General features: G+C 69.1%; 50 protein-coding genes and 1 tRNA gene (1 of these 51 running past the window's edge). 35 read left to right on the top strand and 16 right to left on the bottom strand.

Features of this window, described 5'->3' with window-relative positions; all coding sequences use genetic code 11:
• Positions 1-5: 5 nt before the first annotated feature.
• Complete coding sequence (locus tag D187_RS44695; RefSeq protein WP_002629955.1) at positions 6-1,097, bottom strand: DUF2891 domain-containing protein; 1,092 nt, start codon at positions 1,095-1,097, stop codon at positions 6-8.
• A gap of 9 nt (positions 1,098-1,106) precedes the next feature.
• Entirely contained in the window at positions 1,107-2,975 is a 1,869-nt protein-coding gene (locus tag D187_RS51340) for an ATP-binding protein (protein WP_002629954.1), read from the bottom strand.
• Positions 2,976-3,039: 64 nt separating this feature from the next.
• Here D187_RS51340 and D187_RS44685 point away from each other — a divergent pair, with 64 nt between their 5' ends.
• Together D187_RS44685 and D187_RS44680 are read left to right on the top strand one after the other, a co-directional pair.
• Positions 3,040-3,804, top strand: coding sequence for a hypothetical protein (locus D187_RS44685; protein WP_002629953.1), 765 nt, complete (start codon positions 3,040-3,042; stop codon positions 3,802-3,804).
• 74 nt (positions 3,805-3,878) lie between these two features.
• Positions 3,879-5,654, top strand: a complete 1,776-nt coding sequence (locus tag D187_RS44680; RefSeq protein WP_020918708.1) for an N-acetylmuramoyl-L-alanine amidase — start codon at positions 3,879-3,881, stop codon at positions 5,652-5,654.
• 24 nt (positions 5,655-5,678) lie between these two features.
• Here the strand turns inward: D187_RS44680 and D187_RS44675 are convergent, their stop codons facing one another.
• Entirely contained in the window at positions 5,679-6,818 is a 1,140-nt protein-coding gene (locus D187_RS44675) for a quercetin 2,3-dioxygenase (protein ID WP_002631365.1), read from the bottom strand.
• Positions 6,819-6,920: 102 nt separating this feature from the next.
• Between D187_RS44675 and D187_RS44670 the strand changes: the two genes are divergently transcribed.
• From D187_RS44670 to D187_RS44655, 5 genes are all read left to right on the top strand, one after another.
• Positions 6,921-7,820, top strand: a complete 900-nt coding sequence (locus D187_RS44670) for a LysR substrate-binding domain-containing protein (protein WP_002631364.1) — start codon at positions 6,921-6,923, stop codon at positions 7,818-7,820.
• A 31-nt stretch (positions 7,821-7,851) separates the two neighbouring features.
• Positions 7,852-7,980, top strand: a complete 129-nt coding sequence (locus D187_RS59045) for a hypothetical protein (protein WP_002631363.1) — start codon at positions 7,852-7,854, stop codon at positions 7,978-7,980.
• Between the two features lie 113 nt (positions 7,981-8,093).
• Positions 8,094-9,098, top strand: a complete 1,005-nt coding sequence (locus D187_RS44665) for a zinc-dependent alcohol dehydrogenase family protein (RefSeq protein ID WP_002631362.1) — start codon at positions 8,094-8,096, stop codon at positions 9,096-9,098.
• A 312-nt stretch (positions 9,099-9,410) separates the two neighbouring features.
• Complete coding sequence (locus tag D187_RS44660; RefSeq protein ID WP_002631361.1) at positions 9,411-10,433, top strand: aldo/keto reductase; 1,023 nt, start codon at positions 9,411-9,413, stop codon at positions 10,431-10,433.
• A gap of 41 nt (positions 10,434-10,474) precedes the next feature.
• On the top strand, positions 10,475-11,650 hold the full coding sequence (locus tag D187_RS44655) for a GAF domain-containing sensor histidine kinase (protein WP_043434841.1): 1,176 nt from the start codon (positions 10,475-10,477) through the stop codon (positions 11,648-11,650).
• 67 nt (positions 11,651-11,717) lie between these two features.
• On the opposite strand, the gene D187_RS44650 is transcribed toward D187_RS44655, so the two are convergent.
• Entirely contained in the window at positions 11,718-13,136 is a 1,419-nt protein-coding gene (locus D187_RS44650; RefSeq protein ID WP_162159763.1) for a glycoside hydrolase family 26 protein, read from the bottom strand.
• Between the two features lie 205 nt (positions 13,137-13,341).
• Positions 13,342-13,914 carry a TetR/AcrR family transcriptional regulator gene (locus D187_RS44645; protein WP_002631358.1) on the bottom strand — a complete coding sequence of 191 codons (573 nt, stop codon included), beginning with the start codon at positions 13,912-13,914 and terminating at the stop codon, positions 13,342-13,344.
• Positions 13,915-14,119: 205 nt separating this feature from the next.
• Between D187_RS44645 and D187_RS44640 the strand changes: the two genes are divergently transcribed.
• The 5 genes from D187_RS44640 (at position 14,120) to D187_RS44625 (ending at position 18,127) form a co-directional block, all read left to right on the top strand.
• The gene (locus D187_RS44640; protein WP_002631357.1) at positions 14,120-15,148 is read left to right on the top strand and encodes an alcohol dehydrogenase; all 1,029 of its coding nucleotides are present in this window, start codon (positions 14,120-14,122) and stop codon (positions 15,146-15,148) included.
• 67 nt (positions 15,149-15,215) lie between these two features.
• Positions 15,216-16,028 carry an alpha/beta fold hydrolase gene (locus tag D187_RS44635; protein ID WP_002631356.1) on the top strand — a complete coding sequence of 271 codons (813 nt, stop codon included), beginning with the start codon at positions 15,216-15,218 and terminating at the stop codon, positions 16,026-16,028.
• A gap of 35 nt (positions 16,029-16,063) precedes the next feature.
• Complete coding sequence (locus tag D187_RS56105) at positions 16,064-16,207, top strand: hypothetical protein (RefSeq protein ID WP_020918706.1); 144 nt, start codon at positions 16,064-16,066, stop codon at positions 16,205-16,207.
• A gap of 47 nt (positions 16,208-16,254) precedes the next feature.
• Entirely contained in the window at positions 16,255-17,550 is a 1,296-nt protein-coding gene (locus tag D187_RS44630; RefSeq protein WP_043434840.1) for an AHH domain-containing protein, read from the top strand.
• Positions 17,551-17,554: 4 nt separating this feature from the next.
• Positions 17,555-18,127, top strand: a complete 573-nt coding sequence (locus D187_RS44625; RefSeq protein ID WP_002631353.1) for an imm11 family protein — start codon at positions 17,555-17,557, stop codon at positions 18,125-18,127.
• 73 nt (positions 18,128-18,200) lie between these two features.
• Here the strand turns inward: D187_RS44625 and D187_RS51335 are convergent, their stop codons facing one another.
• Positions 18,201-18,962: a hypothetical protein gene (locus D187_RS51335; protein ID WP_051256814.1), complete on the bottom strand. Its 762-nt coding sequence runs from the start codon at positions 18,960-18,962 to the stop codon at positions 18,201-18,203.
• Between the two features lie 180 nt (positions 18,963-19,142).
• On the opposite strand from D187_RS51335, the gene glnD reads away from it, so the two are divergent.
• The 7 genes from glnD (at position 19,143) to xerD (ending at position 27,209) form a co-directional block, all read left to right on the top strand.
• The gene (gene glnD, locus D187_RS44615) at positions 19,143-21,830 is read left to right on the top strand and encodes a [protein-PII] uridylyltransferase (protein WP_002631352.1); all 2,688 of its coding nucleotides are present in this window, start codon (positions 19,143-19,145) and stop codon (positions 21,828-21,830) included.
• A 399-nt stretch (positions 21,831-22,229) separates the two neighbouring features.
• Positions 22,230-22,697, top strand: coding sequence for a general stress protein (locus tag D187_RS44610; RefSeq protein WP_002631351.1), 468 nt, complete (start codon positions 22,230-22,232; stop codon positions 22,695-22,697).
• A gap of 39 nt (positions 22,698-22,736) precedes the next feature.
• Complete coding sequence (locus D187_RS44605) at positions 22,737-23,075, top strand: hypothetical protein (protein WP_002631350.1); 339 nt, start codon at positions 22,737-22,739, stop codon at positions 23,073-23,075.
• A gap of 34 nt (positions 23,076-23,109) precedes the next feature.
• Entirely contained in the window at positions 23,110-24,315 is a 1,206-nt protein-coding gene (locus D187_RS44600) for a cation:proton antiporter (RefSeq protein ID WP_002631349.1), read from the top strand.
• Positions 24,312-25,610, top strand: a complete 1,299-nt coding sequence (locus D187_RS44595; RefSeq protein ID WP_002631348.1) for a cation:proton antiporter — start codon at positions 24,312-24,314, stop codon at positions 25,608-25,610. Before D187_RS44600 ends, D187_RS44595 begins: the two co-directional genes overlap by 4 nt.
• Positions 25,611-25,624: 14 nt before the next feature.
• The gene (locus D187_RS44590; RefSeq protein WP_002631347.1) at positions 25,625-26,239 is read left to right on the top strand and encodes an L-threonylcarbamoyladenylate synthase; all 615 of its coding nucleotides are present in this window, start codon (positions 25,625-25,627) and stop codon (positions 26,237-26,239) included.
• 10 nt (positions 26,240-26,249) lie between these two features.
• Positions 26,250-27,209, top strand: a complete 960-nt coding sequence (gene xerD / locus D187_RS44585) for a site-specific tyrosine recombinase XerD (protein WP_002631346.1) — start codon at positions 26,250-26,252, stop codon at positions 27,207-27,209.
• Positions 27,210-27,227: 18 nt separating this feature from the next.
• Here the strand turns inward: xerD and D187_RS44580 are convergent, their stop codons facing one another.
• The 3 genes from D187_RS44580 to D187_RS44575 all read right to left on the bottom strand — a co-directional run bounded on the left by D187_RS44580 (position 27,228) and on the right by D187_RS44575 (position 29,601).
• Positions 27,228-28,316 carry an AI-2E family transporter gene (locus D187_RS44580; RefSeq protein WP_245591987.1) on the bottom strand — a complete coding sequence of 363 codons (1,089 nt, stop codon included), beginning with the start codon at positions 28,314-28,316 and terminating at the stop codon, positions 27,228-27,230.
• A gap of 183 nt (positions 28,317-28,499) precedes the next feature.
• Entirely contained in the window at positions 28,500-28,712 is a 213-nt protein-coding gene (locus tag D187_RS53395) for a hypothetical protein (RefSeq protein ID WP_002631344.1), read from the bottom strand.
• Between the two features lie 352 nt (positions 28,713-29,064).
• Complete coding sequence (locus D187_RS44575) at positions 29,065-29,601, bottom strand: carboxymuconolactone decarboxylase family protein (protein ID WP_002631343.1); 537 nt, start codon at positions 29,599-29,601, stop codon at positions 29,065-29,067.
• A gap of 130 nt (positions 29,602-29,731) precedes the next feature.
• On the opposite strand from D187_RS44575, the gene D187_RS44570 reads away from it, so the two are divergent.
• Positions 29,732-30,307: a MarR family winged helix-turn-helix transcriptional regulator gene (locus D187_RS44570; RefSeq protein ID WP_002631342.1), complete on the top strand. Its 576-nt coding sequence runs from the start codon at positions 29,732-29,734 to the stop codon at positions 30,305-30,307.
• 401 nt (positions 30,308-30,708) lie between these two features.
• Positions 30,709-31,665: an efflux RND transporter periplasmic adaptor subunit gene (locus D187_RS44565; protein ID WP_155894023.1), complete on the top strand. Its 957-nt coding sequence runs from the start codon at positions 30,709-30,711 to the stop codon at positions 31,663-31,665.
• Here D187_RS44565 and D187_RS44560 read toward each other — a convergent pair.
• Both D187_RS44560 and D187_RS44555 read right to left on the bottom strand, forming a co-directional pair.
• The gene (locus D187_RS44560) at positions 31,607-34,879 is read right to left on the bottom strand and encodes a lantibiotic dehydratase (protein ID WP_002631341.1); all 3,273 of its coding nucleotides are present in this window, start codon (positions 34,877-34,879) and stop codon (positions 31,607-31,609) included. The two genes, D187_RS44565 and D187_RS44560, sit on opposite strands and share 59 nt — an antisense overlap.
• Before the next feature lie 12 nt (positions 34,880-34,891).
• On the bottom strand, positions 34,892-36,142 hold the full coding sequence (locus D187_RS44555) for a lanthionine synthetase C family protein (RefSeq protein WP_002631340.1): 1,251 nt from the start codon (positions 36,140-36,142) through the stop codon (positions 34,892-34,894).
• Between the two features lie 248 nt (positions 36,143-36,390).
• On the opposite strand from D187_RS44555, the gene D187_RS44550 reads away from it, so the two are divergent.
• Together D187_RS44550 and D187_RS44545 are read left to right on the top strand one after the other, a co-directional pair.
• Complete coding sequence (locus tag D187_RS44550; protein WP_002631339.1) at positions 36,391-37,323, top strand: efflux RND transporter periplasmic adaptor subunit; 933 nt, start codon at positions 36,391-36,393, stop codon at positions 37,321-37,323.
• A 6-nt stretch (positions 37,324-37,329) separates the two neighbouring features.
• Positions 37,330-39,528 carry a peptidase domain-containing ABC transporter gene (locus tag D187_RS44545; protein ID WP_002631338.1) on the top strand — a complete coding sequence of 733 codons (2,199 nt, stop codon included), beginning with the start codon at positions 37,330-37,332 and terminating at the stop codon, positions 39,526-39,528.
• A gap of 149 nt (positions 39,529-39,677) precedes the next feature.
• On the opposite strand, the gene D187_RS56100 is transcribed toward D187_RS44545, so the two are convergent.
• Positions 39,678-39,869, bottom strand: a complete 192-nt coding sequence (locus tag D187_RS56100) for a class I lanthipeptide (RefSeq protein ID WP_155894022.1) — start codon at positions 39,867-39,869, stop codon at positions 39,678-39,680.
• A gap of 553 nt (positions 39,870-40,422) precedes the next feature.
• Between D187_RS56100 and D187_RS56095 the strand changes: the two genes are divergently transcribed.
• The 4 genes from D187_RS56095 to D187_RS44525 all read left to right on the top strand — a co-directional run bounded on the left by D187_RS56095 (position 40,423) and on the right by D187_RS44525 (position 42,921).
• Positions 40,423-40,701 carry a hypothetical protein gene (locus D187_RS56095; protein WP_002631337.1) on the top strand — a complete coding sequence of 93 codons (279 nt, stop codon included), beginning with the start codon at positions 40,423-40,425 and terminating at the stop codon, positions 40,699-40,701.
• A 319-nt stretch (positions 40,702-41,020) separates the two neighbouring features.
• A complete protein-coding gene (locus D187_RS44535) occupies positions 41,021-41,911 on the top strand; it encodes an alpha/beta fold hydrolase (RefSeq protein ID WP_002631336.1) in 891 nt (296 codons plus the stop codon).
• A gap of 29 nt (positions 41,912-41,940) precedes the next feature.
• Entirely contained in the window at positions 41,941-42,666 is a 726-nt protein-coding gene (locus D187_RS44530) for an SDR family NAD(P)-dependent oxidoreductase (protein ID WP_002631335.1), read from the top strand.
• 24 nt (positions 42,667-42,690) lie between these two features.
• Entirely contained in the window at positions 42,691-42,921 is a 231-nt protein-coding gene (locus D187_RS44525; RefSeq protein ID WP_002631334.1) for a tautomerase family protein, read from the top strand.
• 6 nt (positions 42,922-42,927) lie between these two features.
• Here D187_RS44525 and D187_RS44520 read toward each other — a convergent pair whose 3' ends face one another.
• From D187_RS44520 to D187_RS44515, 3 genes are all read right to left on the bottom strand, one after another.
• Positions 42,928-43,851: a LysR family transcriptional regulator gene (locus D187_RS44520; RefSeq protein ID WP_002631333.1), complete on the bottom strand. Its 924-nt coding sequence runs from the start codon at positions 43,849-43,851 to the stop codon at positions 42,928-42,930.
• Between the two features lie 121 nt (positions 43,852-43,972).
• Positions 43,973-44,050 (bottom strand) — tRNA-Ala (locus tag D187_RS56090).
• Positions 44,039-44,467 carry a DUF3574 domain-containing protein gene (locus D187_RS44515; protein WP_002631332.1) on the bottom strand — a complete coding sequence of 143 codons (429 nt, stop codon included), beginning with the start codon at positions 44,465-44,467 and terminating at the stop codon, positions 44,039-44,041. Before D187_RS44515 ends, D187_RS56090 begins: the two co-directional genes overlap by 12 nt.
• Before the next feature lie 80 nt (positions 44,468-44,547).
• Here D187_RS44515 and D187_RS44510 point away from each other — a divergent pair, with 80 nt between their 5' ends.
• Together D187_RS44510 and D187_RS51330 are read left to right on the top strand one after the other, a co-directional pair.
• Positions 44,548-46,362: an amidase gene (locus D187_RS44510; protein WP_002631331.1), complete on the top strand. Its 1,815-nt coding sequence runs from the start codon at positions 44,548-44,550 to the stop codon at positions 46,360-46,362.
• 515 nt (positions 46,363-46,877) lie between these two features.
• Positions 46,878-47,819 carry a type VI immunity family protein gene (locus D187_RS51330; RefSeq protein ID WP_051256813.1) on the top strand — a complete coding sequence of 314 codons (942 nt, stop codon included), beginning with the start codon at positions 46,878-46,880 and terminating at the stop codon, positions 47,817-47,819.
• A 5-nt stretch (positions 47,820-47,824) separates the two neighbouring features.
• Here D187_RS51330 and D187_RS44500 read toward each other — a convergent pair whose 3' ends face one another.
• Entirely contained in the window at positions 47,825-49,003 is a 1,179-nt protein-coding gene (locus tag D187_RS44500; protein WP_002631329.1) for a DUF4388 domain-containing protein, read from the bottom strand.
• Between the two features lie 240 nt (positions 49,004-49,243).
• On the opposite strand from D187_RS44500, the gene trpS reads away from it, so the two are divergent.
• The 6 genes in view from trpS to D187_RS44470 are tightly spaced (at most 41 nt apart) and all read left to right on the top strand, a layout consistent with a single transcriptional unit that may run on beyond the window.
• Positions 49,244-50,257 (top strand): tryptophan--tRNA ligase, encoded by a 1,014-nt coding sequence (gene trpS, locus D187_RS44495; RefSeq protein ID WP_043434834.1) that lies wholly within the window; start codon positions 49,244-49,246, stop codon positions 50,255-50,257.
• An 18-nt stretch (positions 50,258-50,275) separates the two neighbouring features.
• Positions 50,276-51,142, top strand: coding sequence for a segregation and condensation protein A (locus D187_RS44490; RefSeq protein WP_002631327.1), 867 nt, complete (start codon positions 50,276-50,278; stop codon positions 51,140-51,142).
• Entirely contained in the window at positions 51,129-52,106 is a 978-nt protein-coding gene (gene scpB, locus D187_RS44485; protein ID WP_002631326.1) for an SMC-Scp complex subunit ScpB, read from the top strand. Before D187_RS44490 ends, scpB begins: the two co-directional genes overlap by 14 nt.
• A 19-nt stretch (positions 52,107-52,125) precedes the next feature.
• Positions 52,126-54,168, top strand: coding sequence for a pseudouridine synthase (locus D187_RS44480; protein ID WP_002631325.1), 2,043 nt, complete (start codon positions 52,126-52,128; stop codon positions 54,166-54,168).
• 41 nt (positions 54,169-54,209) lie between these two features.
• The gene (locus tag D187_RS44475; protein WP_002631324.1) at positions 54,210-56,327 is read left to right on the top strand and encodes a HEAT repeat domain-containing protein; all 2,118 of its coding nucleotides are present in this window, start codon (positions 54,210-54,212) and stop codon (positions 56,325-56,327) included.
• 1 nt (position 56,328) lies between these two features.
• Positions 56,329-57,003: the 5' end (the start) of a cyclic nucleotide-binding domain-containing protein gene (locus D187_RS44470; protein ID WP_002631323.1), read on the top strand. Its footprint extends 867 nt past the window's final position; the window shows 675 of its 1,542 coding nt (coding positions 1-675); it begins with the start codon at positions 56,329-56,331; the stop codon falls past the right edge of the window.

Here is a 57,003-nt window from a genome sequence, read left to right as displayed (position 1 = left end):
GGCGCTCAGGGTTGGAGCAGGCCCCTGCCGGTCACCAGGTACACCGCGAAGCTGCCCAGCCAGTGCCCCCCCTCATAATGGGCTCCCGTCACCGCGCGCAGTCCCGCCTCCCGGTGGCGCCTCGCCGTCTCCTCCAGGGAGCGGCGCCGTTTGTCCTGGGGGGGCAGGCCCGAGAGGATGCCTTCCAGCATCCACGCCCGGCTCAGGTTGAGGCCATCCAGGTGCGCGAGCTTTGGATCGCCCGGGTCCGTTACCACCGCCGGCTCCAGCCAGGACGCACTGGCCTTGGAGGGAATCTCCGGCAGGAAGCCGCTCAGCCAGGTGGCGAAGCGCGCCGGGGGCAGCACGCGCCGCATCAGGTCCGCCTCGGCCAGACAGGGGGAGAGGAAGTCATGTCCCGAGGGCTCATAGGCGAGCGGACCCCGGACATCCTTGCCGTAGAACGTCTCCACGCGCTCGGTGAGCAGCTTCACCATCGCCTCGTCCCCGGCGCGCCGGGCCCAATCCAGCACGAGCCCGAAGGCGAAGGCCGTCTGATCATGCTCGCCCACGCGGATGGGCCGCGACAGCTTGGGCAACCACTCGCGCAAGCGCCCGGCCGCGTGCGCCTCCAGGGGCTCGAGCGCGGTGGACCACGCGCGGGCCTGGGGCTCCTCCCACTCGCGCAGCTCCGCCGCCAGTTGCAGCAGCCAGGCGAGGCCATAGGGGCGCTCGAAGGACACCCGGCCCGGGGCGCTCAGATAGCGCACCTCCGCCGCGATGTTCTCGGGCGTCAGACTCCGGGCCACCGCCTCGCGGGCCCGCGCGGCGAAGGGCGCCTGGGGGTGGAGCCGCGCCAGACGCACGAGCAGCCAGTGCCCATGCACCGAGGAGTGCCAGTCGTAGCACCCGTAGAAGGCGGGGGTGAGCTCGCGCGGCGGGCGCGCGTCCGCGTCGCCGTTCATCACGTGGGCGATCTTGTTCGGGTACTCGCGATGGACACAGGCGAGCGCGAGCTCCGCGAAGCGCGCCGCGGCCTCCTCGCCGAAGTCCGGGGAAGCGGGAGCCTGGGTGTTGAGCGTGGTCACGAGGAGGGCCAGGAGGAAGGAAGACTGCATTCCGGCATTCTACCCCGGGCGCTCGCCCTGCATGGGCAGATCGATGGTGAAGGTGGCGCCCAGGCCCGGCCCCTCGCTCTCGCAGGACAGGGTGCCCGCCATCTCGATGGCGGCCAGGGCGCTGATGTGCAGGCCGAAGCCATGCCCGTCCTTCTTGGTGGTGAAGCCCTGGGTGAACATGCGCGTCAGGTGCTCCGGCGAGATGCCCTGCCCGTTGTCGATCACCTGGATCCTCAACCGATCATCGGGCAGCGCCGCCAGGCGGATGATGATGCGCTTGTCGTCCCGCTCGCTGTCGAGCAGCGCATGGCGGGCATTGCTGAGCAGGTTGAGCAGGATCTGCAGCAGCTTGTGCCGGTCGAGCAGGATGGGCGGCAGCGGCTCGTACTCGCGGCGGATGTCGATGCCCGAGCGCTGGAAGGACACGGCATGCAGCCGCAAGGCATCGTCGATGAGCTGGGACACCTTCACCAGCTCCACCGGCGCGGACACGCGCGCATGCTCCTGCTGCATGCCGATGATGGATTTGACGTGATCCAACGCGTCGGTGAGGGTGCGCTGCTCGGCCAGCAGGGCCTGCTGCTCCTCGATGAGCTGCCGCGAGAGGGCGAGCATGTAGGAAGGCAGCTGCTGCCCCCGGGGATCCTGCTCGAGGAACCTGCCCAGCGCCTCGCGGTGCGTGTGGATGAGCTCCGCGGCGCGCACCATGCTGCCCACGCGCGAGGCGCGGATGCGCTCGGTGACCAGGTGCACCGAGACGTTGATGCTGTTGAGGGTGTTGCCCACGTTGTGCAACAGCCCGGTGACCACCTCGGCCATGCCCGCCTGACGCGAGACATCCACCAGGGAGCGGTGCATCTCGGAGAGCTTGTGCTCGGCCTCGCGGCGCTCGGTGACGTCCCGGCCGAAGAGGGTCACGCCGATCGGCTGCCCCTGCTCGCCGAGGACGGGCTTGAAGGACAGCTCCAGCACCTTCGGCGGGCTGCCCTCGAGCGAGCCATCCTCGAGCCTCACGGACTGCCCTCGCAGCACCTGCTGGAGGATGTGCTCCACCTGCCGCTGGTTCTGGGCGTCGGGGGAGAGCAGGGGCTCGCCGGGGATCGCCTGCCATCCGTAGCGGCCACGGCAGTAGTCGCGCATCGCCGCGTTGGCGACGAGGATCCGGCCCTTCGTGTCCAGCGAGCACACCAGATCGTCGGTGTTCTCGATGAGCGTGCGCAGCTTGTACTCGCTCTCATGCAGCGTGCGCAGCATCTGCTCCCGGGAGAGGCGTGCCTGGTCCAGCGCGGAGGCGTGCATCCAGCTCACCGCCCAGATGCACAGCATGAAGACGGCGGCGGACACGTCCAATATCCATAACTGGACGAGATCCTGCCGGGGCATGTGCCCGAGCAGCGTGTAGCGCAGGGGGTGGAGCACGCCCAGAACCAGACAGACGGGGAGCGTGAGGAAGAATCCCAGGCGAGCGCCCACCAGATAGACGGACAACGCGGGCAGCAACATGGTCGCCGCGTGCGAGGCCGAGTAGGGCAGCTCCTGCGCGGTGCTGATGAACACGAGGGCCACGCCCAGTGCCGAACAGACCAGGAGCGCCGTCTTCTCGGGCGAGCACTGGCGGCGCAACCGCGCCAGCGCCAGCGTGGTCACCCCCAGGATGAGGAGCGCGAGCGGACCCTGCACCCACGGCTCGGGGCTCCAGGGCAGCGCCAGGAGGCTCAGGGCATTGAGCAACAGCAGACCGAGGGAGATGAGGATGAGCAGCCGGTAGCGGCCGAGATCCTCCGGGGCCGCCTGGCGCAAGGGCTCGGAGAGAAAGACGTCCAACCGACGGAGCAATCGTCCCCCTGGCGTCAGCCAGGAGTTCTCTACCCCGGGCATGTTCGCTCCACTCTCGGCCTCCGGTTTCATGTCGGTACGGGAAGGTCTGTATAGGATGCGGGCCATGCAACTCGCCATTCCTCAAGCGCCCCGGCGCGTTTCGCTCATCCGCGTCCCGGGTGCCCTCGCACGGCTCGGCCGGGTGTTGCTCGGGGGGCTCGCGCTGATGGCGGCCCTCGGGGCGGGTGCGGCGCTGCTCGGCCGCTTCGTCGTGGAAGAGCAGGGTTTCCTCGCGCGCGCCGAGCCGTTGGATGGTCAACTGGTCACCATGACCTTGCCCCCGCTTGACGAGCGGGACGGCGCCGAGGCACGCCTGGAGGTGCTCTATAATGTAGGGCCCGTGAGCTACTCGGCCAGTGGCGTGCGCGCGCGCGTCGAGGATGTCGAGGGCCTGGGCCGGGGCGCCCGTATTCCCCTGTTGGTGGATCCCCAGGTGCCAGACAAGCCCCGGGAGGAGCGCCACGTGCGTGCCCGGGCGCGGGCCCTCGGGCTGGTGCCCTGGGGCGTGCTGCTCGGAGCGCTCGGGGCCCTGGGCCTCTTCGCCTGGGAGCTCAAGCGCACCCTGCGCGCGGAGCTGGAGCCGCTGCGCAAGGGCATGTTGGTGTGGCTGACGCCGGACGCGGCCCTGCCCGAGTCCCGCCGGGAAGCCATCTTCCCCGCCACCTATTGGAAGCAGGACCAGAAGCACGCGGTGCGCGCGCGCCTGCGGGGCGGCCGCGCCCCGGTGCGCAACGGGGACAAGGTGCTGGCGGCGGTGCTGTCCTCCCTGCCCGGAGAGGCCCGGGTCATCGACGAGGAGCTGGCCCGGACCCTGGAGTGGGTGCGCTGAGGGGCGAAAAATTGCCGGGGGGGGAGGGCCATGACACACGTCTGTAGCCCTCGCCCTACCTGGAGGCCTCGTTCATGCGCTCTCACCTCGCTCCGCTCCTGGCCCTGCTGCTGCCGCTCTCCGCCCAGGCCAAGCGGGATCCCGCCGAGGTCGCCTACGAGGAGGCGCGCCGCTCCTATTACGTCCTCAAGGACGACGCCGCGCGGCGCAAGCTGCGCCACCACTGGCTCAACGTGGCCAGCAAGTTCGAGGCCGTCGCCAGCCACTACCCCAAGAGCGAACGCGCTCCGGACGCCCTCTACACCGCGGCCGAGCTGCTCAATTCGCTCAGCCGCCTCTCGTTCGTCGTGGAGGATCAGCAGGCGGCCATCGCCGACTACACCCGCGTGGTGGAGGCCCACTCGCGCCATCGGCTCGCGGACGACGCGGCGGTGACGCTCGCGCGCATCTACTTCGAGCGGATGGATCAGCCCGAGACCGCGCGCCGCATCATCACCAGCTTCCTGGCCAAACACTCCAAGGGAGACCGGATCGCGGAGCTCAAGTCGCTCCTGGCCTCGCTCCCCCCGCCGCCCAAGGCGGCTCCCGCTCCGGTTCCCGCTCGCAAGCCCGCGGAGCCGGCGCCTGCGCCCGTCGTGGCGTCCGCGCCCGAGCCCGTCAAGCCGGCCCCCACGCCGCAGCCGCCGGTCATCCGCGTCGATCTCAGCAAGCCCGCGGAGCCCGCCACCGCGCAGGCCTCGGCCACGACGGGCGGCGAGCGTCCCAGCTCGTCGCCGTTGCTCGACGCCATCAGCCAGCAGGCGCGGGAGGCGTCGGCCACGCCGTCGTCCCCGGCTCCGGTGGAGACCAAGACCGCCGAGACGAAGCCGGTGGAGCCGAAGGCCGTGGAGGTGAAGGTCGCCGAGACGAAGCCGGTGGAGCCGAAGGCCGTGGAGGTGAAGGTCGCCGAGACGAAGCCGGTGGAGCCCAAGCCCGTGGAGGTGAAGTTCGCCGATGCGAAGGCGTTGCCCGCGCCCAGGTCGGCCGAGCTGCTCGGGGCGAACAAGCCCGTCACCGCGGCGGTGGACGAGCACATGGCGCAGGCGCGACTCAAGGCCGCGGCGAAGGTGTCCAACGGCGCGGAGCTGACGCTGGCGGAGCAGCTCGGGTTGAAGGTACGCCGGGTGGTCATCGACGCGGGGCACGGCGGGCATGACACGGGCGCCATCAGCCGCAAGGGGCTGAAGGAGAAGGACGTGACGCTGGCCATCTCGCGCAAGCTCGCGCGGGAGCTGCGCGAGCGCGGCCTGGAGGTGCTGCTCACGCGTGACGAGGATCGCTACCTGAAGCTCGAGGAGCGCGCGCGCCTGGCCAACGACACCCGGGGCGATCTCTTCATCTCCATCCACTGCAACTCGGCGACCACGTCCAAGCTGCGCGGCATCGAGACCTATACGCTCAACACCTCGGCGGACCGCTACTCCATCCGCCTGGCGGCGCGCGAGAACGCCTCCTCGGAGAAGGGCATCAGCGACCTGCAGTTCATCCTCGCGGACCTGGCCACCAAGGCCAACACCGAGGAGTCCACGCGGCTGGCCAACCAGGTGCAGCGCAACCTGGTGAGCCACCTGTCGGCGAACTACTCGGGCGTGAAGAACCTGGGCACGAAGGAGGCGCTGTTCTACGTGCTGCTGGGCGCGAGGATGCCGGCCATCCTCGTGGAGACGTCCTTCCTGTCCCACCCCGAGGAGGAGAAGCGGCTGGCCTCCGAGGCGTACCAGGACGAGGTGGCCCAGGCCATCGCCCAGGGCGTGGAGGACTTCGTCGGGGGCCGCCGCCAGGTGGCCAAGGCGCCGTCGGCGGTGCCGTAGCGGCCGGCCCCCCGTGGGCCGCGCCTACTTCTTCGGCGCGGGCGACTCGACGAGCTTCAAATCCAGCTCATTGATCTTCGCGAGCACCCGATCGAAGCGGAAGGGCCCCGGCTTCTGGGGATAGACATACCCGTCGTACTTGTCGCCCAGGGTGCGGAAGAAGGACTCGAAGAGCCCCGGGGTCAGGAACCCGACGAAGCGCGTATAGGGGCTGTTGAGCTGGTAGGCGTGGATCGTGCGGGCGGGCACGTGGACGTAGTCGCCCGGATGCACCGTCAGCGTCTCACCGTTGGCCCGCATCGTCATGATGCCATCCAGGCAGAAGAAGTTCTCCGTGTGCTTCTCGTGGTAGTGCGCCGGGATCATCGGACCTGGAGGGCCCTCGGTCATGACGGCGATGAACCTGCCATCGCTGTTCTTCTGATCGCCGAGGAAGGTGAAGAGCTGATCCCCCGCGAGCATCCTCTGGCCCTCGCCGGCGGCGAGCACGTAGGGCACGTTCTTGTCGGGAATGGTGGCGTTCTGGACGCGCTGGGGCGTGCCCTTGGCGAGGGGCCTGGCGTCGAACCGGACGTCCGCGGTGGCCTCCGCCTTCTTCTTCAGGTCCGCCGCGATCGCGGGGTCCACCTTCTCCGGCTGGACATAGCCGGCGTAGGCCTGGCCGAGCGCCTTGTAGAGCGGCCCCACCTCTTTTCCGGTGGTCCAGGACAGCACCTGTGTCCGGTGGCTCCGCATCTTGAGGGCGTGCGGCGTCCCCGGGGGGATGCTGGCGTAGTCGCCCCGGTGCATGAGGTAGTGCCCATTGCCCAGCCAGACCTCGACCTCGCCGTCGAGCACCAGGAGGGCCTCGTGTGAACGGGCGTGGGTGTGCGGGGGGACGTTCGCGTCGCGCCCGCCCGTCAGGATGGCGGTCTCGAACATCTCTCCGGTGTCCTCTCCCCGGGCGATCAACGTCGCGACCAGCCCGCCCACCAGCCACCGCTCTCCCTCACCACTCCTGATGAAATAGGGCGCGAGCTGCCCGGGCAGCTTGCCTTGCGGCACGACCTTCTGGATGTCGGTGGCGCCGTTGTCCTGTGCGTGGGCGCTCCGCATGGGAACGGCGGTCATCATCAAGGCGCAGGTCAGCGTCCACGCGCTCGGCTTCAGCCAATGCGAGTTCATTCACGTCTCTCTTTCTGAGGCGGGTTCGACTCACAACATGCCGTGGCCGGATAAAGAGTTCCAATATATAGAAAGGGCTTCACTCATCACCGGGACTGATGAATGGAGCTGCGTCATCTTCGCTATTTCGTCACCGTGGCCGAGGAGCTTCACTTCGGCCGGGCCGCGCGGCGGCTGGGCATCGTGCAGCCCGCGCTGAGCATGCAGATCAAGTCACTGGAGGAGGAACTGGGCGTGCGGTTGTTGAACCGGACCCGGCGCACGGTCGAGCTCACCGAGGCGGGCAGGCTCTTCCTGGAGGAGGCACGCCGGACGCAGGAGCAGGCCGAGCGGGCGGCGCGGGTGGCGATCCGGGCGGGCCGGGGGGAACTCGGGCGCCTCGACGTCGGGTTCTCGTTCAACGCCGCGCTCTCGGGCGTCCTGGCCCGGGTGCTCAAGGCCTTCCGGCAGCGCGCGCCGGACATCGAGCTCGTGTTCCACGAGATGCACCCGAATGATCAGATCGCGGCGCTCATGGAACGGCGCCTCCACGTCGGCTTCATCACGGCCCCCTCGCACTCCATGCCCGCCGAGCTGATCACGGCGAGGGTGGGGGCCTGGCGGTTGATGGTGGCCCTTCCCGCCGATCACCCGCTGTCCAGACGAGACAGTGTTCCGGTGGAGCTGCTGATGAATGAGTCCTTGATCGACTATTCCAGTGCGAGGGCCGAGCTGGGCATTCCCACCATCGAGGGCATCACGGGCGTCGTCTCCCGCACCGCCTACCGCGGCACCAACATCATGGCGGGCCTCAATCTGGTGGCCGCGGGGTTCGGTGTCACCCTGGTGCCCGAGTCCATCGTGCGGATGAACATCGACATCGACGTCGCCTACCGTCCGCTCACCGGCGTGCGCGCGAGGATGGAGACGTCCATCGCCTACCGGCGAGACGAGCAATCTCCGGCCGTGCAACGTTTCGCCGAGGTCGTCCAGGCACTTCCCAGGACATTCACCAATGGGTAACGAAGCTCTAGGAGGAGTGGGGGAGACGCGCATGGCACGGTATTTCGAGCTGATGGACGACAAGCAGTCGACCTCGCGCTGGCCCCTCCTCGTCTCCGAGGACCTCAAGCAGGCCATGGATGCGGAGGGCATGACCGGCACACGATTCGTCGATGTGTGACGCGAGACATTCCTCCGAGGCTCAGCCTGGGAATAGGCGTACCGCGCATGAGGGATGTGCCCCTCTCGGGAATCGGCACGTACTATCTTCGGCCGCCAACAAGGGAGGACGGGATGCGCGCGATCAGGCTGAGGAAACCTGGTGGACTCGAACGGCTGGAGCTCGGAGGGGCGGAGCTGCCGCCAGTTCGCAAGGGTGAGATCAGGGTGCGGTTGCACGCCAGCTCAGTCAACTACCACGACTACTTCGTCGTGACTGGCAGGGGCCCGACGCCCGACGGGCGCATCCCGATGTCCGACGGCGCCGGCGACGTGGTCGAGGTGGGGGAGGAGGTCACCGAGTTCGCGCCCGGTGACCGGGTCGTCAGCACCTTCTTCCCGCGGTGGTTGGGCGGTGAGCCGACCCTCGAAAGCTTCTCCTCGGTGCCTGGCGACGCGGACGACGGCTATGCACGCGAGGAGGTGGTGGCGCCCGCGACCGCCTTCACCCGCGCGCCGGCCGGCTACAGCCACGCCGAGGCCGCGACGCTCACCTGCGCCGGGCTCACCGCCTGGCGCTCACTGTTCGTGGAGGCAACGCTCTTGCCCGGTGAGACCGTGCTCGTCCAAGGCACAGGCGGCGTGTCGATCTTCGCGCTGCAGTTCGCCAAGGCCGCCGGCGCGCGCGTCATCGCCACCTCGTCCTCCGACGAGAAGCTCGAGCGACTGACCGCACTGGGTGCGGACCATGTCATCAACTACAAACGAGACGAAGCCTGGGGCGCCACCGCGAAGCGTCTGACCGGCGGGCGCGGAGTCGACCATGTCGTCGAGATCGGCGGCGCCGGCACGCTCACGCAGTCGATCGTGGCCTGCCGCCTGCGCGGCCACATCGGGCTCATCGGCGTGTTGGCGGGCTTCGCCGGCGAGGTGCCGACGGCCGCCATCATGACGGGCAACGTGCGGATCAGCGGACTGACAGTTGGCTCGCGCGAGCAGCAGCTCGCGATGATCCGCGCCATCGAGGCGAACGGCATCAAGCCGGTGATCGACTCGAGCTTCCCGCTCGAAGGCATCGCCGACGCCTTCCGCCGCCAGGAGTCGGGTCGCCACTTCGGCAAGATCTGCCTCGAGTGGTGAGCTCAGCCCGGTGATATGCGCTCCGCGCATGACGACTGTGCCCCATATGCATTGGTCTTCTGACGGTCCCAGACTCATTGGTTGAAGTCCACCTGTGCGAGATGCGTCTCGGGCATGATGGAAGCGTCTCATATGCCTGGGACGCCTGGAATCATGCTCGGCATGCGGGTGCATCGCATCACCTCCCCAGGAGGGGATGGACGGCTCGCTGGCTCGGCGGCACTCCGCTCGGGGAAGCCACCGCGTTGGTCCTCGCGGGGGTGGGTGAGCACTCCATGGGGACTTCGATGCATCACCCAGAGGGAGTCAGACATGAACTACCGCATCCTTGGACGAACCGGAGTCCGTGTGAGTCCGTTGTGCCTCGGCGCGATGATGTTTGGTCAATGGGGCAACCCGGACCCTGCCGACAGCATCAAGATCATCCACCGGGCGCTCGACGCGGGGATCAACTTCATCGACACCGCGGATATCTATTCGCGGGGCGAGTCCGAGGAGATCGTCGGCAAGGCCCTGGCCGATGGTCGGCGTGACAAGGTGATCCTCGCCACCAAGTTCCATGCGTCCATGGGGGAAGATCCCAACCAGCAGGGCAACTCCCGCCGGTGGATCTTCCAGGAGGTCGAGGCCTCGCTGCGCCGCCTGCGGACGGATTGGATAGATCTCTATCAAGTGCATCGGCCCTCGGCGGACACCGACATCGAGGAGACGCTCGGGGCGCTGAGCGACCTGGTCACCCAGGGCAAGGTGCGCTACGTGGGCTCCTCCACGTTCCCGGCATCGCAGATCGTCGAGGCGCAATGGACCGCGCGCGAGCGGCGCCTCACGCGCTTCGTCTGCGAACAACCGCCGTATTCCCTGCTCGTGCGAGGCGTGGAGGCGGACATCCTGCCCACCTGCCAGCGCCACGGCATGGGCGTCATCCCCTGGAGTCCGCTCGCGGGCGGGTGGCTGTCGGGCAAGTGGCGCAAGGGCTCGGCGGCGCCCTCGACGCCACGCGCCGCTCGCATGCCAGCCCGCTATGATCTGTCGCAGCCCGCCAACCAGCGCAAGCTCGAGGCCGCCGATGCCCTGGGCCAGCTCGCCGACTCCGCGGGCATGTCCCTCGTCCACCTCGCCATCGCCTTCGTCATCCGGCATCCAGCGGTGACCTCGGCCATCATTGGACCTCGCACGATGGAGCAGTTGGAGTCGCAGCTCGGCGCCGCCGAGCTCATGCTGGACAGCGCGGTGCTGGATCGCATCGATGAGATCGTCACGCCGGGGACGAACATCCATCCGGCCGACGCGGGATGGGACAATCCGGCGCTCGCTCCGGCCGCTCGGCGACGGTGAGGCGGATTCGTGGTAGCGGGCTATCCTGCTGCGACTTACTCATGAGCCGGTCCATCCCATCCGATGTCGAGGCGGTCTCCCGCCTGGAAGCCGTTCCCACGATCCTGCGGGTCGTGACGGAGACGACCGGCCTGCGCTTCTCCCTCGTCGCGCGAGTCACCCAGGACACCTGGACCGCGTGCGCGGTGCACGATGAGCTCGCCTTCGGTTTGAAGGCGGGCGGTACCCTCGACGTCACGACCACGCTGTGCAGCGAGGTCCGCGACTCCCACACCCCCATCGTCATCAGCCACGTCAGCGAGGATCCCCACTACTGCACCCACCGCACCCCGAAGCTGTACGGCCTGGAGAGCTACATCGCGGTGCCGATCTACCTGAAGAACGGTGAGTACTTCGGCAACCTCTGCGCGATGGACTCGCGGCCCACCCCGCTCGGGGCGCCCAACATCCTGGCGATGATGAAGCTCTTCGCGGAGCTCATCGCGCTTCAGCTCGACGCCGAGGCACGCCAGGAGGCGACACGCGAACAGCTTCGGAGCGAGCAGGAGGCCGCCGAGCTGCGCGAGCAGTTCATCGCCGTGCTCGGCCACGATCTGCGCAATCCGCTCGCGTCCGTGGTCGTGGGCGCGGGCTCGCTGATGCGCGGTCCACTCTCCGAGCGGCAGGTCGACGTCGTCCGGCGGATCCGCGAGAGCTGCCGGCGCATGTCGAGGCTCGTCGACGACGTCATGGATTTCGCTCGGACGAGGTTGGGAGGAGGCATTGGCCTCGTCCTCTCGACCGTCGATGATCTGCCGGCCACGCTCCGGCACGTCGTCTCGGAACTGGAGAGCGCGCACCCGGCTCGGGTCATCCGGTTCACCGCCGACGGGGACTTCACGGGGGTGCGCTGTGATCGCGAGCGCATCGGACAGCTCCTGTCGAACCTGCTGGCGAACGCGCTCGAGCACGGCGACGCGAGTGAGCCGGTGGACGTGTCGCTGCGACGCGGGGCGGCCGGTGTGGTGCTGTCGGTCACCAACCGCGGCACGCCCATCCCGGCCGAGATGCTGCCGCTGCTCTTCCGCCCCTACTTCCGGGGGCCGGCGGGCCATCCTCGTACCGGCCTCGGGCTCGGGCTGTTCATCGTGTCGGAGATCGCCCGGGCCCATGGCGGAGTGCTCGAGGTGTCCTCGTCGAGGGAAGAGGGAACGGTCTTCACGCTCACGCTGAACTAGCCACGCCCGGGTCATCCCATACGGAGGGTCCGGGCGTGAGTGACGTCAGGGGACGCCGAGCAGCGGCTCAGAAGAGCTGCTGGTAGCGCGCCTTGGAGTTGGGCATGCGGGTGTTCGGGTAGAGGATCCACCGGCTGTTGTCCCTCTCCACGTTGAAGAGGACCTCGTAGAGGAGCTTGCCGGCGCCGGTGCCACCGTTGACCTTGAAGAAGTTGTACATCTGCTCGATGAACACGGGGGAGTCACCGTTGTCCGCGTTGCCGGACCACTCGGAGATGGACAGGGGCAGACCCACGCTCCTGGCGAACTCGAGGTGCCTGGCCAGACCCTTGGGAGCGCCGTAGCCGTCGGTCTGCTGGATGGCGTTGTTCCAGTCGGTGACCGTCGCGACATAGGGGTACTGGTTGTAGTAGTCGACGCCCATCACGTCCACGTACGCGGCACCGGGGAAGGTCTTGCGCCAGTCGATGCCCGAGCTCACGGACTCACGGTTGACGTTGAACACCAGTTTGGCGGCCGGGAAGATCTCCTTCTGCAGCGCGCGGTAGCGCTTCCAGGCGGTGATGAACGACGTCGCGTCGCTCGCGGTGACCTTCCAGGGGTACCAGTTGCCGTTCATCTCGTGGGCGAAGCGGATGTAGACCGTGCCGGGGCGGCTGCCCCACTTGTTCTTCAGCGTGGTGAGCGACTGGCGCCAACGCGTGTCGTAGGCGCCGCTGGCCGCCTTGGCCCACGTCTCGCCCGCGTCGAAGGCACCCACCGCGATGTCCAGGTTCTGCTGCCAGCTGCCGTACTCCCCGCCGGGATCGAGCTGCCAGAAGTTCGCGGCGTTGAGGTTGTTGTCGGACCACGTGGAGGCGATCTTCACCGGGGTGCCGCGCCAGATGCCGAACTCGCCCGAGGGCACGCCGGAACCCGCGGCGCCGGAGAGCCAGGAGCCCGAGGTGCCCGGGTCCGTGCCACCACCGCCAGCCGCCGCGACCGAGAAGGCGAACCCCGCGCCATCGAGCCAGGTGCTCGTGCTGTCTTCCCACGTTGGATAGACCTCCCAGGTGCCCAGCGGATCCGTCGAGGCGAGAACGCGCGTGGCCGTGAGGGTCACGCTCTCTCCCGGCTGGAGGGTGCGGTTGGTGATGCGCGGCGTCAGATCGTAGAAGGGGCCGTTCGCGTGCGTGCCGCCGGGCGCGCGCGAGGTGAGCACGATGTTCTTCGCGGTGACCGCGGTGGTGCCGCTGTTCTTGTAGGTAACGCTCGCGCTCAGCGTTTGACCGCGCTCCAGCGTGGCATCCACGACGGAGATTGACTGGGTGATGGTCAGGGCGCCGGCGAGCGTGCCCTCGACGGTGCCGCGGGAGTCGTCGGAGGACGCGGTCTGCTCGAGGGGTCCACCGCAGGCCGCGGAGAGGGCGAGCACCGCGGTGGCGGTCATGAGCCGGGGGAAGCGTTTGCGAGAGAAGAGAGGGGGCAGGGTGGCCGACAGCTTCATGGAGGACAGCTCCATATTGGGATGGGGTTGAAGTTCGCGGCCAACCCCAGGAGCAAACTCCAGACCAAGGCCAAAAACCCGGGAAACGCGAGAGCGCTCCCTCTGGGCGGGCCGGCTTCCACGCGGCCACTGTCCTGCGCGGAGAACAGGGCCTGTTCACTCGAGAGGACAGGTGCCCGTTCTCGCGCGCTTCAAGCCCCCCTGATCAGCGGAGGATGGAGCGGAACGTGACTTCGAGGAAGTCGTCCAGGGGCTCCCGGTTCTTGACGACCTTCATCCGCAGGACCGCTCCCTGCCAGGCATTCACCAGAAAGCGCGCGGTCCGCGCGGGCTCCAGTCCGCTCGCGAGCCGCCCGTCGCGCTGCGCCTCGCGCAAGGCCTTCTCCACGAGCTCGGTCCACTGATCCAGGGCGCGATCGACCGCCTCGCGAACGAGGGGCGCGCTGTGGGAAAGCTCGTTGCCCAGACTGCCGATCAAACAGCCGCGTTCGTAGTCATGGTGGACGAGGCGCGTCACCAGGAAGTCGACGTGGTCGCGCAGGCGCTGCACGGGGTCGCGCGTTTCGTCCATCAGGATGTCGAGGCCGACACTCTGGCCGTAGCGCTCGATCGCCTCGACCGCCATCGCCTCCTTGGACTTGAAGTGATTGTAGAAGGAGCCCTTGAGCGCGCCCGCCGACTCGACGATCTCCTGAACGCCGCAGGCGTTGTACCCAAGAAGGTGGAAGCGATCCAACGCCGCCTCCACGATCTTCTCCCGGATGCTGGGTCTTCCCACGTGTCCGCTCCCTCTGTGCTCGTTTCACTCTAGATAATGGGTGGCGGTCCGAACGGGCAATGCCATTGCCTCCCGGCCGCCACCCGGCCACTCCGGCGCTCCCCGCGCGACGAAAGAACGCCCATTCGCTTGACCGCTGTCCTCATGCCTCGTATTTATACGACCGGTCATATTAAGGCAATTCCCAGAGAGAGGAACGACGCATATGTCCGCAGCTACCTATCGAGCGGTTCAAGCCCTGGGCGGAGGCAGGTTGGAGCTCGTGGAGCGCCCGCTGCCCAAGCCGGGTCCCGGGCAGGTCCTCCTCACGGTCGAGGCCTGCGGCATCTGTCACACCGACGCGCTGACGGTCGAAGGCGGCTTCCCTGGCCTCGAGTATCCCCGGGTGCCAGGACACGAGGTGGTGGGCCGTATCGCGGCGGTGGGCGGGCAGGTCGCCGCGCGCTGGAAGGTGGGCCAGCGCGTGGGCGTGGGCTTTCTGTCCGGGCGCTGTGGAGAGTGTGAGTCCTGCCGCCGGGGCGACTTCGTCAATTGCGCCAGCCAGCCGATCACCGGCATCCATTTCGACGGCGGTTACGCCGAGGCGATGCTCGCCGATCAGCATGGCCTCGTCGCGATTCCCGAGGAGTTCAGCTCCGTCGACGCGGCGCCGCTGCTCTGCGCCGGCGTCACGACCTTCAATGCGTTGCGCAAGTCGCCGGCGCGGCAGGGCGAGCTGGTCGCGATCCAGGGCGTCGGCGGGCTTGGGCATCTCGGAATCCAGTTCGCCCGGCACATGGGCTATCGCACCGTGGCGATCGCGCGTGGCGCGGGCAAGGAGGCGATGGCGCGGGAACTGGGCGCCCACCACTACATCGACAGTGAGGCGCAAGCGCCGGCGAAGGCCCTCCAGGCGCTCGGAGGCGCGAGCGTCATCGTCGCCACCGCCGCCAGTCCGGCGAGCATGGGGCCCCTGCTGGGGGGGTTGAAGAGCCAGGGACGGCTGGTGATCGTCGGCGCGGGCGCGGAGCCGCTGCAGGTCCCCGTCACCGAGCTGCTGTTCGGCGAGCGTTCCATCTCGGGCAGCAACACCGGTTCTCCGGTCGAGGCCGAGGACATGCTGAACTTCAGCCTGCCGCGGGACATCCGCGCCCGGATCGAGACCCTGCCGCTGGAGCGGGCGGCGGAGGGCTACGCCAAGATGATGCGCAACGAAGCGCGCTTCCGCATGGTGCTGACCACCGGCGTCAAGTGAAGACAGACAAGTCCGTGACGGCGAATCGCCGGCGGATGAAACACAGCAATTCGACGGAGTAGACATCATGAGCCAGAATGGATTGCAGTTCACGGACACCCGCTTGGGTCGTCTGGCGTATCGCGTCGATGGACAGCGCGGCGGCGTTCCACTCGTTCTCTTGCAGCGTTTCCGGGGAACGCTCGATGACTGGGATCCGGCGTTCATCTCCGCGCTCGCGGCCCACCGGCAGGTGATCCGGTTCGACAACGCGGGCATAGGCGGCTCCAGCGGCCAGGTGCCGGACAGCGTCGAGGGGATGGCCGAGGTGGCGGCGGCGTTCATCGACGCGCTGGAGCTCACGAAGGTCGACCTGCTCGGCTGGTCGTTGGGAGGGATCGTCGCGCAGCAGGTCGCGCTCGACCGTCCCCAGCTCGTGCGCCGGCTCGTGATCGCGGGTTCCAGTCCGGGCGGGATCACGGACGGTCCGCAGGCGCACCCCCGGGTGCCCGAGGTCATGACCCGGCCCGTCAGCAGCGAGGAGGATTTCCTGTTCCTGTTCTTCACCGAGACGGACACGGGCCGCGCGGCGGGGAAGGCCTCTCTGGCCCGGCTGGGTGCCCTCCAGGACAAGGTGCCGGCCGTCACGAAGGAGTCCTTCCTGCGTCAGGTCAAGGCCCTGACTCAATGGAAGGGCACGCGCGCGCGCCTTGGGGAACTCAAGCTGCCGATCCTGGTGGCCAATGGCACCTCGGATGTCATGCTCCCCGCGTATCGCTCCTACGTCATCTCCCAGGAAGCGCCCAACGCGAAGCTGATTCTCTACCCCGACGCTGGCCATGGGTTCCTCTTCCAGGAGATCGAGGACTTCACCGGACAGGTCACTCGGTTCCTGGCCTGAGAATCCCCGCTTGGGGACGGGCCCGGACCTGAGCGATGGTGGCTCTGGCCCGGGCCCGGGAGTACCTGCGCGAGGCCTCTGCCCGCGTCGAGGCCTTCCACAGTGGCGGCGCTGCGGGCCTGTCCACCATCTGTCTGTTCGCCGCCATCGGCTCACCCGCCTCGGGGTTCGACTGCTAAAGTGGTGATGCCCCTGATGCGCGAGGGCACCTACCTCGAGGACAGCCATGAGAATTTGCGGAGTCGTTGTGCTGCTACTTCTCGCGTCAGGGTGTGTGACAACACGAATCGTGAACCTGGACATCGGGCAGAGTACGCCGCTCATCTACAAGCCTGTCGACACCGAACCTGTCAGGATTGATGAAGCGGAGTTCAAAACCGCTGTCTCGCGGCTCGTACTCGACACGAAGCTGAACGTTGGTCTTGAGGAACTCCAGCAAGACGACCGGCTCTCATTGCTTGCTTCCGCTGGAGACGAGGCGATCGTCGACGGTGCCAGGGGCCGCATCGTGCCCCCTTCGTGGATAAGCCAGCAGCAAAGCGAGCCTCACGGGAGCCCGGGCCTGCTGCTCGCGGATGAATTCAAGCTGGACCTCATGGAGCGGCGCATGATGGCGCTTTCCTTCGCCTTCGACACCATCTGGGATGGGATGAGGGATGCAGTAGGAGACGCGATGAATCCAGCCGCCTTGCGTGAAATGATTGTTTCGATGGTCGGGACCGCGCTTGTCATGCTCGTTGCGCCCGAGCCCATCACAAAACTCCTCGCGATTGGGTTGGTGTCATCCCTGATCGCGTATCTCGGTACAGGCCCCGTATGGAACCTTGGGCAGGGATTCCTGCGGCTCATGGAGGAAGCGAAAAACGCCCGGAACTCTTGGATGCTGAAGGATGCCGGGCACCGTTTTGGGAAGCTCCTCGGGGACAATGGAGCACGTATTCTGGTGATTGTCGCGTTGACCGCGCTCGGCGGCAAGAGCGCCATGGCTGCGCAGGGGCCCAAGATGCCGGGCTTTGCTCGAGCGGCGTTGAGGGCGCAAACAGAAGGTGGTTTCCAGCTGTCGGGAGCGTTGACGGGCGAGGTGCGATCGATCGCTCTATCCTCGGCGGCGGTGCTGAACATCGCCCTTGCGCCGACGGCCGTTGCGGCGGTTGCGCTGGGGCCCGGAAGCTCCATTCAGGGCGACCCCGAGGGTGACATCCACCACATCTGCACGGACAAGAATGAGGTTTCCGAGTTGACTGGTGGCCCTTGGACACCGATTTTCGAGCCGTATTTCGAGCAGGCGGGAATGAGCCTCAATGACACCGCGAACCTGGTGCGAATCAAGGGGCACAAGGGACCGCATCCGCGCGAGTACCATCAAGAGGTTCTCAGCCGCATCGATGAATCCATGGCGGGATGTCGAGGTGTCACTCAGTGTCGATCTGCTTTAGTTGAGGCACTGGTGGATATTGCCCGAGACCTCACGACCACAGGCACCAAACTGAGGAAGCTCATTACGAAGAGCCCCGGGGTATGAGGTCATGAAACAACGTTTTTTTAATCTGAGTATCGACGTTGATGCGCGGGAGCGCTGGTATTTGACCACGCCGACCACCGCGGATGGCCGGCAAGTAGATGATGTCTGGGCGTTCACCAGCGGAGATCGGATAGATCCTCCCGGAAGATTGCGCGTTCCGGTCTCACGCCCAGGCAGGCCGCTAGACTTCACTTCGGCGGGGGTGGGGCTCACGCCCATTCTCAGTGCGCAAGCCACATCGGTGTTCCGTGAGATGGCATCCAACGACGTCCAACTCTTTCCTGTGGATGTCGAGGGGCAGGCCGAGCCCTATTACCTCCTGGTCGTGGCGCGCACCGTCCGCTGCATCGATGATGCGGCCTGTGAAGAGGTGCGACTCTGGACGCCGGAAGATGGCCGACCCGAGAAGGTGGGGCGATACCGTGCCGTTTCCGGACTGCGCATCGACAAGTCGCGGGTGGGTGACGCGCGTGTGTTCCGGCTGTGGGGCTGGCACCCCGCGCTCATCGTTGACGGAGAGACCAAGGAGGCGCTGGAGCGTATCGGCATCTCAGGGGGGCGGTTCGACGAGGTCTGAATGAGACCTTCGGCTTGAGCCCGGTGTTTCCCTCTGATGAACCCCGGGCTCGTCTGGCCCGGGAGTATCCGGGTCAGGGCTGAACAGAGCGTGGCTCCGGAGTCTTTTCCTTGACTGGCATGTAGCACTTCCCCTGGTACTCGGCCGTGCTGGGCGGGCAGGGAGGAAGCTGCGCGTGCTGAACCCAGCACCCGCCTCGGATCTCCGTCTCTGTCACTGGGATACAGGGAGGCTTCTGCTGCCCTTTGAAGGGAGCGATTGGCATGGGGTACGCGATGACGGGGAAGGCGTTATCCCGCGCATCAATGAAGGCTAGAGGTTCTTCCATTGCCCCCCGCGTCCTTGAACCAGGTTCGTGACGCATCTGCGACTCTTGGAGAGGGTGTGTCCAGAGGAAGAGCAGAATTCCGGCCGCCAGGGCCAGTCCCGCCCCCGCGAGTCCCCAGTGCGTCACCCGGCGGCGACGTGCAAGGGGCGTGGACTTGTGGCTGAGGTGGGCCCGCGCCGCCTTTCGGTCCTCGATGCTCGCCGAGGCTCCCGCGAGTCGGATGAACATCAAGGTCAGTTCGTGGAGGGCTGAGTCCTCCACCTCAGAATCGTTTTGGACTTCCATGATGTGCGCAGACGGATGCGCGTAGCTCGTGACCCGAATGCTCCAGGCAAAGTGCGCGCCCCACGCCTCGTTCTCCGTTGGAAGCAGCACGAGCGCGGGCGCGCCCGTCTCGATGTGGTGGGCTTCGTAGATACGCCCTATCTCCGCTGGGATGTCCCGGTAGCAACTGCCGACTTGATAGGGCCCGATCCGGCCGCCCTTCCATTCAGGAGTATCTCTCATGTGTGCTCCTCATCTTTCGGCTCCTCCTACCTGAAATGTCGCATGACTGTACAGACGTAAGGAGTCATGAGGGGCGGGATTCGCTACACCGCGTAACCCGATCGGCACTTCCCGCGCTTGGGGACGGGCCCGGACCTGAGCGATGGTGGCCGGGACGATCGACCGGTTCCGAGCCCTCCCATGAGCGTCCCGCCCATCCCGTCTCCCCCCACGGCCACCCACCACGAGACCTTTGGCTCGCTCCCCGTGTTTCCCTCAGGTGGCCCCGCGGATCGTCTGGCCCGTGCCCGGGAGTACCTGCGCGAGGCCTCCGCCCACGTCGAGGCCTTCCACCGTGGCGGCGCCGCGGGCCTGTCCACCAGCCGTCTGCTCGCCGCCGCCACCGACACGCTCGTCCAGGGCCTCTTCTCCGAGCTGTCCGCCGAGCTCGACGCCCCTCCGGGCCTCGCCCTCGTGTCGCTCGGCTCCTACGGCCGCCGCGAGCTGTCCCCCCACTCGGACCTGGATCTGCTCCTCCTGCGCCCCCCGGGCGTCCCCGAGGCCGCCGCCACGCCGCTCGCCCGCGCCTTCCCCACGCTCCTGTGGGACTTGAAGCGCGCCGTCGGCTGGAGCGCCCGCTCGCCCGAGGAATGCATCCGCGCCGCCGACGGTGACCAGACCATCCGCACCGCGCTGCTCGACGCTCGCTTGCTCACCGGCGACGCCGCCACCTTCGCGCTCTTCACCCAGAACGTCCTGCCCCGGCTGCTCACCCACCGCGCCGACGCCTACATCCAGGAGAAGGCCCAGGAGCTGCGCGCCCGCCGCGAGAAGTTCGGCGACTCCGTCTTCCTGCTCGAGCCCAACCTCAAGCAGGGGGAGGGGGGTCTGCGCGATCTGGAGACGGCCCTGTGGATCGCCCGGGTGCGCTTCCACACGCGCGGCCTCACGGGCCTGCTCCAGCAGTCCATCCTCCCGGGCTCGGAGGTGGCGCGCCTCAAGGCCGCACGTGACTTCCTGCTGCGCATCCGCCACCACCTGCACTTCCTGCGCGGACGCAAGGAGGACCGGCTCACCTTCGACTTGCAGGAGGAGGTGGCGCGCTTCCTCGGCTACCAGCAGGGACCCGTGCTGCCCGTGGAGGCCTTCATGCGCGACGACTACCTCGCCGCCAGCGCCATCCGCCAGGCCGCCGACGCGCTCATCGCCCGCTGCGAGGAGCTGAGCGCCGCGCGCCGCGTCTCCTTGCTCCCGGCGCGCCGGCTGGGCCCCTTCCGCGTCTTCCACGGCAAGCTCACCGTGAGCGACTCCACGTTGTTCACCCGCGAGCCTGCCTCGATGCTCGACTTCGTGCGCACCGCCGAGGAGCACGGCCTGTCGCTCTACTCGTGGGCCCGGGGACAGGCGGTGCAGGCCCTGCCCGCGCTGGAGGCCGCCCGCGCCACGCCCGCCGTCACCACCGCCTTCAAGGCCCTCTTCGCCCGGCCCGGCACCCGGGGCGAGCTCCTCTTCGAGCTGCATGACATGGGGCTGCTCGGCGCGGTGGTGCCCGAGTTCGGCCGCGTCACCGCCCACCACCAGCACGACCTGTACCATGTGTACACCGTCGACGTGCACACGCTCTTCGCCGTGCGCCGCCTCTACTCCCTGCGCGCCGGAGAACTCGTGGCGCAGGAGCCCGAGCTGTCGCGCGAGATGCGCGAGCTGACGGACCCGCTCCCGCTCTACCTGGGCATGCTCCTGCACGACGCGGGCAAGGGCATGGGGGGCGACCACTCGGAGAAGGGCCGCCTGTTGATGGTGGCGCTCGGCGAGCGGCTGGGCCTCACCGCGCGCCAGCGCGAGGTGGCCGAGTTCCTCGTGAAGGAGCACCTGGCGATGAGCCACACCGCGCAGCGCCGGGACCTGAGCGATCCGGCGCTCATCGCCGACTTCGCCCAGCGGGTGGGGGACGTGGAGAAGCTCACCTGTCTCTACCTGCTCACCTGGGCGGACATCAGCTCGGTGGGGCCGCGCATGTGGACGGCGTGGAAGGGGCAACTGCTGCGCGAGCTGTATGACAAGACGCGCGCGCACCTGGTGGGCCGGAGCGCGCCCACGGGCGGACCGCTCGTGCGCGAGCGCTTCCACGCGCGCTGGGCCCGCGTGCTCGGCGAGGCGCGGGCACGCGAGCTGGAAGGCAGCCTCCCGGAGCGCTACTTCCTCGGGACGGATCCCGCGCGCGCCACGCTCCACGGCCGGCTGCTCGCCCGGGCCGCACGCCAACCCCTGGCCGCCGCCTTGCGCCACCACCCGGACGCGGGCTCCAGCGAGCTCACCCTCGCGGCCCGGGACAGACCGGGTCTGCTCGCACTGCTCGCCGGCGTGCTGTCCGCCCACCGCATCGACATCCTCTCCGCGCGCATCGTCTCCACCTCGGATGGGCTGGCGCTGGACGTGTTCGACGTGCGGCCGCCCCAGGGACAGCGCCTGGAGCGCTCGCGCTGGCGTCAGGCCCGGGCGGACCTCCTGCGGGTCCTCACGGGCGCGGCCTCCATCGAGGAGGTGCTGCGCCGGCGCCGCGCGGGCTCGCTGCCGCAGCGGCACCTGCCCCCCGTGACGCCCCGGGTGACGGTGGACAACCGCGCCTCGCGGGACTTCACCGTGGTGGATGTCCTGGCGCGCGATCGCGTGGGCCTGCTGCACGCCATTGCCTCGGCCCTCACGCGCTCGGGAGCGAGCATCGCCCTGGCCAAGGTGTCCACCGAGGCCCACCGCGCCATGGACTCGTTCTACGTCACGCGGGAGGGCGCCCGGGTGGAAGGAGCGGGCGAGGAGGCGGCGCTCGTGGACGCCATCACCGCCGCCCTCGAGGCCCTGGAGCACGAGGGCTCCGCCCCGCGGCACTGAGCGTTCCCGGACGGCTCCTGGGGCCCGTGGCGGACGGGAAGGCGAGCCCTCTCCGGGCCGCCCGCCCGAGTGTCCGGATTCCAAGCCAGAGCTCGCCGGGGCCGTTACCCCTGTCGTGATCGCCCGCCTGTGGGGGCCGAGGTGGGAGATCTATCGGGAATCCACAACGCGGGCTGGTGTGTTCTCAACATTGAAGCGTCCAGGCGGACAGGCCGTAGTCTGGCGTGCATGGAGGGCTTTTGGGCGCAAGCTCCTGGAATCATTGAGGTTTCAGGTGCTTCTCTCAGGTTGTGAACGGCTGGCGGAGTACAGAGCTTGCTTGCATCGGGGCGCCTCCGTCCCAAGTTTTCAAGCAAGGGGCACCCGCGTGGGGACGGGGCAACGCAGGAGGAGACGGACATGCAACAGGACAAAGACAACAAGGGCAGCATGACGGTGGCTGAGGCGGGGCGTAAGGGCGGAGAGACCGTGCGCAACGAGCGAGGTCGCGAGTTCTACGAGACCATCGGCCGCAAGGGCGGCGCGACGGTGAAGGCCGAGCGCGGCCGCTCGTTCTACGAGGAGATCGGCCGTAAGGGCGGCGAGACGGTGAAGGCCGAGCGCGGCGCCAAGTTCTACGAGGAGATCGGCAAGAAGGGCGGAGACCGGGTGAAGGCCACGCGGGGACCGAACTTCTACGAGGAGATTGGCCGCAAGGGTGGGCAGAAGGTGAAGAAGCTCATCGAGGAAGGCAAGCGCGCGGCGCGTGCACTGCAAGAGGCCCAGGCGGGCGCGGCGGCGGCTCCAGCGGCTCCGGCGGCTCCGGCGGCCGAGGAGGAGCGTGCGCCCGTGGCGGCTGACGAAGCCACCCCGGAGCGCACGGAGTAGCGTGACGGGAGGGGCACGGACCGGGTAGACACCGGAGCCGTGTACCTCTTGCTCGCTTTTCTCGACCATGTGGACCAGCCTGAACGAGCCATCCGGCGGTTCCGGGATTTTGGGATTCCCGAGCCGCTGGTCGTCCGGGCCCGGAGCGCCGCGGCCACGTTGTCGGCGGAGGTTCCCGTCTTCGCGGGCCTGCGCGGACTCGCGCTCGGGGCGGACGAGGACAAGCTGATCCTCGTGAGTGTGCTGCAGTCGCTGCCCACCGAGGAGGTGGAGCGGCTGGTGCAGCGCGTGCAGTTGGAGATGGACGCGGATGATCCACCGATGGGCCGGCTGGTGGCCCTGCCGGTGATTGGAGCGCCCCTGCATCGACGGGAGTGACGGCGCGCGTCCGGCGGTGTTAAGCACCCGAGCCGTGCAGGCCCTGCTCGTTCTTCTCGCCATCTCGGCGCTGTCGCTGTTGGCCTCCCACCGCCGGGTGCTCGAACCGAGCCATTCGCCGGTCCTGGTCCAGCTCGTCGCCAGTGGTTTGCTCTTCCTCGCCCTGGGCGCGGTGTTGGGGCCGGATCTGGTGGGGTTGCTGTCCTGGGGGGACTTGAACTCGCTCCAGCCGCTGCTGTCCCTGGGCCTGGGCGTGGCGGGGATGAGCGTGGGGTTGGATCTGGAGCCGCGGCTCTTGCGGCTGCTGCCGCGCGAGGTGTACGCGGCGGCACTGGCGCACTCCGGGACGGCGTTCCTGTGGGTGGCGTTGCCCCTGGCCGGGCCCCTGCTGTTCACGCTGGGGGTGCCGCCGGGCAAGGCGGTGGGGGCGGCGGCGCTGCTGGGCGCGGCGGCGAGCCTGTCCTCGGGGCACTTCGCGGTGTTGGGCTACCGCAGTGGGCGCATGGAGCGGCGCACGGGGCTGTCCGTGGCGCTGCTCACCATGTTGGACGATCTGGTGGGCCTGGGGGTGCTCATGGTGGCGCTCACCTTCGGCGCGGCGGCGCATCCCGGGGAGGGGTTGGGGCTGGTGGCGCTCGCGCTGCTGCTGGGGGTGGCGTGTGGCGGGCTGATCGCCATCCTCATGCAGGGGCTCAACGATCAGGGCGAGCTGATGGCGGTGCTGCTCGGCGGGGTGGCGCTCGTGTCCGGGGCGTCGGCCTACCTGCGCGTCTCCACGCTGCTGACGGGGGTGGCGTGTGGGGCCACGCTGGCGCTGGTGGGCGGCCGGGCGGTGCGGGGGGCGGCGCGCGTGCTCGGCCGCTTCGAGCGGCCCGCGTACCTGCTGCTCATCTTCCTGGTGGGGGCGCACGTGCAGCCGCGCGACGTGCTCGCGTGGGCGCTGGTGCCGGCGTACCTGGGACTGCGCTTCCTCGGCAAGGTGATGGGGGGCGCGCTCGCGCAGCGCATCGCCGGGCAGACGCTGGCGCTGCCGCCGCGGCTGGGCTACGCGCTCATCGCCCAGGGCGGGCTCGCGTTGTGCCTGGTGGTGGAGTACCTGGTGCTGGTGCCCGGGCCCCTGTCGCAGCGGGTCTTCGACGTGGTGGTGGCGGGGGCGCTCATCAACGAGGTGCTCGGCCACTGGGCCTTCAACCAGGTGCTCTCGCCCATCACCTCGCGGATGCGCGGAGGGCTGCGATGAAGCCCGCGTTGATGCGCCTGCTGCTGTTGCTGGTGCTGCTGGCGGCGATCTCCCGGGCCCAGTTGTGGCGGGTGGACACGGGCACGTCGGTGGCGCTGGCCGCCGGGGCGCTGCTGTTGTGTGGCCTGTTCGCGGGCAAGGTGGCCAAGGGCGTGGGGCTGCCCCGGCTCACGGGCTACCTGCTGGTGGGCGTGGTGGTGGGGCCCTACGCGCTGGGCTTCATTCCCGGCGCGGGGGTGAAGGGGTTGGAGCTGGTCAAGGGGCTCGCGGTGAGCCTCATCGCGCTGGTGGCGGGCACGGAGTTGGAGTGGGGGCTCATCCGCCGGGTGGGCACCAAGGTGGTGACGCTGTGCTGCCTGGTGTGCGGCATCACCTTCCTGGTCATCTTCGGCGCGCTCCTCGCGCTCCGGCCGTGGCTGCCCTTCCTCGCGTCCATGACGCTGGCGCAGGCGCTGGCCGTCAGCGCGCTCATCTCCATGGTGGTGGTGTCCTTCTCGCCCACCGTCACCATCGCCATCGTGCAGGAGACGGCCGCGCGCGGCCCCTTCACCGAGTTCCTCATGGCGCTCGTCATCATCGGCGACCTGGTCGTCATGGTGGGCTTCGCCGTGGCGGCGGGACTCGCGCGGGCGAGCTTCGGCGGCGGGTTGGACGTGGGCGGGCTCTTGAGGGGGGTGGGGTGGGAGTTGTTCGGCTCCATGGCGGTGGGCGCCGTGCTGGCGCTGTGCCTGCTGGTGTACATGCGGCAGGTCAAGCGCGAGCTGCCCCTGTTCCTGGTGGGGCTGTGCTTCGCCTCGGCGGAGGCCGGCGCGCGCCTGCACCTGTCGCCGCTCATGGTGTCGCTGTCGGCCGGCGCGCTCATCGTCAACCTGGATCCGCGCGAGGGCGAGCGCATCCACCATGCCATCCAGCGCGCGGGCCTGCCCATCTTCGCGCTCTTCTTCGCCGCGGCCGGCGCGGGGCTCAAGCTGGACACGCTCCTGCTGGTGGGGCCGGCGGCGATGCTGCTCGTGGTGCTGCGCGCCGTGGCCATCTACGGCTCGTGCCGGCACTTCGCCCCGGTGGAGGATCCCCGGCTGCGGCAGAACCTGTGGATGGGACTCATCTCCCAGGCGGGCGTCACCTTCGGTCTCGCGGCGCTCGTCTCGCGCACCTTCCCCACCTTCGGCCCCCAGGTGGAGGTGCTCATCGTGGCGATGATCACCGCGCACGAACTCATCGGCCCCGTTCTCACCCGGCGGGCCATCCAGCGCAGCGGCGAGTCCCACGTGGATGAGTCGCCGGGCGCGGCCTAGCGGAGACACACCCCATGGCGCCAGTGGCACCCATCCTCGAGGTCAACGCGGAGCACCCCCAGCCCCGGCACGTGCAGCGCGCCGTGGACATCCTCTCCGGCGGCGGCGTCATCGCCTACCCCACGGACACCTACTACGGCCTCGGGTGCGATCTCGGCTCGAAGAAGGGCATTGAGCGGCTGTACAAGCTCAAGGGGCGGGATCGGAAGAAGCCCCTGTCCATCCTGTGTCCGGATCTCTCGGACGTGGCGAAGTACGCGCACGTGAGCAACTTCGCCTACCGGACGATGAAGGGGCTGACGCCCGGCGCCTTCACCTTCATCCTCGAGGCCACCCGGCTCGTCCCCGAGGTGATGATGTCCAAGCAGAAGCAGGTGGGCATCCGGGTACCGGACTCGGAACTGGCGCGCGCGCTGGCCGCCGGGCTGGGCCGTCCCCTCGTCACCACCTCGGCCACGGACGCCGAGGGCGAGCCGCTCACCGACGCGCGGAGCATCAAGGACGCGCTCGGCCACGGGTTGGATCTCATCCTCGACGCGGGGGTGACGCTGCTGGAGGCCAGCACGGTGGTGTCGCTCATCGGCGATCAGCTCGAGGTGCTGCGCCAGGGCAAGGGCCAGCTGGACTGAGGGGCGCGGCATGGAAGCCTATCTGGATGCGTTCATCGCCTTCATCCGCGCGGAGCGGGGGCTGTCGGGCAAGACGGTGGACGCCTACGCGGCGGACCTGGCGGTGTACTTCGCGGAGCTCAAGCAGCGGGGCCTCACCCAGCCCGAGCGCGTCACGGCCGAGGACATCCTCCGCCACCTGTCGGCGCTCAACGCCCGGGGACTGTCGCGCCGCAGCCAGGCGCGGCACCTGGCCGCCATCCGCGGCTTCCACCGCTTCCTGGTGGCCGAGAAGTACCTGGAGAAGGACGCCACCGAGGACATCGACACGCCCCGCTCGGCGCGCAAGCTGCCCGTCTTCCTCACCCTGGAGGAGGTGGAGCAGTTGCTCGCCGCGCCCGAGGAGCACACCCCCGTGGGCCAGCGCGACAAGGCCATGCTGGAGGTGCTCTACGCCACGGGCCTGCGCGTGAGCGAGCTGGTGGGGCTGGGCATCAACGACATCCAGTTGAGCGCGGGCTACCTGGTGGCCAAGGGCAAGGGCTCCAAGGAGCGCATCGTCCCGGTGGGCTCCATCGCCGCGGAGAAGGTCCAGGCGTACCTGGAGGGCGCGCGGCCGGTGCTGCTGGGCAAGCACGAGTCCAAGGCCCTCTTCGTCACCCCTCGGGGAGACGGCTTCACCCGGCAGGGCTTCTGGAAGCTGCTCAAGCGCTACGCGCTCAAGGCCGGCATCCGCAAGCCGCTGTCGCCGCACAAGCTGCGCCACTCGTTCGCCACGCACCTGGTGGAGCGCGGCGCGGACCTGCGCGCGGTGCAGGCCATGCTGGGCCACGCGGACCTGGCCACCACGCAGATCTACACCCACGTCAACAGCGCCCGCCTGCGCGCGGTGTATGACCATGCCCATCCCCGAGGGGACGACGTGCGCGGACGGGGCGGCGGAAGCATGGGCGGCAAGGCGCCCGCGCGCAAACCCGCCCGGAAGACGTAGTCCCAGACACGCTTCGCGTCAGGGCACGGGTACGCGGTCGCCGAGCTTCTCGCGGCGGATGAGCAGCAGCTCGCGCAGGATGATCTGCGCGGTCGCCATCAGCGGCACCGCCATCACCGCGCCGATGATGCCCGCGAGCTCCCCGAAGAAGACCACCGCGAACAGGGTGAGCAACGGGTTGACGTGCACCGTGCGCCGGAAGACGAGGGGCGCGAGCACGTTGCCCTCCGTCACCCCGTAAAGGACGAAGTAGACGAAGACGAGCAGGGCCTTCCAGGCGCCCGCCGTGGCGAGCGTCAGCAGGGTGACGAAGCCGCCCGCGACGATGGGCCCCGCGTAGGGCACGAGGCTGGAGAAGCCGCTCGCGATGCCCAGGGGCAGGAAGAAAGGCATGCCGAGCACGGCCAGGCACGTGGAGGTCAGCAGGGCGTTGATGCTGCAGATGAGGGTGAGGCCGCTCAGGTAGCCGCCCGTCGCGCTGTACACCTTCTCCAGGACGCGCTCGTAGCGGGGCCGACGCTCGGGCAGCGCCTGCGAGAGGATCCGCTGGACGAGCCCCGGGCCGAAGACGAGCATGAACACCATCAGGAAGATGACGGTGATGGTCGCGCCCACCAGGCTGAAGGCCCCGGTGACGGCCTCGAGCAGGGGGGGCAGCGCGCCCGAGGCCAGTCCGGCCGGATTCTGGTCCTTGCGCTGGAGCTGATTCAGGACATCGAAGCGCTGATCCACCAGCTTGAAGAACCGCGAGGTGCGCACCTTCTCGATGAGCTCCGGTGCCTCGTTGGCCAGCGCCTCGCCCTGGGTGATGGCGGCCGGAATGACGATCAGCGCGAGCGCCGTCAGGACGACCAGCACCGTGGCGAGCACCACGGCGATGGCGGAGCTCCGTTTGAACCTCGCGCGTTGGACGAGCAGGCTCACCAGGTGATCCAACGCCATGGCGAACAGGGCGGCGAGTCCCGTGAGGATGAGCGCCGCCTCCGTCTTGACGATGAGCACCGCGAACACGGCCACCGCGAGCACGGCGAAGCACACGGTGAAGGCGGTCTTGAGGGTGACTTGCGACGGTTGTCCGACCGACGACTCGATGTCCGCGTCCGCCACGTGCACCTACCCCCTCGCCCCAACACGTCCCCAGTGCCCAGAGTGTGTCCGGACTCGGGCGGCGGCAACAATCGCCCGTCCGCCTGACCGCCCCCCGAGCGTCTGGAGCGCTTCCGGGCGAAGGTGGCCCACCGCGCCTCTACACGCAGGCGGTCACCGCACCGGCAGGCGATGGTCCAACTGCTAGTCGTCGTAATAGTACCCCCCGTAATACCCTCCGCGGCCGCCTCGACCACCCCGGCCGCCTCGACCACCCCGGCCACCTCGGCCATCTCGACCACCCCGGCCACCTCCGTAGTTCCCACCGGCGACCTGTTCCAGGGCCTCATCCGAGAGGCTCTGGAGGCCCTCCGTGTTCGGGTTGGGCTTCTTCGGGTCCATCTCGTTCTCGTTCATGATCCTGCTCCTTTTTGAGGACGCCGCCGGAATTGGCTGCACTTCAGATCTAGAAACCGTGGACAAGACAAACAAGTAACGGGTCAATTGATAAGGGCTTGTCCGAGGGAAAAACCGGGATGGGAGCGAGGAGGGGGAAGGGGTGAAGCGAGGAGACGGTGGAGACAGGCAGGAGGTGCCTGTCTCTGCTGGCTCGCCTGTGCTCGCCTGCCGGAATTTCCCCGTCTGCTCTTTCATGTCCATCGCCGCCCTCTCCTTGGCGGTTGCGAACATGCTCACGTCTCTGCTTTCACGTCACGACCACGAGCATCTGCCCGCGTCACGTGGATGCAGCCCCCGCGCGCACAGGCCTTCAGGCCACCTTGGGGAAGTCCACCTCGGTGCCGGCGACCACGTTGAGGTAGTTGGTGAGCACGTTCTGCGCGACCGCGGTGATGACCTCGACGAGCTCCGCGTCCGTGAGGCCCGCCTGGCGAGCGGCGGCGAGCTGCCTGGCCGTGTCCGCGCCATGCGTGCGCACGATGGCCAGCGCCAGGTCGAGGATGGCCTGCTCCCGCGGATTCGCCGCGCGGCCGGAGCGGAAACCGGCGAGTTCATCGGCCGGGACGCCCTGGAGCTTGCCGAGCGCCGTGTGCGCCGACAAGCAGTAGGTGCAGCGGTTGGCCTCGGCCACGGCGATGGCGATGGCCTCCTGGGTGCGCGCCGGGAGCGACGCCTTCCCCATCGCGCCGAAGTAGCCGGCCACCGCCTCGAGCGCCGCGGGCGAGTGGGCGAACGTCGCGAACATCTTCGGCACGCCGCCGAACTTCACCTTGAGTGCCTCCAGCGTGGGCTTGGACGCCTCGGGGGTCGTGGCGGGGGTGACGGGGGTAATGGCGATCTGGGACATGGCGTTGCTCCTGAAGGGAGAGGGGTCGGGGCCAGGGAGGCCTCGGCCGGTCGATTGGTTTCGACTCGATACCAAATAGGAGCCTTGGGTTCTCTTGTCAAGACGGTTTGGTGTCGATACCTTTCTCGCCATGAGTGCCGGATCCCTGTACACGCTGCTCGAGCGCATCACGAACCTGCTGCGCAACGAGGAGCGCGCCGTGGGGCAGGAGCATGGGCTGCAACCGGTGCACCTGCAGGCGTTGCACTACCTCTCGGTGTGCAACCGCTACAGCAACACCCCCGCGGGGCTCACGGAGTACCTGGGCCTCACCAAGGGGACGGTGTCGCAGACGATGACGTTGCTGGAGGGCAGGGGGCTGGTCGAGAAGGAGAGCAGCAGCACGGATCGCCGCGTCACCCATCTCCACCTGACGGGGGAAGGCCGAGCCCTGCTGGGGGCGCTGCTGCCCCCCGCGCTCTTCTTCCGCACCGTGGAGGAGCTGCCGGACGGTGGCAGCGAGCTGGAGGCCTCGCTGACGGGCCTGCTCCGGGCCCTGCTGGTCGCGCACGGTCAGCCGAGCTTCGGGGTGTGCGCCTCCTGCCGTCACTTCCAGCGGGAGGCGCAGGGACGCTTCCGCTGCGGGTTGACGCAGGAGCCACTCAGCCGCGCGGACAGCGCGCTGCTGTGCCGGGAGCACTCGGCCCCGGACATGTCGGCGTCCTGAGCTCGTCCGGAGATGTTGGCACCCTACTCGGAGGGTGAACGTGACGACGGTTTTCCACGAATAGTCTACACCCCATTTGATGCTCCTCAGTCACTCTTATCCGCAGACTCCGCGACGACTGGACCGCCACGCGCGGCGGTCGCGCGGCATGGAAGCAGTTCGCCGATTCCTCTCGTCCGCCAGCAAATGATGGGCGACGAGGCCCGGGCGGTGTTTTGACTTCGTACACCCACTTGAGCCACCTCGCCGAGTTCGGGCGCCTGGAACTCCAGCGCTTCTGCGTGGATCTCCCGCCCCCGGGGGGCACCCTTTCCGTCACGAGCTGAGCAGCCCGGGCCTTCATCCGTCCAGGGCGTGACGGGTGTCGCCCCGGCGGGGGGCGCGGAGATTGACTCCCTCGGGTGCGGAGACAGAACCTCACCGCCATGCGCACCATGGCCGCGGTGCTTGGTTTCTCGGTACTGGCCGGGTGCTCCGACCAGGTGGAAAGACAGAGCGTAGCCACTCCCCCGGAGAAACCGGCCCCCAGCGCCGAGCCCTCTCCCGAGGGTTCCTCCCAGGGTGAGCGCTTCCTGGGCGTAGTGCTTGGCAACGAAATGGTGGAGATCATCGCCCCGTTCGAGGGCCAGGTGGCACGCCTCGGCGTCCAGCCGGGGGATCGCCTCAAGGCGGGAACGCTCCTGGGGAACATGGCGCTGGAGCAGTTGCGCAGCACGGAGCGGATGGCCCAGGCCCAGCTCGAACAGGCGGAGGCCGATCAGAAACGGGTCGAGGTGGAGGCGCACACCGCCACCGAACGGCTCCAGCGCTACCTGAAGCCCCCCACGGGCGTCCTCTCCGCCGATGAAATCGCCAGTGCACGGAACGAACAGAAGACCGCGCGCTCCCAGGTGGCCGCCGCGCGAGCGCTCATCCACGAGCGGCAAGCGTCGCTCGCGCAGATCCGCCAGCGGCTCGAGGAGGCGGTGTTCCGCGCGCCCTTCGACTGCGTGGTGGCGATGCGCTACCTGGATCCCGGCACCCGGGTCCAAGCCGGAGCGCCCATCCTGCGGCTCATCCAGGCGGGCCGCTTCCGGGTCCGCTTCGCGCTTCCGGAGGCGCACAGCGGCAGGGCCACCGTCGGCCTCCCGGTCCGCGTCTTCCTCCCCGCCCTGGACAAGGAGTTCCCCGGGAGGCTCGAGAGCATCTCCCCCGAGGTGGACACGCCCTCCCGGATGATCTTCGCGCTGGCCATCCTGCACTCGTCCGACGATGCCGTCCGGGCAGGCATGATGGCTCGCGTGTCACTGGCGGACGGGCTCAGTCCCCCGGCGCCGCCTTCCACTGGCGGGCAGCCAGGGAAGAATAGTGGCGAGTGAGCAACTCGTAGAGGACCAGCTCCTGCGCGCGCGCCGCTGACCGGGCCATGCGGTTGGCATGCATGTGCAGGAAGTTCTCGGCCAGCTCGGAGATGGAGAGGCTCAGCTTCCCCGCCGCCTCCAGCCCCTTCAACCCCGCGGCGATGGGCACCAGCCTGTCGGAGCGCCGCTGGAGCACCTCCAGCCCCTTGGCCAGAACGGGGTTGCCCGCTCTCCTGGAACCCAGCAGCTCCTCCAGGCCCCGGCGCTCCTCGCGGAAGCGCTCATTCATCCGCCGCTCGACGGCGCGATCGACCTGGAACTCCCGGCCAAAGCCCTCGCGCGAGGCGTTGACGACCGCGAGCCGGGCCTCCAACCCGAGCCCCAGGTCCGAGAGCAGCAGATCCATCCCGCACAACAGCAGCCGCCAGCGCGCGTCCGCTCCCGCGTCTCCCGGGAGCAGCGCGAGGAGCTCCAGCACCGCCTCGCTGTCCACCTGGAACAGTTGCTCGGCGAGGAGGATGGCCTCCGGTCCGCCGTAGCGCTCCACCTCGCGCTCGTAGGTGTCGAGCTGCACCTTCCACAGGAGCTGCTCCTGGTGGAGCGGCGCGAGCGCGCCGGACAGCTCGCCGGCCAGCTCCCTCATGCGCGCGGGGGTGCCGTGGAAGCGCAACCGCAGGTGCCAGTCCGGATCGCCATAGCGGATGAAGAACCACCCATCCGCCGCCCCCGAGCCGAGCGCGGCTTTCACCAGCGAAGCCACCGTGCCGGTGAGGAGGCGGTCCGCCGTGGCCGCGCCGGTGTAGAGCTTGAGGTACAGCCAGTCCGAGCCGGGGAGGAAAACGCGGGCCGGGCTGGAGGGCCGCGGCTCCTGCGCGGGGCGGCCCGGGCCCACCGGGAGGCGCGCGGACTCCTTGGGGCGGGAGCGGACGAAGGGCACCACCAACTCATGGACGAAGCGGCCCTCGGGGCCCTGCGCGCCCAACGCGTCCGGCCCCGGGAACATCTCCACCAGCGTCGCCAGGGGCCGACCCTTGAGCTGCTGGACCAGCGTCTCGATGGCGAGCACGTTGTCCAGATCGATGGGCAGCAGGCTCTCCTCGTCCCCCAGCGTGACGAAGCGGGGCATGCGCCGCTCGGCCCGGAGCGCCTGGACGGCGGCGAAGCGTTGGGCTCCCTCCGCCTTGCCGAGCCCCTCCAAGGTGTCGCGCCCGAGGTTCCATCTGGCCAGACTGAGCACCAACCGCCCATGGGTGACCCTCGGCAGGAAGCCGGCGCCGGCCAGCGGACCCCAGTCCCACATCAGTCCGCTCAGGTGCTGCTGGTACTGCAGGGTGCAGAGGAAACGGTAGAGCCCGAGGTTCTGGAACTGGAAGTTGTGCGCGTTGGTCATCCGGGGAAGGACCTCGCGCCCCAGCCGCGCCGAGCGCAGCACGATGCGCGAGTCCTGGACGGAGACTCTCAGGTCGGACGCCTCGATCTGCCGTTCGCGCGGAGCACCGGACCTCCCCAGGTAGGGGATTTCGTACCCACGCAGGACCGGGCGGGCGAGGATGTTGCCGACCCGGCCCTGGGGCAGGTGGACGATCTCCGCGAACACCGCGTCCCGCCGGAGCGCCTCCTCGGCCCGCAGCAGCTCCTCCACCTTGCGGTGGAGCAGGGAATCCCCGTGGCAGAAGCGGCCCAGGAGGTTGGCACCCAGGGCGGTGGCTTCCTGGAGCAGGAGCTGGAAGCGCCCCCGGGCGAGCGCCTCCTCGGACTCCGCCGCCACGGCCGCCACCACCGCGAAGGAGTCCGGGAGGGGCTGGCGCTGCTTGTTCGCCAGGCGCTCGACGAACGTGTCATCCAGCTCGAGAACCTGGCGTCCCGTGCACAGGTGCTCCTCCCACTTGCGCAGGAGGACGGCCTCGCGCTCGCCGAAACTGGCGCCCGCGGCCTCGCCGGCCGCCCCGCCCAGGACCAGCCCGGCCAGCAGCGGTGCCACCTCGGCGCTCGGGACGTTGGCGGGGTTGAAACCGATGCCCGCCTCGGCATCCAGTGCCTCCAGCAGGGGGACCTCGCGCCCCTCGTACCGCAGGGTGAACGCCTCACGGAAGCGCTCCAGTTCTTGCGGCGGCGACGCGGGGGCGAGCCGGTACAGCAACTGGACGCCGCGCTCCAACTCGCGGACCACCTCCCGTCCCAGCACGGCCTCGGGGGCGGGCTTGACCATGTCCACCTGGAACAGCCGCGGCAGCTCGACGGGCGCGGGAAGCCCCGAGAGCATTCGGGCCACTTCCAGGTAGCGCTCGCTCGGCGCGCCGAGCCCACCGTCATCCAGTTGCTCGAGGGCGGACTGGACCGGGAGCAGGGCGTCGGCGAAGCGTGCTCCGCCGGGGAGCCGTTGAAGTTGGGAGAGCAGCTCGGGGAGCGCTTCCGGTCCGGTCACCGGGGGCGAGAACTCGGGCACCAGGAGCTGGCTGTCGATCAGCTCCTCGACGTACTCCTCCGCCTCGGCGAGGTCGAGCTCGGGATCCCCCTCGACCAGCGCACGCGCCAGCACCTCGGGCGAGGCGCCTTCCCGGGCGCGGGCCAGCGTGGCCTCCAGGTACCCGGTCGGCTCGACCGCCACCAGGTGGTACGATCGGGCCTTCTCGCTCATCCGTCCCTCGGCGTAGCGCAGCCGGCCACACGCGCGGTACAGGCTGGTGCTGGGCCGATAGAGGATGGACCGGCGCAACTCGGGCACTCGAGAGAGGGCCTCCGCGAGCAGGCAGGCGTAGTCCATGTCCAGGCGGGTGTGGCGCCGGTAGTCGGCGCGAGGGCCGATCCGCAGCCGCGTCCGCTCACCCAGCTCGCCCACGGAGCAACCCGCGAACAGTCCGAAGGGGGTGGGTCGCCCCGCCATGCGGAGCACGTAGCGCACCACGCTGTGCTCGACCTTCACTCCGCGCTCGCTCTCCGGTTGTCGCTCCCAGAGGCCCAGGCACTCATGGAGGCTCGGCGAGGCCACGAAGAGGGCCTCGCGCACCTCCGGCCGCCGCAGCCATTCGCCCAGGCGTGCCCGGAGGAGGGCCTGGTCCCGGCGCAGCGCCGGCTCGAGCCCCGGGGCGCCCGGCTGGAAGCGCGGGGCCTCCAGCCCCTCCCCCCACCTGATCAGCTCCTCGAAGGGCAACAGGGGCGTGCGCAGCGCGAAGAACCCCGCTGGGGAGAACGCGAACGCCTGGGACTTCTCCTTGGAAGGGGAGTGGTTCATGGGCGTGCGAGATCAGTCGGGGATGGAGGCCAGGAGCATGCCGTCCCAGGTGGGAGGCAAGGGGTGACATGCCGCCAGCAGGGTCAGCGCGATCCCGGCGGCGCCTTCGAGCAGGGTCCCATCCAGCTCCCCGCCCATCTCCGTGTCCGCATCCTCATCGCTCTTCGGATACCAGGAGAGGTAGCCGGCCAGGCCTTCCCCGGGACGTCTCATCTCCAGCGTCTGGGCGAACCACGCGGTGGCCGCCTCCTTGAACACTGGCTCCCGAGAGGATTGGTAGAGCCGGTTGTAGAGATGCCCGAGGCCGGCGGAGCCATGGCAGATGGCCGCGTTGCGCACCCCGGCCTGCGCCATCGGGCGCCGTGCGGCCTCGCGAGCGATCTCCAGCGACACCCGCTCGAGCTCGCCGTCCGACAGCGCTCGGGCGGCGATCCGCAGGCAGACGACGGCGCCGGGGTCTCCGTAACACCAGGCGGAGCGAGCGGGCTCGGAGGGAATGCCCGGCGCGACACAGGCGGGGAAGCGAGCCCCCGGGCTGTCGGGCAACACGTTCGCCAGGAGCCAGCGTGCCCCTCCCATGGCGAGCTCGCGAGCCTTCCGTTCGGAGACTCCCGCCCGGGCGATCAGCCCCAGCAGGGCCACCGCCGCGGGCACCCCGTGCGCGACGCCGAGGTTGAAGTATCCCTCGCGATACACAGCCGCCTGCGCCTCCGGCAGATGCCGCGCCGGGGTCCACCACGACAGCCCTGGCCCGGCGGGAGTGGAGCACTCCTCCAAGCGGGCCACGATCTCCTCGAGACATCGGACCGCCACCGGACGGGGCATCCGCTCGAGTGCATAGATTCCCAGGCCGATCAGCCCGAAGACCAGATCGTAGTCCACGTTCCACGGATGCCGGGAGACCAGGCCCAGCAGCACCTCGTCGATCTCCTCGAGGCCTTCGCTCGAAGTGATTCCCATCGTCCCGAGTCTCGAGATGGACCAGGCGATCCCGGAGAATCCAACATACAGCCACGGCGGGAGCGGTAGCTCCTCGAGCGCGGACGCGGCCTCCAGGATGAATTGCTCCGCGTAGGCCCGGTGGCCCTGCTGGGGTTGCGCCCGGTCCAGCTCGGCGAACAAGAAGGCCAGTCCCGCCAGACCTCCCGAGAGCGTCGGCCCCTCCACCCCCTGGCGCTCGCGTAGCGCCCCCGCGATCTCCTCGACGGTCCGCAGCGCACGCTCCCGCAGAGAACCCTCGAGCAGCGTCGTCCATCCCGTCATGAAAGCCTGCCTCCGCCGCGCTGGACGACGTCCTCTGTTCCGGCCTCCCATTCAATACAGTCTTTTCCTCACGCGGGCGATGCGGCAACAGGGCGGGTGTTGATGTCTTTTGCAACACCCCCATCGCCCGGAAATGCACACGGTTTCCCGCCCGACACGCGGGTGCACCCCGGAACGAGGGCGAAACCCCCCTGCATAGGCTGTCCAGGCGTGCATTCCCTATCCATCTTCGAGGTGGACATCTCCAGATGGCAGAGCACGATCGGATATTCCGGAAAGAGGCGCTCGATTATCAGGCTGGAGCCAAGGAGCAGGGAAGCGTCCTGCGGCTCTCTCCCTCGTGGACACGCTGGGGCTTCTGGCTCCTGCTGGCGGTGGTCGGCTTCTATGTCGCGTTCGGAATATTTGGATGGATCTCCCAATACGCGACCGGTCCGGCGGTGGTGCGGATGGAGGACCGGCTGGAGGTGACAGCGCTCTCGGCGGGGCGGGTCACCTCGGTGGAGGTGCATCCAGGACAGCGCGTGAAGGAGGGGCAGATCCTGGCGCGCTTCTTCGCCGGGCCGGAGCAGGCCAGCCTGGAGCGCTACGAGCACGAGTTCGAGCTGCTCCTGATGCAACGGATGAGGGATCTCACGAACGAGGCGGTGAGCCAGGCCCTGAACTCGCTGCGTGCGGAGATGGAACTGGCGAGGTTCCAGCTCGAGCAGCGCCTAGTGCGGGCGCCCCATGCGGGGGTGGTGAGCGACGTGCGGATCCGGCGCGGCCAACACCTCACCGAGGGGGAGATGGTGGTCGCTCTGGTGCAGGAGGACTCACCCATGCAAGTCATCGCGATGCTTCCCGGCGGGTCCCGCCCGCTCCTCGCCAAGGGAGGAACGATGCGCCTGGAATTGGAGGGTTTCAAATATCAATACCAGGAGCTGATCATCGACCAGGTCGGGGATGCGCTGGTGGGGCCGGAAGAGGTACGCCGGTACCTGGGCCCGGAGCTGGCGGAAAGTCTGACGGTCAATGGGGCCGTGGTGCTGGTGCGAGCCCACGCCCCCTCCCGGTTCTTCGAGGCGGATGGCAAGCGGCTCGCGTACTTCGACGGAATGCTGGGCACGGTCGATGCGCGGGTGAAGTCGGAGCGCATCCTCCTGACCATCATCCCCGGATTGAAGACCCTGTTCCACTGACACGCCATGCTCAGCCCACTCCATTCCCTGCTGGAACGATTCCCGGAGTTGCGCCGGCTGGGTCTGCCCGCACGCCGCAGGCGGATTCCCCAGCTCCAGCAGATGGATGCCAGTGATTGTGGCGCGACCTGTCTGGGCATGGTGCTCTCGTACCATGGCAAGGTGGTGCGCCTGGAGGACATCCGCCAGGTTCTCGGCGCGGACCGGGACGGCGCGACCGCGCTGGCCATCCTCAAGGCCGCCCGCTGGTATGGGCTGCGTGGCCGCGGGGTAACCCTGGACGTGGAGGACCTCGACTACCTCCCGGCGGGCGCCATCCTCCACTGGGAGTTCCGCCACTTCGTGGTCTTCGAGCGCCTGGGCAAGGGCTGGGTCGACGTGGTGGATCCAGAGCTGGGCCGGCGGCGGGTGCCGCTCGACCAGTTCCGCCGGTCGTTCACGGGCGTGGCCCTGCTGCTGGAGCCTGGCGACACCTTCGTGCAGGAGAAGGGCCAGAAGCTGCCGATCCGGCGTTACCTGGAGCAGCTCCTGCTTCAATCGGGGATGCTGCCCCGCATCCTCCTCGCCTCCCTGCTGGTGCAGCTCTTCGCCCTGGGGCTGCCAGCGCTCACCGGGGCCATCACGGACAGGGTGGTGCCCCGCGGCGACTACCATCTGCTGCTCGTGCTGAGCGTGGCGATGGGCTCGCTGATCTTCTTCCAGTTCCTGGCGTCGATGGTGCGCTCCTATCTGTTGCTGCATCTGCGCACCGAGCTGGATGCGCGCATGACGCTGGGCTTCGTGGAGCACCTGGTGGAGCTGCCGTATGTGTTCTTCCAGCGCAGGCCGGTGGGCGATCTCCTCAACCGCCTCAGCAGCAATAGCACCATCCGCGAGATGCTGACCTCGGGGGTGCTCTCAGGCCTGCTGGATGGCTCCCTGGTGATCCTGTTCCTGGGGGGGTTGTTCATCGTGAACGTGCCCCTGGCGGTGCTGGCGCTGGGGCTCGCGACACTCCAGGTGGGCGTGCTCGCCTGGAGCTGGCGGCGGCAGGCGGAGTTGATGGCCCGCAGCCTGGAGGCGTCGGCGAGATCCGAGGCCTACGAGGTGGAGTTCCTCACCGGCATGGAGACCTTGAAGGCGATGGGGGGCGAGCACCGGGCGGTGGACCGCTGGTCGGGGCTGTACGTGGATGTGCTCAACATCTCGCTCGAGCGTGGACGGCTCGACACCCTGGTCGACTCGCTGCTGAGCACCCTGCGGATGGGAGCACCGCTCGTCACCCTGTGCTTCGGATCCTGGCAGGTGCTCCGTGGAGTGCTCAGTCTGGGCAGCATGCTGGCGCTCAACGCGCTGGCAGTGGGCTTCCTGGGGCCGCTCGGAAACATGGTCTCCACGATGATGCAGTTGCAGCTGCTGGGCAGCTACCTCGCTCGAATCCATGACGTGATGGATACACCTCCCGAGCAGCCGGCGGGCAGGGCGCGCCGGGCGCACAAGCTCACGGGGCACATCTCCCTGGAGAAGGTCTCGTTCCGCTACGGCCCCCACGCGCCCCTGGTGGTACGCGACGTGTCGGTGGAAATCCAACCCGGGCAGCGCGTGGCCATCGTGGGCCGCTCGGGGGCGGGCAAGTCCACCCTCGCCAACCTGCTGCTCGGCATGTACCGCCCCAGCTCGGGACGCATCTTGTACGACGGGACGGACCTGTCGGAGCTGGACCTGCGCTCGGTCCGCCAGCAGGTGGGAATCGTCCTGCAGAACCCGGCCCTGTTCAGCGCGAGCATCCGCTCCAACATCACCCTGGCGGACCCCACCCTTCCCCTGGAAGCCGTGGTGGAGGCCGCCAGGCTGGCGCAGATCCACGAGGAGGTGCTCGCCATGCCCATGGGCTACGAGAGCCTTCTGCTGGATCGCGGGACCTCGCTCTCCGGCGGTCAGCGGCAGCGGCTCGCGCTCGCCCGGGCGCTGGTCCGCAAGCCCGCCATTCTGCTGCTGGACGAGGCCACCAGCTCGTTGGATGCCATCACCGAGAGCAAGGTCAACCATGCACTGACAACCCTCGAGTGCACACGCATCGTGATTGCCCACCGGTTGAGCACTGTCACTGGCGCGGATCTGATCCTCACCCTGGAGGATGGCGCCCTGGTGGAGGCGGGGACGCACCAGCAATTGCTCGCCCGCAAAGGAATCTATGCCACGCTGGTGGCGGCCCAGCTGGGTTGAACATCCCCACGGCCGCAGCCTCCCTCGCGCGGAAGAATCCTCGAACGCCAGGAACTGCGTTCAGGAACACGACACTGCCGGCGGTGAGTCGCACTGCGCCTCTACACGCAGGCGGTCACGGCGCCGGCAGGCGGATAGCTCAGCCGCGCCTAGTCGCGGCACCTGTCGCCATAGCGGCGCTGCGAGGGGCGGTTGCAGCCGCGGTAGTCGCGGCGGGAATACCCACGATCCCTATCATCGCCCCTTCTTTGGCCACCAGCGACCTGTTCCAGGTTCTCATCCGAGAGATTCCGGATGGTCTCCCTGTTCAGGCTGAGCCTCTTCGGATTCATCTCGTTCATGATCCTGCTCCTTCCTGGTGACGCTGCCAGCATTGGCAGCACTTCTGACTTAGTACTCGCGGACACGACAGACCAGTAGGGCTCGACTGATGAGGGCTTGCCCGAGGGGAACACCGGGATGGGAGCGAGGAGGGGGAAGGAGTGAGGCGAGGAGGGGGAAGGAGTGAAGCGGGGCAAGAGCGAGAGGGGATGGAGCCGACGTGCTGGGGGCAGCCCGGACACAAGCCTCGACAGCTCCCCCAGGAGGACGACCTCGGTCTCGACGACGCTGTCGACTACGGCGAGACCCGCGGACCGGACAGGGCAGTTCCGCAAGAGGCAGTCGCCGGAACGCGGTACCGTCCTCGGAGATGCGATTGGTGGCGGCGTGGAGTTCCTCCTCGGCGGACCCGCGGGCGCGCTGGGCCTTGGCGTGGCATGGCGCCTCGACTCCTGGCTCCTCATGGAAGTGGCGCCACGCCCACGGTCTGACACAGTGAGGGCATGCACGCCCAGACGCAGCATGGCCGAGCGTGTCGAAGTCCCACCCGTGGAACCCAGGAGCGTGTCCCTCATGCGAATTCCTCTCCCCCTCGTTGCTGCCTTCGTGGGTCTCGTCGTCTCGGTGTCGGGTTGCGGCGGTACGTACGAGCCCGAGCAGGCGCCGGTGACCGAGTCCGCCCCCGCCGATGAGCAGCTCCCCGAGGGCAGCGTCACGCAGCAGGCCATCTGCTCGATGCTGTGGACGTGCAACTACAGCCAGTGGTACGGCAGCGAGGCGAATTGCACGGCGGCCTGCGGCAGGCCCTGCACTCGCGACTACCGCTGTAATGGCACCTGCGTCTGTCCGTGAGCCAGCGCTGAAGGCGAGGCCGGGGGGGACCGGTAGTCTCCCTCGGCCCCCGCGATGGGAAATGGCGCCCCCGGTTCCTGCGTGAATGGAGCCGTGCGCTCCCTCCGCAATCCACGTCCGCGGGGGCGGTAGTCACGCACGACGAGGGGAGAGGAGGTGGTCTGTCCCATGCGCGTAGCCTGACATCGATGGGTCCGGGCGACAGCTTCAGCGGCGATTCTTGCGTAAAGCGAAAGACTGAATTCAAGGCGAAGCACATTCTTCCGCGAGGGGAGGGGAACTAGATCTGTCCTCGTCAACGCAACCCACGGAGAACAACATGTCCGCCACCACTTCGATCCCCCTTCCCGTCACCCACCATCGGACCACGAAGGTCGGGGGTCTGGAGATCTTCTATCGCGAGGCGGGGCCTGCCGATGCGCCCGTGGTCGTGCTGCTGCACGGCTACCCCAGCTCGTCGCACATGTACCGCAACCTGATCCCCGCGCTGGCGGATCGCTACCATGTGATCGCGCCCGACCTTCCCGGCTTCGGTCTGTCGGCGATGCCCTCGCGCGAGGCGTTCACGTACAGCTTCGCGAGCTACGCGGAGATCATCGACGCCCTGCTCGAGCAGCTCGGTGCGAGGCGTTACGCGCTCTATGTCATGGATTATGGCGCGCCGACGGGCTTCCGGCTCGCGCTCAGGCATCCCGAGCGGGTGACGGCGCTCATCACCCAGAATGGCAACGCCTATGAAGAGGGACTCCAGGCCTTCTGGGATCCCATCAAGGCGCTGTGGGCCGACAATTCACCCGAGCGTCGCGACGCGGTGCGGCCCTTCATGACGCTCGAGGGCACCCGGTCCCAGTATGTCGATGGCGTCAAGGATGTGTCCCGCCTCGATCCGGCGGCCTGGCTCCATGATCAGCTCTTCCTGGATCGGCCGGGCAACATCGAGATCCAACTGGAGCTCATCTACGACTACCGGAACAACGTGGTGCTCTATCCGAAGTTCCAGGAGTTCTTCCGGACGTACCAGCCGCCCACGTTGATCGTCTGGGGCGCCAACGACAACATCTTCCCGGCCGAGGGCGCGAAGGCCTTCCTGCGTGATCTGCCCAATGCCGAGCTGCACCTGCTGGACAGCGGCCACTTCGCCCTCGAGGACAAGGCCGACGAGATCGTGCCGCTGATGCGTGACTTCCTGGCGCGCCACCTGCAGGCCTGAACCATGTTCGAAAGACAAGGAGCCACACCATGAGCAACGCCAACAAGGTCGTCATCATCACTGGAGCCTCGCAGGGCATCGGCGCCGAACTCGTCAGGGGTTATCGTGCGAAGGGTTGGAGCGTCGTCGCCAACTCGCGCTCGATCAAGCCCGGCACCTTCGGCGACGATCCCCAGGTCCTGACGCTCGACGGCGACGTCGGGGACGCGCGGACCGCCCGGAAGCTCGTCGCCGCCACCGTCGAGAAGTTCGGACACGTCGACAGTCTGGTCAACAATGCCGGCATCTTCATCGCCAAACCCTTCACCGACTACACGGCCGAGGACTTCACGAAGAAGATCGGCGTCAATGTCGCGGGCTTCTTCTACGTCACCCAAGCCGTGATCGCGCGGTTGCTGGAACAGGGCCAGGGCGGCCATGTGGTGAGTGTGACGACGTCGCTGGTGGACCAACCCATCTCCGGCGTTCCCTCGGTGCTCGCCTCACTGACCAAGGGGGGCATCGATGCCGCCACCCGCGGCCTCGCGATCGAATACGCGTCCCGGGGCATTCGCGTGAACGCGGTCTCCCCTGGCATCATCCAGACACCGATGCACGCCCCCGAGACCCACGCGACGCTCGCCGGGCTCCATCCGCTGGGCCGCATGGGGCGGATCGACGAGATCGTCCAGGCTGTTCTCTATCTCGAGGACGCGGGCTTCGTCACCGGCGAGACCCTGCACGTCGACGGCGGCCAGCACGCCGGTCACTGGTAACGCGGTACGAACAGGAGAAGTCCCATGCCATACATCAACGTCAAGTTCACCAAGGGCAGCGCGACCCCGGAACAGAAGGCCCGGATCATCGAGGGAATGACCCAGGTCCTGCGGGAGGTGATCGACAAGGCGCCCTCGGCGACCTTCGTCGTCATCGACGAGGTCGAATACGAGGACTGGGGGATCGGTGGCCTGCCCGTCCTCGAATATTGGAAGCGGACGGGAAAGACGGCGTCCGCGAGCGAGGAGTCCTGAGCGTCCTCAGTCCGCGCAGGCGCGCTGCCGGCGGGCGAACTCCGCCTTGAGTTGGGGGGCGGCGAAGTCGAAGAAGGCGCGAACCTTCGGCACGGACAGCCGCCCCTCCGGGGTGATGAGATGCACCGGGAGCGGCGTGGGCTCGTCCTCGGCCAGGATGATCCGGAGCCTGCCCGCGGCCACCTCATCGGCGATCTGATACGAGAGGACGCGCGTGATTCCGCGCCCCTCCAACGCGGATTCCACCGCCGCCTCCACCGTGTTGACCACGAGTCTCGGTTCGATCGCCACGTGCCGGGCCACGCTCGCGCCGCGCACGGGGGGGAAGTTCCAGGACTCCTGTCCGAACGCGCTCATCTGGATGCAGCGATGGCTCGCGAGATCCGCCGGGCTCTCGATGGGCGCGGCCGAGTCGAGATAGGAGGGCGACGCACAGAGCACCTTGCGCACTTCACCCACGCGCGTGGCGACGAGGCTGGAGTCGGGCAGGTGCGCGATGCGCAAGCCCACGTCGATGCCTTCGTCCATGAGGCTGACGGTGCGATCGAGCAGCAGCAGGCGGGCCCTCACCGCGGGTTGCAGTTCGAGAAAGGCGTCGAGGATGGGACGGAGGATGCGGGAGCCGCTGACGAGTGGGGCGGTGATGGTGAGAAGACCTCGGGGCGCGCCGCGCTCGCCAGCCGCCAGCATGTCGGCTTCCTCGAGGTCGGTCAGGATGCGGCGGCACGCGGCCGCGTAGCGCTCACCGGCTTCGCTGAGGCGGATCGAGCGCGTGGTGCGGTGCAGGAGCTGAACGCCCACGTGGCTCTCCAGGAAGGTGATGGCGCGCGTGACGGTGGCGGGCGAACGTCCGAGGACGCGGCCCGCGGCGGCCAGGCTTCCCTCATCGAGCGCGGAGACGAACACGCGCATGGCGTCGATACGGTCCATGATCATCTTCCTTCACGAAGGACGAACCGCCGCGTGCCGCCAGCACGCGAGCGGATCGTTTTAGAACAGCCGGGAATGGCCCGGAGCCGGGAGCCGAAGGGTCTACCAGCAGTAGAGACCCAGCCCCCGACGGGATTCGAACCCGTGTGCCTCCCTTGCTGGGGAGGTCAGCGCGGGAGTTCGCCGCTCAGTCGAAGGCGACGCACGAGGGCGAGTCGATGCGCAGCACGGACTCCTGGTGGAAGCGCTGCTTGTACTCCTCGCGGATGGCGTTGATGTCCGCAGAGCGCGCGGCGCTGCCATCGTGGAGCAACAGGATGACCTTGCTGTTCTCCTGGACGAGATTGCCGTTGTCCATGAGGTACTGGCCATCGGCGTCGTACACGGTCAACCCGTCCCGGAAGCGGGGGGTGACCAGGGTGTCGACGAAGGCGTTGAACTCGGCGTCGGTGACGGGCGCGTCGTTCTGCCGATTCATGCCGAAGAACAGCTCCGTGCGGTACTGCTCCGAGCCGACGAGGCAGGCACTCTCGGGCACGCCACCACAAGCGGAGAGGCTCAGGCCCAGGGCGAGCACGAGGAGGGGGGACAGGCGCGAGACGGCGGTGAGAGACATGCTTCGGACTCCTGAGGAGGGGAGGAATGCGCTTTATTCCAGGGCCGGGGGCGGCGTCACCCGCCCAGGAGAGGTTTCCCATGTCGGATTCATCACGCAGGTGGTTCTTGACCCAGAGTGTGCTGGGAGTGGCGGGCGCGGTGGTGGCGGGCCGGGCGGAGGCGGCGCCTGCCGACGCGGGAACGGGCGCCCCGGCCCCGGCGGGCTCTCCGCCCGCGTTCGGCACCGCCTCGTCCGTGGGACCGGAGGTGAACGCGGCCACCTTCGAGGAGGCCAGCAAGTTGATGCGCGTCACCCTGACGCCGGCCGAGCGCGCGCAGGCGGCGGGCAACTGGCGCGAGATGATGGCTCCGTTGCTCGAGCGGCGCACGGGGCCGCGCCGGGTGGCGTTGGAGCCGTCGCTGGCTCCCGCGACGCGGTGGGATCCGGCGCTCCCGGGGGTGAAGAGCGCACCCTCGCGCAACCGCTTCGTCCGGAGCAAGGCCACGGGGGCGCCGCTGCCCCAGAAGGACGAGGACATCGCCTTCGCGCCCGTGTCCCAGCTCTCGCGGTGGGTGGAGTCGCGCGCCCTGTCGTCCGAGCGGCTCACGAACATCTACCTGGAGCGCCTGCGGCGCTTCGATCCGAAGCTCGAGTGCGTCATCACGCTCACGCCGGAGCTGGCGCTCGAGCAGGCACGGCGAGCGGACAAGGAGATCGCCGCGGGCCGGTATCGCGGGCCGCTGCACGGCATCCCCTGGGGGGCGAAGGATCTCGTCGACACGGCGGGCATCGCGACGACCTACGGCGCCGAGCCCTTCCGCAACCGGATTCCCACCACCGACGCGACGGTGGTGGACAGGCTGCACCGGGCGGGGGCGGTGCTCGTGGCGAAGCTGAGCCTGGGGGCGCTGGCGCTCAATGACATCTGGTTCGGGGGCGAGACGAAGAACCCCTGGGTGTTGGAGGAGGGCGCGTCGGGCAGCAGCGCGGGACCGGGGTCGGCGACGGCGGCGGCGTGCGTGGGCTTCTCGCTGGGGAGCGAGACGGGAGGCAGCATCGTCTCGCCGTCGATGCGCTGTGGGGTGGCGGGGCTGCGGCCCACGTATGGCCGCGTGCCGCGCACCGGGGCGATGACGTTGAGCTGGACGCTCGACAAGCTGGGGCCGATGGCGCGGGGGGTGGAGGACACGCTGCTGGTGCTCTCGGTGCTCTCCGGCCCCGACGCGGGGGATGGGGCGAGCGTGTCCTCGCGGCTCGACTTCGACGCCACCGCGGGGGTGAAGGGGTTGCGCGTGGGGTACTTCCCCGCGTGGATGGAGCAGAGCCCGGCGACGGACGTGGATCGGGCGGCGCTCGAGACGCTCAAGGGGCTGGGGTTGACGCCCGTCGAGGTGAAGCTGCCCGACTGGCCGTATTCCTCGCTCAACGTCATCCTCTTCGCCGAGGCGGCGGCGGCGTTCGAGGAGCTCACGTTGGAGCACGGCGTGGACGCGCTGGCCATGCAGGTGCCCGACGCGTGGCCGAACCTCTTCCGGCAGTCGCGCTTCCTGTCGGCGGTGGACTTCGTGCAGGCGGACCGGTTGCGGCACAAGGTGGCGCGGGAGATGGCGCGCATCATGGGGGAGGTGGATCTGCTGCTCGTGCCGTCGTTGCGCGAGGAGATGCTCACCGTGTCGAACTTCACGGGCCACCCCTCGCTGACGTTGCGCACGGGCTTCGTCGAGGTGGAGCGGGCGCGGAGCGACTGGGCGCCCAATCCCTCGCGGCCACTGCCCACGTTCTCGCCCAAGCGCCGCGTGCCGCATGGGGTCACGTTGATTGGGCGGCTCTTCGACGAGGGGACGCTGGGCCGGGTGGGGATCGCGCTGGAGCGGGCCTCGGGCGTCGCGGGCGAGCGGCCTCCGGGGTTCTGAGCCCGGCTCGGGTGTTTCCAACCGGTGGTTCACTGACTGAGGAGGTGCGCTGTGTTCACTCGCGCCTCACCCAAGGCGCTCCGCAGACGGTATTGGATTTCACCGAAGCGGGTATTGCTGTCCCCGTTGGCTGCTGCCCGCGGAACTGGCGTACGTGTTGGAGCATGGCGCGGGGGGCCAAGTCGAACTGGCGCGGCGCTTCGCGGAAAGTGGCGAAGAGCACCTGTCTCGCGCCCGAAGACGCTCAGCGGTATAACCCCGAAGTAGCCTGAACATCGCATGAGGAGGTGCCTGCTGTTCTCTCTTCAACCTGGCTCACGCTTCCTTAGAGGCCAGCGCCTGACAAAAAGATGTCCCGTGGCGCTCATTACGCCCGGCGGACTCTGGCAATGGGGCATTGATTGATGACAGGCCAGTACCCCCGACTTCGCCTTCGTGGCATTCCCCCGGGCCCATGGATGCTCCATCAGGAAGAGCCTCCGCGCCAGCGGCGGCAACTGCTAGCACGTGAGGTCGTGCGCATCGTCTTTTACATGCCACACGACCATCCTGAACTCTCTCTCGGGGTGCGCCACGCCATCGACAGCTACATTCACGCGGTGGGTCAGGGTCCCCAAAGCATCAATTACGTCTACTTCTCGCATGACGAGGGCATGCGCCTGGAGGAGGAGCAGTGGAGTTGGGTTCGCCGTCTCCTGGAGACGACGAAGCGCCGCTCATTCCCTGCTGATTACGAACCCTGGGAGCGGAGAGAAATCCAGAAGCGGAGCTATGAGCGAAGGCTTCGCTTCACCGGGGGAGAGGACAGCCAGAATGGCTACCAGCTCGAGTACCGGGCGCGCATCCCCTGGCAGCCCGCTCCAGAGCGAACGATGGCGAGCGTGCTCACGGCCACACTTCCCATAGAGTTCCCCGAAGAGCATGGCCCTGGTCTCGTGCGCCAGTTGGCCCTCGATATGGCTTCCAAGCTGTTATTCGCTTCCGGCCACGTAGGATTGGCCCTTGAGCTCGATTGGTGCCTTCGGCCCGCGGACAATGCCTTTCGCGCCCAGGTTCTGCGCTACCCGGCCATCGATCTGCGAGCGGCATGGCGCCACGAGCGGTGGATGGGCCATCACGTGGATGGAGTTCACTGGCTCAACTTCCTCGGACCTCCCACGCTCACTCAACTCGGAGGCGCAACCGCCTTGAGATCCCGGCTGGACTCCGCCGGGACGACGGTGGTGGAGCTAGACGAGCAGCGCGTCTTGGTCTCCCTCGGAGAGAGGCCGGAGGCGGGGGACCTGGCCACCGGGACGAGCCTTCCCGCCTACCGCGAACTCGCCCGGGTCCTGGAGCCCTGGCTCGAGCCGCTGTTCCTCGAGCAGTGCTGGGATTCCGAGAGAGACCCCCGGTACACGAAGCTTGTCCTCACCGAGGAGGAGGCTCGGCGCTGGTGGCGTCGCTTCCTTGACTGAGACGCTCAGCCCACCACGACGATCGGAACCCCATATGGATCCGTCTTCGTGCGTCCGCGGGCCGCGGTGTCGTCCTGCTCGGGCCGCAGCCGCACGACGCCCGCGGCCATGAGCCGCCGCAGCGCCCGGTACGCCGCCAGCTCGCCCATGGCCGTGTTGCGCAGCACCTCGCGCACGCTCCGGCTGCCGCGCAGCTTCGAGTACAGATACAAGTCGTCCGCCGTCAGCGAGGGCGGGGTGGGGCGGGGCAGGGGCTCGAAGAGCAGCCGCCCATCCAGCGCCAGCACCTCGTCCGCCAGCGCCACCATCAGCCGCACCTCGGCTTCCCGGTACAGCGCGTGCGCCTCGGGAATCGGCGCCCGCTCCAGCGCCTGGGCCGCCACCGCCACCGCCTCCTCGTACTGGCCCGCCTCCACCCGCCGGCGCGCCTGCTCCAGCAGCGCCGCCAGCGCCGCGGCCTCGTCCTGCCTCGGCCCCTGCGTCTGGCGCGGCAGCAGCGCGCCCCGCCGGTACAGCCGCAGCACCCAGCGCGCTCCGTGCACCGGCCCCTCGGGGCTCGCCCCCAGCAGCGCGCCCAGCGTCACGCCCTGCTCGGCCATGCACAGCAGGTGATCCTCCGCCGCCGACGCCGCCTCCAGCGCGAACTCCCGGCACACCCCGAACGTCGTCCCCGGTCCCGCGAAGAGCGTCCAGAACACCTTCCACTCGCGCTGCCGCGTCATCGCGTCCCGGTGCAGCTCCCTCAGCGCCATCCGCGGCAGCTCCACCACCCGGCCCGGCGCCGGCAGCCCCGGCACGAACTCCACCTCCCCGGACTGCCACCCGTAGGAGTCGAACAGCGCCTCGCGCGCCTTGTGCTCCATCGCCTCGAGCAGCTGCGCGCGCTCCACCAGGCCCCGCTCCACCACGAAGGTGCCAAAGGGCACGCCCGCCGTCTCCGCCGCCTCGAAGGCCTGGGCCGCCCGTGGCGCGTCCAGGATGCGCATGCGCGCCAGCACCTGTCCCAGGTGCTCCCGGGGCTCCGTCGAGCTCTCGCCCACCAGGTGCCCGTCCCGGAGGAAGAACTGCCGCCGCACCGCCCCCCGTTCCACCTTCAGCGTCCCCTCGAGCCCCGAGGCGTCGACGAACGCGGGCATCAACAGCGACAGCCCATAGCTGGCCAGGTTGCCCTTGAAGCGCTCCATGCCGTGGACTTCCTTCTTCGCGAGAGACGAGAGTGTCAGGGTAGCGGAACGCGGAGTTCTCCTCAACCCGTTGAATTCACACACCTTTTGATGTCGTCGCGAGGACGCACAATCCTCCCCTCCGTCTGGGCGGCGGGCAGGCTGGGGGGGCGGGTTGCCCGCACCCGCAGGAAAGTTGCAGGGGGGCCAAGGGTGTGCGAACCAGGGCTGTCACCCCTTTCGATTATAGGCGTGGGAGTCATGCGGATTCTTTCAGGCGTGCAGTCCTCGGGTCGGTTGCACATCGGCAACTACTACGGCGCCATCCGGCAGTTCGTGCAACTGCAGGAGCAGGGCGAGGCCTACTTCTTCATCGCCAACTACCACTCGCTCACCACGCTCCGGGATCCCCGTCAGGCGGAGACCTACACGCGCGAGGCCGCCATGGCCTACCTGTCGCTCGGGTTGGATCCCAAGAAGGCGGTGCTCTTCCGCCAGAGCGACGTGCGCGAGGTGCTGGAGCTGTACTGGCTGCTCGGCACGGTGGTGCCCGTGGCCAACCTGGAACGTGCCACCAGCTACAAGGACAAGCTGGCCAAGGGCATCAGCGCCGACTTCGGCCTGTTCGCCTACCCGGTGCTCATGGCCGCCGACATCCTGCTCTACAGCCCGGACTTCGTGCCGGTGGGCAAGGATCAGATCCAGCACATCGAGTTCGCGCGCGACTGGGCGGTGAAGTTCAACCTCACCTACGTGCCGGGCTACGATCCGCAGGATCCGGACGGCAAGGAGAAGGGGCACGCCCCCGGCCTGCTCAAGCTGCCCGCGGCGCGTGTGCAGGAGGACACCGCCACGGTGCCGGGCGTGGACGGACAGAAGATGTCCAAGTCCTACGGCAACACCATCGATCTCTTCGGTGACGAGAAGGAGCTCAAGAAGCGCATCATGGGCATCAAGACGGACTCCACCCCCGTGGAGGCCCCCAAGCCCACCGAGAACGCCCCCCTGTACGATCTGCTCAAGCTGATGCTGCCCGCGGACCGCTTCGCCGAGGCGGACGCCTCCTGGCGCGCGGGCGGCAAGGGGTATGGCGACTACAAGAAGCTGCTCCTCGCGGCCTTCCTCGACACGTTCGGACCGGCCCGCCAGCGCTACACGGAGCTGCAGAACGATCCGGCCGAACTCGAGCGCATCCTCCAGGATGGCGCCGAACGGGCCCGCGCCGAAGCCACCCGGTTGTTGCAGCGGGTGCGTCGCGCCGTGGGTATTCCCTGAGCTCGTGAAGGACCTCGGGTGAGCACAGGCGGTCCCAGCGATCCTCCCTCCGAGGAGCTGCTCGACGCGGACGTCCCCCGTACGCCGGGTGACGCCTTCCGCATCGCCTTGCCCAATTTCGAGGGGCCGCTCGATCTGTTGCTCCACCTCATCAAGGAGCACCGGCTCGACATCTTCGACATCCCGCTCGCGCTCATCACCGAGAAGTACCTCGAGTACCTGGAGCGCATGCGGGAGATCAACCTGGACATCGCCGGGGAGTTCCTGGTGATGGCCGCCACGCTCGCCCACCTCAAGAGCCGCATGCTGCTGCCGCGCCAGGACGTGGCCGAGCAGGCGGTGGACGCGGTGGCCGAGCTGCAGCAGGAGGAGGCGGGCGACCCGCGCGAGGAGCTGGTGCGCCGGCTGCTGGAGTACCAGAAGTACAAGGATGCCGCCGAGCAGCTCGCCCGCCAGGACATCCTCGATCGGGACATCTTCCCGCGCCGCGTGCCCTTGGAGGCCGTGCCCATCCCCGAGGAGGAGGTGGGGCTGCAGGAGTTCAGCGTCCTCAAGCTCATCGAGGCGTTGGACCGGGTGATGGAGCGGCTGGCGCCCAAGCTCCAGCACGAGGTGGTGCGTGAGAAGGTGAGCCTGTCGGACGCCATGCGCCGCATCGCGGAGAAGCTCTCGGCGGCGGAATCCTGCACGTTCGACAGCCTGTTCGAGGAGCAGCGCACGCGTCAGGCGGTGATCATCACCTTCCTGGCCATCCTGGAGATGGTGAAGCGGCGGCTGCTCAAGGTGAGTCAGGAGGAGCCGCTCGCGGCCATCCTCCTGCGGCCCAACGGGGATGCACTGAGGAACCTGCTCCCCACGGAGATGGACGAGAGTGACTACCGGTAACGAGGGCCCCGGGGATCCCGGGGACAAGCCAGCACGTGGCTCGGGAGGGCCGAGCCCCTTCACCGAGGAGGAGATCGCCGCCGTCACCGGCCCCGGCGACGAGGACGACCTGGAGGACGCCGACGTCGCCACCATCGAGGCCGACGAGGCGCCCGACCTCCAGTCCTCCTTCGAGAAGCTGCTGCTCAAGAGCCGCAACCTGTCCACCGAGCGCATCCGCACCATCGTGGAGAGCGTGCTCTTCGTGGCGGACAAGCCCTTGGATCTCAACCAGCTCTACGAGGCCACGGGCATCGACCGGGAGAAGATCCAGGAGGCGCTCAACCAGATCTCCGGCATCCACCGCGACGGCATCAGCGGCGTGGTGCTCTACGAGGTGGCGGGCGGCTGGCAGTTCCGCACGGATCCCCACTCGGCCGAGTACGTGCGGCGCTACCTGCGCGTCAAACCCCAGCGCCTCACGCGCGCCGCCGTGGAGACGCTCGCCATCATCGCCTACCGCCAGCCCGTCACCCGCCCGGAGGTGGAGGACATCCGTGGCGTGGACTGCGGCGCGGTCATCAAGGCCCTGCTCGACCGCAAGCTGATCAAGATCCTCGGCAAGAAGGAGGAGGTGGGCCGGCCCATGTTGTACGGGACGACGCGCGAGTTCCTCGAATTCTTCGCCCTCAAGGACCTGTCCGCCCTGCCCACGCTGCGTGAATTCCACGAGCTCACGCAGGAACATCAGGAGATTGTGGAAAAGGAGCGCCCGGCTGCACCCCCCGCCAGTGGTACGGTGGAGGCGCTGGCGGATCCGGAGTTCCAGAAACGGATGGAGAAGAGCGTGGCGGCTTCCGAGGCCGCGCTCGAGGAGTTGGAGGAGGCCATGAATGCCGCGGAAAAGACGCAGCAGGCCGCCACCAGCCTCTTGAACCCGACCCCCCCGCCCACCGAGGGCGGCTCGGGGTCCGAGCCCGGTTGACGGGCGGAAGGTGTAGGACATGGCGGCAGAACGTTTGCAGAAGTACCTCGCGCGCGCGGGAGTGGCCTCGCGTCGGCACGCCGAGGAGCTCATCACCAGCGGGCGCGTGACGGTGAACAACGAGAAGGTCACCGAGCTGGGCTCCAAGGTGTCCCCGGGAGACCTGGTCATGGTGGACGGCTCGCTCGTCACGCCGCCCGAGGAGAGCTCGTACTTCCTGCTCTACAAGCCGGTGGGCGTCGTGACGACGCTGTCGGATCCCCAGGGCCGCCCCACGGTGGCCAGCTATATCGAGCAGACGGGCAAGCGGCTCTTCCCCGTGGGCCGGTTGGACTACGACGCGGAAGGGGCGCTGCTCGTCACGGACGATGGGGCGCTCGCGCACAAGCTCACGCACCCGAGCTTCCAGGTGCCGCGCACCTACCTGGCCAAGGTGAAGGGCTCGCCGGACGCGGCCACGCTGGACAAGCTGCGCGGCGGCGTGCGGCTCGAGGACGGCATGGCGACGCCCCTGTCCGTGGACGTGTTCGAGCGGGCCGAGCGCAACACGTGGCTCAAGCTCGTGGTGGCCGAGGGCCGCCCGCACCTCGTCAAGCGCCTGTGCGCCGCGGTGGGCGCTCCGGTGGTGCGCCTGTACCGGCCTTCCTACGCGGGCGTCTCCGTCGACACGCTGCGTCCCGGCGAGCTGCGGCCGCTCTCCGATTCCCAGGTACGCCAGTTGCAAGAGGTGGCGGATGGCAAGGCCACGCCCGCGGACAAGGAGCCGAAGCTGCCTCCCCGGCGGCATGGGCGCTCGGCGCCGGGCTTCGAGGGGGATGCGGACGATGACGACGAGGTGAGCGAGGAGGCGGCGGCGCCGCGGCGCGAGGAGCGCAAGCCGGCGCGGGCCCCCGCGGGCCGTCCCGAGCGTCGGGAGGCCGGTCCGCGAGAGGGCGGCTCTCGGCCAGCGTTCCGGAGCGCGGCCGGTGGCCGTGCCGAGCGCAACACGTGGACGCCTCGGGAGGATGAGCAGGAGGCGCCGAGCGAGGAGCGGAGCGAGCGTCCCGCGCGCAAGTCCTTCGGAGCGGGCGCCGAGCGCGGTGAGCGTCCGGCCCGCAAGCCCTTCGGCGCGGGCGCCGGGCGCGGTGAGCGGCCCGCGCGCAAGTCCTTCGGAGCGGGCGCCGGGCGGGGCGAGCGGCCCGAGCGCAAGTCCTTCGGGGCGGATGCCGAGCGCGGCGAGCGTCCGGCCCGCAAGCCTTTCGGGGCAGGGGCCGGGCGGGGCGAGCGGCCCGAGCGCAAGTCCTTCGGGGCGGATGCCGAGCGCGGTGAGCGTCCGGCCCGCAAGCCTTTCGGGGCAGGGGCCGGGCGCGGCGAGCGTCCCGAGCGCAGGTCCTTCGGCGCGGATGCCGAGCGTGGCGAGCGTCCGGCCCGCAAGCCTTTCGGGGCAGGGGCAGGGGCCGGGCGCGGCGAGCGTCCCGAGCGCAGGTCCTTCGGCGCGGATGCCGAGCGCGGTGAGCGTCCGGCCCGCAAGCCCTTCGGCGCGGGTGCTGGACGCGGCGAGCGTCCCGAGCGCAGGTCCTTCGGCGCGGATGCCGAGCGCGGCGAGCGTCCGGCCCGCAAGCCTTTCGGGGCGGGAGCCGAGCGCGGCGAGCGTCCGGCCCGCAAGCCTTTCGGGGCGGGAGCCGAGCGCGGGGAGCGTCCTGTTCGCAAGCCTTTCGGGGCGGGAGCCGAGCGCGGGGAGCGTCCTGCTCGCAAGCCTTTCGGCGCGGGTGCTGGGCGCGGCGAGCGGCCCGAGCGCAGGTCCTTCGGGGCCGATGCCGAGCGCGGTGAGCGTCCAGCCCGCAAGTCCTTCGGCGCGGGTGCCGGGCGGGGTGAGCGGCCCGAGCGTGGATCCTTCAATGCGGATCCGACCGCCGAGCGCCGGGTTCCCGCCCGGGCTCCTCGGTCCGGACCGCGCGGCGACATCGGTGAGAGGCCCGCTCGGAAGACCTTCGGAGGAGCGGGAGGCTCGTTCGGCAAGGCCCGCCCCCCGCGTGAGGGTGCTGGGGCGCCCAGGGGGCGAGGGCCCCGTAAGGGTCGCTGAGTTGGGCGCTCGCGCGCGCCGCTGATATAACCCGCCGCACGATGCGAACCGGCGCGCGCCCCCTCTTCGTCGTCCTGGCCCTCCTCGTGTCCTCCGGGTGCAGTGGCAACAGGGATCAACTCCTGGCGGATCTGCAGAGCCCTCGCCCCGAGGTGCGAGCGCTCGCCGTGAAGAAGCTGGCCGAGGAGTCACGCTCCGAGGATCTCGCCCTCTTCACGCGCGCCGCCAAGGACATGGCCGCCATCGTCCGGGGCGAGGCCGCCGCCGCGCTCGGCAAGAGCCAGGATCCCCGCGTGGTGGATCTGCTCGGCGAGCTGCTCGAGGACTCCGACGTGGACGTCCAGGGCAAGGCGGCCATGGCGCTCGCGCAGGTGAAGAACGACAAGGCCAAGGCCTACCTCACCCTGCAGTACGGCCGCCGCGGCCGGCAGACCCGGCAGGTCATCGTCCAGGCGCTCATGCAGGCGAACGTGCCGGGCCCCATGGCCGAGGTCGTCGCCGCCGAATCCAAGGGCATCTGGGAGCGCAACCTGCTCACCCTGTCCGAGGGCTCGCTGCCCGAGCGCGTGGGGGCCGCCGAGGAGCTGGGCAAGAGTGGCCGCCCCGAGGCCTTCAACCGGCTCCTGCCGCTGGTGCGTGACAGCCAGGTCGTCCTCGCCGCCGCGGCGGTGCGGGGCCTGGGGGACCTGGGTGACAAGCGCGCCGCGCCCGCCATCCTCCCCCTGTTGGACGAGAGCTTCCCCGAGCTGCGCGAGTCCGCCATCACCGCGCTCGTGCGGCTCCAGGAGCCCCAGGCGATCGTCCGGTTGCAGGCCGTGGCCGGGGAGAAGAGCGCGGTGAGCCCCCTGGCCATGGACGGCCTGCTGGAGCTGCCCCGCCAGCCCCAGACGGACGCCGCGCTGTGCGCCGTCGCGCTGGACGCCGTCACCGCCGACGCCATCCGCGTCGCTCGCGCCATGCGCGATCGCGGAGGCTGCCCGCTCGAGCCCATCGCCGAGCGGCTGTCCCGCCTCCCCACCGCCGCCAGTGGACTCCAGGCGGTGGTGGGCCTCGGCCCCTCCGCCAAGGAGCTGCTCCCCAAGGTGCTGCCTTTCGTCTCCCAGCCGGAGGCCTCGCTGCGCGCGCTCGCCGTGGACGCGGTCGCGGCCATCGCGGACTCCTCCTCCGCGCCCGTGCTGCAGAAGGCCTATGAGCAGGAACTCGCCGCCGTGAAGGCCGCCCGCCAGGACTGGATCTCCCAGCCCCTGCCCGAGAAGTACGGCCAGGGCTTCGATCCCAGCCTGCCGGCCGCCACCGAGGCGGACCGCGAGGCGCTGACGAAGGAGAAGCAGTCCGGCCTCATGTCGCGCGTGAAGGCGCTCAACGCCGCCAAGGCACGCGAACTGGGCCGGCCGCTGGTGCAGCCGCGTCCCCCCTCGGAGCTCTTCGACGACGTGGATGCCTCGCGCCTGGAGCCCCTGGCCGGACTGTTGCGCGCGCTCGGCGCCGTGCGTGCTCCCGGGGCGATGGAGCTGCTCAAGGGCTTCACCCAGGAATCCAGCGTGACGCTGCGCACCGCCGCCCTGGTGGGCCTCACGCGGCTGGGGCCCGAGGGCGTGGCCGCCGCCCGGGACGGCATGTTCGATCCCGACCGGGAACTCATCAAGGCCCTGGCCCGGGCGCTCGCCGAGCAGGGCGAGGCCGGTCAGGCCGTCCTGGTGGAGCTGCTGCCCAAGATCAGCAACGAGAAGCTGGTGTTGCTCGACGCGCTCACCCACACCGGGGCGCCGCCCTCCGCGGTGGAGGCGTTGAACACCGTGGTGTCCGAGGGCGGTCCCGAGTCGGTGCTGGCCGCCACGCTCCTCGGCCGGCTCAAGGCGAAACAGGCCGTGCCCGTGCTGGTCAAGGCGCTGGAGGAGCCCACGAGCGTCGGCCGCCGGGAACTGCTCACCGCGCTCGGGGAAGTGGGCGATGGCTCGGTGGCCGAGGTGGTGGCGCGCGACCTGTACCATGATCTGCCGGAGATCCGCGCCGCGGCCGCCGCCGCGCTGGCGCGCACGGGCACGGGGGAGCAGGCCGGCGCCCTGGACGCGCTCAAGGGCGACTACTACCGCCGGGTCCGCGAGGCCGCCACGTTCGCCCTGTCGAAGACGGCGACCGCCGCCGAGGGCTCCCGCTGATATGGAGGCCCGGCGGCTCAGGGATCAGGCCAACGAGGCGATCGCCAGGGGCCGCTTCGGCAAGGCCGCCGAGCTGCTCGAGGCCTATTGCGCGCTGGAGCCCCAGGATCACCAGTCGCGGCTGCGCTTGGGCGACACCTGGGTGAAGGGCGGAGATTCGCGCCGCGCCATCCTCGCCTACCAGGCCGCCGCCGAGGGGTTCGCCCGCGAGGGCCTCCTGCCGCGCGCCATCGCCACCAGCAAGCGCATCCTGGAGCTGGATCCCTCCCATCAGGGCGTCCAGCACACGCTCGCGAGCCTCTACGCGCGCCGGGGCGGGACGCCCGTTCCCCCAGCGCCTCCCGCGCCCCCGCCCCGGACCGCGCTGTTCATCGATCTGCCTCCCGAGATCGACGAGGCCCTGGAGGCCTCCCTCCCCGAGCGACCCCCCCCACCGCCCGCTCAGCCGCCCCCGCCTCCATCTCCGTCTCCGCCGGGCCTGCGCCGGCGCACGATGGAAGTGCCGGCGATCCGCACGCCCTCCGAGGCACCGCTCCCCCCCGCGGCACCGGTGCCCCCCGAGGCGCCCCCGAGTGCGTCCTTTCCGGAGCTCGTCATCGAGGCGGACTCGCTGCTGCATGCCGTGGAGCTGGCGGCGGCGCATGCGCCCGGGCGCGGGGGAGGCGAGGAGCCCGTG

Source organism: Cystobacter fuscus DSM 2262, assembly GCF_000335475.2.
Taxonomy (GTDB): Bacteria; Myxococcota; Myxococcia; order Myxococcales; family Myxococcaceae; genus Cystobacter; species Cystobacter fuscus.
The sequence above is the reverse complement of the archived record's forward strand: the minus strand, read 5'-3'. Positions and strand labels throughout refer to the sequence as shown.

Coding starts and splice junctions, on each gene's coding strand:
- D187_RS44695 (WP_002629955.1), bottom strand. CDS start 1,097: ATGCAGTCTTCCTTCCTCCTGGCCCTCCTCGTGACCACGCTCAACACC.
- D187_RS51340 (WP_002629954.1), bottom strand. CDS start 2,975: ATGCCCGGGGTAGAGAACTCCTGGCTGACGCCAGGGGGACGATTGCTC.
- D187_RS44685 (WP_002629953.1), top strand. CDS start 3,040: ATGCAACTCGCCATTCCTCAAGCGCCCCGGCGCGTTTCGCTCATCCGC.
- D187_RS44680 (WP_020918708.1), top strand. CDS start 3,879: ATGCGCTCTCACCTCGCTCCGCTCCTGGCCCTGCTGCTGCCGCTCTCC.
- D187_RS44675 (WP_002631365.1), bottom strand. CDS start 6,818: ATGAACTCGCATTGGCTGAAGCCGAGCGCGTGGACGCTGACCTGCGCC.
- D187_RS44670 (WP_002631364.1), top strand. CDS start 6,921: ATGGAGCTGCGTCATCTTCGCTATTTCGTCACCGTGGCCGAGGAGCTT.
- D187_RS59045 (WP_002631363.1), top strand. CDS start 7,852: ATGGCACGGTATTTCGAGCTGATGGACGACAAGCAGTCGACCTCGCGC.
- D187_RS44665 (WP_002631362.1), top strand. CDS start 8,094: ATGCGCGCGATCAGGCTGAGGAAACCTGGTGGACTCGAACGGCTGGAG.
- D187_RS44660 (WP_002631361.1), top strand. CDS start 9,411: ATGAACTACCGCATCCTTGGACGAACCGGAGTCCGTGTGAGTCCGTTG.
- D187_RS44655 (WP_043434841.1), top strand. CDS start 10,475: ATGAGCCGGTCCATCCCATCCGATGTCGAGGCGGTCTCCCGCCTGGAA.
- D187_RS44650 (WP_162159763.1), bottom strand. CDS start 13,136: ATGAAGCTGTCGGCCACCCTGCCCCCTCTCTTCTCTCGCAAACGCTTC.
- D187_RS44640 (WP_002631357.1), top strand. CDS start 14,120: ATGTCCGCAGCTACCTATCGAGCGGTTCAAGCCCTGGGCGGAGGCAGG.
- D187_RS44635 (WP_002631356.1), top strand. CDS start 15,216: ATGAGCCAGAATGGATTGCAGTTCACGGACACCCGCTTGGGTCGTCTG.
- D187_RS56105 (WP_020918706.1), top strand. CDS start 16,064: ATGGTGGCTCTGGCCCGGGCCCGGGAGTACCTGCGCGAGGCCTCTGCC.
- D187_RS44630 (WP_043434840.1), top strand. CDS start 16,255: ATGAGAATTTGCGGAGTCGTTGTGCTGCTACTTCTCGCGTCAGGGTGT.
- D187_RS44625 (WP_002631353.1), top strand. CDS start 17,555: ATGAAACAACGTTTTTTTAATCTGAGTATCGACGTTGATGCGCGGGAG.
- D187_RS51335 (WP_051256814.1), bottom strand. CDS start 18,962: ATGAGAGATACTCCTGAATGGAAGGGCGGCCGGATCGGGCCCTATCAA.
- glnD (WP_002631352.1), top strand. CDS start 19,143: ATGAGCGTCCCGCCCATCCCGTCTCCCCCCACGGCCACCCACCACGAG.
- D187_RS44610 (WP_002631351.1), top strand. CDS start 22,230: ATGCAACAGGACAAAGACAACAAGGGCAGCATGACGGTGGCTGAGGCG.
- D187_RS44595 (WP_002631348.1), top strand. CDS start 24,312: ATGAAGCCCGCGTTGATGCGCCTGCTGCTGTTGCTGGTGCTGCTGGCG.
- D187_RS44590 (WP_002631347.1), top strand. CDS start 25,625: ATGGCGCCAGTGGCACCCATCCTCGAGGTCAACGCGGAGCACCCCCAG.
- xerD (WP_002631346.1), top strand. CDS start 26,250: ATGGAAGCCTATCTGGATGCGTTCATCGCCTTCATCCGCGCGGAGCGG.
- D187_RS53395 (WP_002631344.1), bottom strand. CDS start 28,712: ATGAACGAGAACGAGATGGACCCGAAGAAGCCCAACCCGAACACGGAG.
- D187_RS44575 (WP_002631343.1), bottom strand. CDS start 29,601: ATGTCCCAGATCGCCATTACCCCCGTCACCCCCGCCACGACCCCCGAG.
- D187_RS44570 (WP_002631342.1), top strand. CDS start 29,732: ATGAGTGCCGGATCCCTGTACACGCTGCTCGAGCGCATCACGAACCTG.
- D187_RS44560 (WP_002631341.1), bottom strand. CDS start 34,879: ATGAACCACTCCCCTTCCAAGGAGAAGTCCCAGGCGTTCGCGTTCTCC.
- D187_RS44555 (WP_002631340.1), bottom strand. CDS start 36,142: ATGACGGGATGGACGACGCTGCTCGAGGGTTCTCTGCGGGAGCGTGCG.
- D187_RS44550 (WP_002631339.1), top strand. CDS start 36,391: ATGGCAGAGCACGATCGGATATTCCGGAAAGAGGCGCTCGATTATCAG.
- D187_RS44545 (WP_002631338.1), top strand. CDS start 37,330: ATGCTCAGCCCACTCCATTCCCTGCTGGAACGATTCCCGGAGTTGCGC.
- D187_RS56100 (WP_155894022.1), bottom strand. CDS start 39,869: ATGAACGAGATGAATCCGAAGAGGCTCAGCCTGAACAGGGAGACCATC.
- D187_RS56095 (WP_002631337.1), top strand. CDS start 40,423: ATGCGAATTCCTCTCCCCCTCGTTGCTGCCTTCGTGGGTCTCGTCGTC.
- D187_RS44535 (WP_002631336.1), top strand. CDS start 41,021: ATGTCCGCCACCACTTCGATCCCCCTTCCCGTCACCCACCATCGGACC.
- D187_RS44530 (WP_002631335.1), top strand. CDS start 41,941: ATGAGCAACGCCAACAAGGTCGTCATCATCACTGGAGCCTCGCAGGGC.
- D187_RS44525 (WP_002631334.1), top strand. CDS start 42,691: ATGCCATACATCAACGTCAAGTTCACCAAGGGCAGCGCGACCCCGGAA.
- D187_RS44520 (WP_002631333.1), bottom strand. CDS start 43,851: ATGGACCGTATCGACGCCATGCGCGTGTTCGTCTCCGCGCTCGATGAG.
- D187_RS44515 (WP_002631332.1), bottom strand. CDS start 44,467: ATGTCTCTCACCGCCGTCTCGCGCCTGTCCCCCCTCCTCGTGCTCGCC.
- D187_RS44510 (WP_002631331.1), top strand. CDS start 44,548: ATGTCGGATTCATCACGCAGGTGGTTCTTGACCCAGAGTGTGCTGGGA.
- D187_RS44500 (WP_002631329.1), bottom strand. CDS start 49,003: ATGGAGCGCTTCAAGGGCAACCTGGCCAGCTATGGGCTGTCGCTGTTG.
- trpS (WP_043434834.1), top strand. CDS start 49,244: ATGCGGATTCTTTCAGGCGTGCAGTCCTCGGGTCGGTTGCACATCGGC.
- D187_RS44480 (WP_002631325.1), top strand. CDS start 52,126: ATGGCGGCAGAACGTTTGCAGAAGTACCTCGCGCGCGCGGGAGTGGCC.
- D187_RS44475 (WP_002631324.1), top strand. CDS start 54,210: ATGCGAACCGGCGCGCGCCCCCTCTTCGTCGTCCTGGCCCTCCTCGTG.